Consider the following 57,671-nt stretch of genomic DNA (forward strand, 5'->3'; position numbering starts at 1 on the left):
TGACCTCCTCCCGGAAAAACGTAGCGGCGAAAAGTAGAGATTTCTGACAAATTTAAGCCCATCCGGGCAGGAGGTTTGTCATGAAAAAATCGAAGTTCACCGAAGAACAGATCGCCTTCGCATTGCGCCAGGCGGAATCCGGCACCACCGTCGCCGAGGTCTGCCGCAAGATGGGTGTCTCTGAAGCCACCTTCTACATCTGAAGAAGAAATACGGCGGCCTGGGTGTCAGCGAGCTGCGCCGCCTGAAACAACTGGAAGAAGAGAACGCCCCAAGCGCATGGTCGCTGACCTGAGCCTGGACAAGCAGATGCTGCAGGAAGTCATCCAAAAAAAGCTGTGAGGCCGGCCCGCAAACGCGAGTTGGCCAACTTCCTGATTGACGCGTACCGCGTCAGCATCCGTCGCGCCACCGCAGTCATTCAACTGCGGCAAGCTAGCTATTTTTATCGCCCTCACCCTCGAGACGATCGCGCGGAGCGGCAGCGGATCCGCGAGATCGCCGCCACGCGTATTCGTTATGGCGCGCGCCGCATCCACGTCCTGCTACGACGTGAGAGCTGGCAGATCAATCACAAGAAGACCTACCGGATCTACTGCGAGGAAGGTCTGAACCTGCGGCGCAAACGGCCCAAGCGGCGAGTGGCGGCCGCGCACCGGCAAGCCCGGCCGGCGGTCTCCAGTTTGAATGCCTGCTGGAGCATGGATTTCGTCGCCGATCAGCTGTTCAACGGCCAGAAAATCTGGGCCTTAACTGTAGTGGATAATTTTAGCCGGGAGAGCCTGGCGATCACGGTGGATTTCGCGCTGAAAGCCGCGGACGTGGTTGCTACGATGCGGCATGTTCAAGTCTTGCGCGGGACACCACAACGGATTCAGGTCGACAATGGCAGCGAGTTTATATCGATGGCGCTGGATCAATGGGCATACCAACAAGGTGTCACGCTGGACTTCTCGCGGCCAGGAAAACCGACGGATAATGCTTTTATCGAGTCGTTTAACGGCAGTCTGCGGGATGAGTGCCTGAATGTGCATTGGTTTCTGTCGCTGGATGACGCACGTGACAAAATCGAGCGTTGGCGACAGGATTACAACGAATTCAGGCCTCACAGTTCGCTGGGCGACCATATCCCAAGCGAGCTCCGACTTGCTCACCTTGAAGCCGGAAACCTCTAGACTAGACCGCTCGGTTAGTCGAGAGGAGGTCACCCAGTACCAAAAGGATTACCCTAATTTTTAGTAAGCACCATCCTTGCGCAAAACAACCAACACTGTTTTAAATAGAATAACAACATCATTCATAAATGACCAATTCTTTGCGTAGTTAACATCAAATTCAACACGCTGATTATAACTGACATCATTTCGGCCGGAAACCTGCCAGAGCCCTGTCAGACCCGGCTTGGCTGCTAAGTAGAAGCCAACATTTTCACCGTATCTATCCAGTTCGTTGGTGACAATAGGACGCGGTCCAACGAGGCTCATCTCACCTTTAACGACGTTCCACAGTTGAGGCAATTCATCCAGGCTAGTCTTTCGGATAAAGTGACCAATCGTTGTGATACGTGGGTCATTTCGCAGCTTAAAGTCCTTATCCCACTCAGCTCGGGCCTGGGGGTCTGACTCCAAAAGTTGCTTCAAAACTTCATTCGAATTAATAATCATACTTCGAAATTTCAGGCATTTGAATTTCTTACCGGCCTGGCCAACTCGTTCATGTCCATACACTGCAGGGCCGCCATCCTTCCGAACCAGCAGTGTAATCCAGAGCATCAACGGGGATAATAGTAACAGGAGGATCAAAGAAACTACCATATCGAAGCCACGTTTGACATAGCGGTATGCCAAACCAGCCAGATTGTTAGGCAGATAGAGAGTCAATTTATCCTGTTCTTCCAGATATTGGGCGCGAGTTCTTCTATATTGAATGATTGGGGAATCTGACAATAGGATAAGGCTGCGGCAACTGAGTAAGAGTTCATCAACTAGCCCCTCCACTTCCGTCAAGTTCTGATTGCTGAATACTAGTGCAACAGTAGGGTAATTCAGCTCGTGCAGCGCAACAGTCAGCGCACTGCGCTGGAGCGAGACCACCGGGACATTTACTTTTTCTTTTCTGATCCAATTATCGTTTTGCACTGGCACATTAGAGTTATAAACATGAATGATGTTATCAACATCATAATTGGCAATGGCATCCATTTGTCGCTTGACTAGTCGTGACACACATCCATCAATAAAGATGACCGTAACCCCCCGCCCCCAAAGACCTAATCGATTCAAACAATGCTTGGCCAGTTGTTGTGCGCAAGGCGCCAAAAACAGTACCAACAGCCATGTAGTCGCCCATGTACTTTTGAATGGGGTTTGACCAGAGAAAAACAATATCAATCCCTGCGAGGCAGCTCCGACAAATACAAACCTCAACTCTTGACCAAGGTTAATCTTGCATGGCGAGCTTGCGTGGTATTTTAACTTCAATATTTTTATGGTTAATACAACCATAGCAGCCAACATCATAGAAAGAAAAAGAAAATGACGGGCACTACCCACGTCCTTTTCGAAGCCCGCGCTGACTGCAATCAACATACACGCTGCCATTATAAAAAGATCCAGAGCAACCAAAGCTATTGCTATTAGCATCCTGTTTGCCTTCGCGCCACTCTTACTTTTTGCGAGTACTAATCCAGTCAGTGCTTCTATTGAAGACATACCTATAACCTTTTATTGTTGATTGGCGCTTCTTGTGCCTGCCCTAAAGTTTAGATAAGTGGTTGTGCGTAACAAAGTTTGAATTCAACACCAACCTTGTCAAGCATCTTTCGTTACCTTGATTTTCAGCTCATGGGCACCTCAGATATTGAATCGCCACCAAAGATACTTAGACTACTTCCACAACAACTCTACTAAGCTCAGCTCTGGACTTACGGTGAGAGCCATGATCAAGCAACCAAACATTGTTTTACAGGCTGCTGGTCGTATGCATCCTGCTGTTATCCAAAATAAGTAGAGCTCTTATTTTTCTCGACCGACCTCTTTAAAGTCCTTAACTTCCTATCTACGTACCGAATTTTCAAGCGCAACCTAAAGCGAACATTAACTAGCACAAATACATTACAAATATTATTGTGTCGCCGTAGCTCCCGCTCATGTGTGCATATGGGTGGCCAACTCCGTTACACGTTCGGCAAGCTCGAAAAGCTTTTTTATCTATGAAAAGCAAATTGTTTTCCTGTGCCTGCCAATTGCTCGGCACATACTAAGCCTTACGAAAATCAGTCAAATACTGGCTAGCCCCTTTTATTAAGCGAATAGCGCACTTGCTTGTAGCTTAAACCCCACTCCTGTAATCTCGCTCTAGGCAATCCAGGGCAAGCACCGATGCATTTGGACGTTTTTGCCACATGCAAGCCCACATTATACCAAAGACATAACCATCTTCCGGGCTGCCTCTACTACAGCTTAGATTATCCGACAGTTTCTCAGGTCGTTTACCTGCAAGGCAAGGGCATTTAGACTGCCTGCCAAGTCTCTTTGCTTCCTTCCGAGACGTACCAGCCGTTCACAAGCAGTAAAGCAACGGTAGTTGCCCTGCTCCGCTCCTAGCGGTCTTGCCACTCATGCGTGATACCCTTCGGATACACATTTGCTATGTACTCAAGGGCACAGCATCTACTTCGGCTTGAGGTTGCGCACTCAACCAAAGGCGGCAAAGATGCTATTCCCTAGCAGAAAAAACTGAGTTTAGTTGCGTAACACTACTTATTCAAGACACCCTTCACTATCTCCTCTAAAATCATGGAAATCGGCCCAGCGCTGTTCAACATAACGAGCAAACTCAGCTCGAAAACGCTCGGCGGAAAATCTCTCAGCATTCGCACGACAAACGTGTGCGTCAATCTGCACTGGTAAAGACTCGAAGCGCTGGACAGCATGCACGATCGAATCTACATTCTGATGGTGGAACCAAATACCTGTTGCCTTATCGCTCTTGCCGCAGTCCATTACGGTTTCGAGCGAACCACCTTTTCCATAGGCGATCACCGGCGTTCCACAGGCCTGCGCCTCGACAGGGGTTATTCCAAAGTCTTCCTCCGCGGCAAAAATAAATGCCCTTGCATTTTGCATGTATCGCTTAAGCTCGGAAAACGGTTGGTAGCCTAGCAGAGTCACGTTCGGCGTCGCCAAAGTACGCAGTTTGGGAAAGTCTGGACCATCACCGATAACCACTAGCTTCCTGGTAGGCATCTGCGCAAATGCTTTGACAATGAGATCCATACGTTTGTAAGGCACCACCCGTGAGGCGGTAAGGTAATAATCTTGCTTGTCAGCACAGTATTCGAAGCTATTAACATCAACCGGGGGATAGATCACATCAGAGTTACGGCCATATATCTTGTGAATACGACGCCCAATGAAACGAGAATTGGCGACAAAATGATTCACGCCAGCGGCAGTTCTGTAGTCCCAAATCCTAACTTTATGCAGTAACCACTTAGCTAGCCAACCTTTTAGACCATGATCAAGCCCAGACTCACGTAGGTACTGGTGCTGCAAATCCCAAGCATAACGAATCGGCGAATGCACATAGCTGATATGCAATTGATCCGGTCCCGTCAAAACACCTTTGGCTACTGCGTGCGAGCTCGAGATAACCACATCATAAGCAGACAAGTCTAACTGCTCAATAGCTAACGGCATAAGCGGAAGGAAAGAGCGGTAACGCTTGCTTACTCCTGGCAGGCGTTGAATAAAACTTGTCGTCAACTTTCGATCACGCAAATAGTCTGCTTTCGCCACAGTTTGAGGATCAGCATAAACACAAAAAAGATCCGCATCCGGAAATACCATCAGCATCTGCTCCACAACCTTTTCTGATCCCGCAAGTGTGGTAAACCATTCGTGTACAACCGCAATTTTCATTGAATTAAGGTCTTTCGTTTGGTTGCAAACCGAGCATTTCGTTACAAATAAAATCAGCCAAAGCCTCGGAGCTTTTGTCCCAGTTAAACTTTTTAACTTGTTCAGAACCGCGAGCCTTCAACTCTATCTGCAAAAAATTATCACTGACTACACGATCGATGCACCCAGCAATCTCAGCAGGAGAAAAGGGGTTGAAATACAATGCCGCATCACCACATACTTCTGGTAGCGATGCTGTATTCGAGCACACGATAGGGGCACCCAACGCCATGGCTTCAAGCGCAGGTAAGCCAAAGCCTTCATACACGGAAGGTTGTGCAAACACAGCCGCGTTGCGATAAAGCGCACTCAACTCTACATCCGACACATAGCCCGCCAAAATAGTGCGCCCACTGGGCAAGACCACCCCACTTTTAAAGACCACGTTGTCGCCCCCCCCCACAATCACTAGACGAACTCCAGTTGTCACTTGGTCCATCGCCAGAAGCAAACTCTTGAAGTTTTTCCCTTCTTGCAGGCTACCTACTGCTAGAACATATGGTTTTCCACGTAAGTCCAGTCGATCAAGAATGCGGTCATCATCGCTCGGAGCGATGACATGATTGGCTCCATTTTGAAAGACACAAATGGAGCCCTCATCTATATGTAATGCCCTAGCGATTCGATTCCGTGAAAAATAAGACACCGTACCGAGTCTATCACCCCTCCACTTAATCATACTCATGATGAGCTTAGAGAAAGCACGGTACTTACCTGAGTAATTTCCAGGCATATCGTATACAGCAGCATCGTGAACCAAAACAAACTGCCTGCTCAGGGCAAGCACTGGCGCAGTGTTACACAGGTTTATTATCAGTGAATGACGAGCCCGAATAGGGAGAACGAGCTGTTCCCAAAGCGTTGCCCACAACGCACGCAATTTAGAAAAGCGCAAATTTTTCGGCGGGGCCAGAGTTGTGCATTGAACACCTCGTTCTTCCAGCCTGCGAATCAAACGCTCCGAGAGCTCGAAGCCAACCCGTTGCACCCCTGTTAGCTTCGCGGAGACAAATTTGTTATTAATTACTACCTTTTTCAAAGCGCCCCCTACTACGGACTTGTTGCAACGGGAATATCTAAACGTCGTTTTTCAGAGAAACCTGCCCCCAGAAAAACACCCAAACCAATTGAAAAGTAGAAGAACGATATAATATCAGGAACTGAAATCGAGAATGCAACCAGCCACCCAAATAGCATTGCCGCCACTGCCTGCTTCCCAACGGAGAGCTCAACTTCTTCCCGTCCAAAAATACGCCTTAAGACCAAAGCAATAATAACTAGAAAAAGAGAAGCCCCGAAAAGCCCCATTGTCGCGGCCACATTAATAAATGCTGAACTTGCACGAATAGAGCCAACACCAACGCCAAGCCCCCAACTTTCAAAGAATGCTCTAAGTGCAGTTACGTCCCAATAAAGGCGCTCAGCACCACTTGAAAAATTTCCAGACTCAAATCCATCTGTATCAGAAAACTTCCCAAAAACATAAGATGAAAGGGTTTGCGAACTTACAAGCAAGCCTACGACAAGTGCACTTAAAAGGAGAACGCTAAGGAAAGCAACACCACGCCCCCCTCTGCTAACTCTATCCCGCCTCGTCATTGGAGCGAAGGCCACAACGATCAATACAATTGCAGCGCTAATATACGCTGTCGTAGAAAAAGAAAGCAACAGTGAAGAAAAAATAATTAAAAATATTAATTTATCTTTGATTTTACGAGTACTTCGCATATAAATAAAGCTTGCTGCAGCAGTACCACTCATGAATGCAGAAAAATATGATGGTTCTCCAAACACCCCTTGTGCACGACGCAGAGGAAACCCGAAAATCCCTTCAAGAGCATACCTGTCAGGTCTATACTCACCAAGTACCTCCCCCATTAAGAACCCGAAAATATCTACTCTTCCCAAAATGAGGTTTAGACCAAGATCTACAATAATTACAACCCCAATCCAACAAGAAATAGTCACTAGTTTTCTTGAATACCCTTCAGAAAACATTCCATCTATTTTTGTTGCATGCACAGCAACAAATACCAATCCCGTTGCTACCGCAAGATAGGCTAACTGAGCAATGTTCGAAATTGAAAAATCAAGAGGAACAGCAAAACGGAAACCTTCACTCAAGAGTCCCGGACGAACAACCTCAATGGCTCCACCCATTAGCCAAGGGACTGTAAGAGTTATCAATGCGGCATAAGAGAAAAGGCTTACTAACCAAACCCTTCCAGGAAATTGACCAACACCAGGCTCAACCCTAACTAAACGTCTGAATAAATACCGAGCAATAAATGCAGTTGCAACTATCGGCCCCGGAAGCAATGAACGCCCCAAATCTTCATTCAATACATACGTTCCAATGAGACTTGAAAATGCCACAACAAGCAAAGCCACTTGAATTCGACTAAACAGAGCAAGCCAGATGCAGAAAATTGTTACAGGTAAAGCTATGCCAAAGTTCATCTCGATTATGTACGCTTTGGGTTAAACCAGTCATGCATGACACGGACAATACTTTCAGGAATCATGCAAAAAATTAACGGAACGACAGTTTTGTAACCAAGTAGTTGTCTTACCTCAGTAGATTGAACAACTTTCCATGGCGTTCTCTGCCTGTACTTCTCTGATAAGACTCTTCGTACAACTTCCTTAAAGAGTCGTATCTTGAAATATTTTTCTATTTCTGCCGATGAGAAGCCAATACTCTGTAGATGGCACGGCAAAAAGGCACAATATTTGACGCAAACATGAATCCAATAGTCATGCTGCAAATATCCATTATCAGCTGTTTGAATCAAAGGCTGTCCTGCCAAATATTGAATGGCGCGACCGGACGCAATTGCTTTATACATCAACAGGGCGTGAGCCAACTCGCCGATTTGATCAAGCTCGACAAACTCATCAGGTGAGATTTGATCGACAAATGTGCGATCGACGATGTTTGCGGAAATAAAACCGACAAGAGGGTCTAACAGCTGAACTATTCCTGAATCTTTTCCGAAGAATATAGTTCTGTCATCACCACCAATAGTGACGTCGTTGATCTTGACACCATCCGGTCGAACTCGCGAGTAACTCAAAAGCACAGCTGCTGGTTGGCGCTGGAGAGCCTGAATCACTTTCCTGAAACCACCTTCAGCAAAATAGTCATCGTCGCCCATGACCCACAAGTACTTCCCTACACCGGCGAGATGGGCCTTGTGGATATTTGCAATGGGACCAATATTTTCAGTGTTACATTCGTAGTTGACACAGGCGTATCGTTGACAAAGGTTTTTGGCGACGGTGCTTGTTTCATCGGAACTACAATTATCGATGATATTAATTTCAATCAACTCGACGAATTCACGTATTTCCTGATCCATAGAATCAAATAGCACTTGGAGATACCCTGCTCGATTAAAGGTAGGAATGTTAATCGACAGTAACTTTTTCATGATTTCCTCGCTAGCCACATTTTCTTCATGATTGCAGCAGGCAGCAAATAGAATCCTATGCATTTGACTTTGGCTTTTGGGCCGTTCAACTTCCAAAGTTGGCCTAAAATACCCGTACCCTGCTTCCAACCTGTCATTTTTCTAGTTTTTATTTCACCAAGAACAATAGCATTGTTCTGGCCTTTGATAAGCCGGTCAACTAATCTCAGGGAATAGTCATTCTCGATAAGATAATTTCGTAAAATTGAGAGTCCCGCCCGCACTCGTGAAGAGTCAAGCCCTCTTGGCGACAATTCAATCCGGATCACCACTATCTGTTCATCCAACTCGAGCAAGTCAGCAAAGTCGGTGCGTAACCCTTCATAGATCCAAGCGAGTTGCGAGTATCCCGAAGCAAAAAGCACGGGATTAACTTCACGGTAGTACTTTCGAATAAACTCTCTAGAAAATATTGTTTTTGTAAAGTTTCCAAGACCCAATCCATATGCAGAAAGAATTTCATCATGGCTTGAGTAGCATTTTTTAACGGGTTCAGCGAAAAGACTGTCCGGTATAACCGCTGGAGCCAGCGGCATTCCCTCAAGATAGCGCTCTTCCAAGCCCTGCATTCTTAAGAAAGCTGGACGATGATCACACAAGGCTTCGCATACAAACTTCAGAGCCCCCTCACGTACATAGTCATCGTCTCCAAATACCCAAACATAGTCGCCAGTACTGCTGCGTAGCGCTTGATGGATATTGGGATCACCACCGATATTTGTGCTATGCCGTATAAGTTTAATAAGCGGAAATTCTTTGATGAGCTCGGCACAAATTTCAGGCGTTGAGTCTGTGCTTGCATTGTCGTAGATAGTAAGATCAACCTTTATATCAGTTGGTAGTATTGCCATTTGCAAGGCAACTGATCTAACGGCCCGCCTCAAATAATTCGCACGGTTGTGCGTCGGGAAGATAATGTTTAAGATGATCATACAAGCCTACATAGGTACTGAGCGCAAAAAGTACCGTTCTCTAACAATGAAAAGTGTCCAAGGTACGCTGAGAAAAATGCAGAGGGCAGAATAGCTCCACATAATCTCCCCTATCCCATACGGCACAGACAACAAAACCGCAACAAGCACTACACATGCCATTACAACAGATTGAAGCAACATCGGTTCCTCTTTGTGCGCACGCATGAACAATGCACAAGAAATAACGAAACAATTTGCCACCGATGCGCAAGCAAGAGCGATCATAACACTCAATTCAGGCAACCTATCATGGATACGAGTGCTCCATGTACTCGCCAATTCCGCCCCCAACACAACTGCCACAGCCGCTACAAGAGAGAAGCTGACAGATACCTGAGCTAGCCTCTTAAACATCCTGCTTGCCTCATGGCGAGCACCAAGCGCCAATAACCGCGCTATAGCGGGGACTTTTGCTGACACCCAAGCAATCGAAACAGTCGTGACAGAGTTGAATACTGTAATGGCCAACCCGACTCTTCCCGATTCGACTGCACCGTAGTTCTTAAAAATAATTGGAGTGAAAAGTTGAAAGATGAAAAAGCCACTGATCCAGCTAACAGCAATTTTCCACTGGAACGGAAGTATCTCTTTGAACCAAATACCAGGCACCCTGGCGACTCCTTTTGCGTTTTCGATCGTTCCCAGTATCTTAGCAATCTCTGAACGTGCCAGCCATATCGTGGTGCAAAATGCGGCTATGGTAGGTACTGCAGCTACAATCCACAGTTGGAATCCTGTAACCAACAGCACCCACATCAGTACAAATCCGATCGATGATTGACAAAGCCGCAAAATACCAATTTCTTTAACTAGCCCGAAACCCTCAAGAAATGATAGCCTCCAACTTAACCCCAGATTGTACGCCGTAGACAGACAAAGCAACATCCAGGGGAAAAGCCAGTTGTGCCACCGTAGCTCACTATCTTGAAAAAAACAAACACCGACAACATTTACACATAAAAAAAATAGAATACTCGCTATCCAATACCATTTTTTGAGCGTATTTGCCAGTGTGTGCAATCGATAAAAAGCCTGTCCGGACGGTGTGACCATGCCACCTTCCCGCTCAATCACAGCCTCCTCATGTGCAACAAACTGGATGATCACCTGCCCGAAACCTAGTTCAAAGAATACTTGAAGTGCGAGAATACTTGCGAAGGTAAAGTAATATCCCTGCTCCACTGGTCCCATAAAAAGCGGGATCAAGATAAGGGTAACTCCTCCCGAAAGCACCCCCCAGAATCTAAAAATAAGCGTTGTGATAATTTGAGCATCTACGTGCAGCACCACCATCGCACGTTCCATGAATGTAGTTTTTTTCATCTTAAGTAGTTTCACATGAGCCAGTAGCTCCAACAGTCCCAACACTTTAGCATCTAAATAATTTTTATGCGGGTGTTATTAACCCTGCAAGCACCTCGATAATCTGCCTCCCTTTAACAGCCCTATACTCGGAACGAAAATCAAAAAAGGTCAAAAGGATTACTTCAATATATTTTTCGTGAAATTTAATGAAGATTAAGAAAAAATGGCAAGGAAAACAGTAGAAATGCAACCATTTAGCTCATTGCCTTGACAACAAGACTCTCATTCACAAGCTTACAACACAGCCGACGGGCCGGCTGATTCGAAAAGGTCGCGGCAATACTTTAGGAAAATTAAAGTACACTTTGACCTTGCCACCAGCTGGTAGGGGCGATGATGCAACACAGTCAGCCACCTCCGTGGATTCTATCCAATTCAAATTGGTCACTTTTTGTCAGCTCCGAAGGCTCCATGCTGAATTCTCAGTTCAGTCCATCAAATCTCGAAGTCAAGCAGCCAATCTCATTGTGTTAATGACGCAGTCGACGAATCACCCCCAAACGACGGGCATGCCACAGCATCGCACGCTCAAGGGCCTCCTCTACATCGAAAGCCTCCTTCAAACCCAGTTTCGCTTGCACGTGACCTAAGTCAGGAAAGAAGTCGTGACAGCGGGCATTAGCAGTGGGTTGGCTCTTGTAAACAAGTGACGGAGTTGGCACAGTACGAGCGGCCACCATCTCCGCAACTACAGCGTGACTGGTAGGCCGAGCAGCACCGAGGTTGTAGATCTCTCCATCTTGGCCATCAACTAACATCCGCAAAAGCCAACATGCTGCGTCGCTTCCATAAAGATAGCTACGACGAGTGGCCCCATCCCCATGAAGACGAATATCATTACCAGAAAGCGCATCGCGTATGAAATTATTGACCGCCCAAGGCGCATCTAATGACTGATACGGGCCAAGGAAGGTAAAAGCACGGGCAGTGCTAACGGGAATACGATACTGACTAGCGTAGATGCTCACCAAATTTTCGGCGGCGCGCCTCACCTCCGCATATACGTTATGTGCGCGGGTGAAATCCAAAACCCCGATATTTTCCTCACTCATGGCGAGATTCTGCATCTGTGTACCCAACACCAAGCCAGAGCTGATGTTCACGAAGCGCTGCAATAGCTCCAAGCGCGCGGAGGCAGCCAATGAGTATGCCATGCCATGTAGCGCAGTCTCGTGGACCCGTAGCGGTTCGGATGCATGTACGCGAGGATCGGCAATACCAGCCGCAAACAGCACCAACGTCGTATCCCGAGGAAGCTCAAAGGAGGAGCGCACATCTATGGCCTGTACTCGCACATCCTTTCGGCTGGCCAAGTGGGGATGATCTAGCTTCCAGGCTGTCGCCGAACGGCCAAGCAAATCTACACGAATTCGGTCACCCAACTTGTCGTTCAATGCAGCCACGGTCTCAGCGATCCACGTGCCAATAAAGCCAGTCCCTCCTATAACGGCAATTCTATGCTCGGCCAAGCGCGCAGCCAAGCCCTCCTGGAGCTGCAGAGATACCAAGCAATCCTCACGTATACTCTGTTGTAAAACATCGTCATTCATCGCCATTCTCCTGCATGCTCGACTGCACTTCTTTGAGCGCCAGCGCCACTTCAAGAATCAAGCTCTCTTGGCCGGCCACGGCTTTGCGGCGGCCCAACTCGAAAAAGATGTCACGCGGATCGACACCATGCTCGGCTCCGATACTGTTGACCTGTTTAATGAACCCCGAGAAGACGCCCGACATACCACTGGCAATGCTGGTCGATGAAATGTAAGGCATCGACTTCACCATCGTCTTCTCGGCTAGATCCGCTGCATCAAGCATTTTATATAGATCGATGCCTGTCTCGAATCCCATTTTCTGGAACACTGCCACAAGCACTTCAAGTTGGGCATTACCGGCCCCCGCTCCAAAACCACGTGCACTACCGTCGATAATGGTTGCCCCGGCCTCCACAGCAGCGACCGAATTCGCGATGCCCATACCTAGGTTATTGTGCGCATGGAAGCCTACCGGAATGTTTAAAGCATCCACCAATGTTGAAATACGGCGTGTCACGTCACCAGGGAGGTACGCTCCTGCTGAATCCATAATAATTAGCCCTTCTGCACCATAGGCTTCCATTTTTCGGGCCTCATCCGCCAAGGTTTCTGGCGAAGCCATGTGACTCATCATCAGCACACCGTAGACTTCCTTACCGTGCTTACGCACATATTCAATGTGACGCTGGGTGATGTCCGCCTCGGTGCAATGAGAGGCAATACGGAAGACATCCACACCCAAATCCATCGCCATGGTTACATGGCGATGGATCGTGCAAAAGCCAGGGATCGCGTGAACAGCCATCTTGGAGCGTGTAAGATGCTCACGTGCGGTTTTCAGAATGATTTCATCGCTCAGAGCACACTCACCAACCAGCATTGATGAGGCTCCGAGTCCGTTGCCGTGCCCGACCTCGACAATTGGAACACCGGCGGCATTGGCTGCAGAGCAATATGTCGCAAACTGTTCTTGTGAGATCTGGTGACGTACAGCGTGGTTGCCATCGCGCAACGTCGGGTCGCTGATCAATATTTTCTTACTCATGCTACTTACTCCCAGCGTTGGCGCGCGATACGTTCAGCAATACCAATAGCCGCGCAGTTGATAATGTCCAGGTTACCTGCATAACGAGGTAAATAATCACCATTACCCAGCACTTTGACCGTGGTCATGATCTTGCCACCCTCAAGCGTGGGAGGGACAATCAACTGGTAACCGGGCACATACTGCGTAATACGTTTCATCATCTCATCAACCGAAGCCCGGATTGCAGTCAAATCAGGGTTAGATATTTTCGCATAAATCGTGGTCTGCATATCGATGGGAGGATGCGCCGGATTCAGGATCAAAATTGCCTTGGTCTGACGTGCACGGCTAAACTTGACCAGAGCTTGTTCTGTTGTCTCGATATACTCGTCCAAATTGGCACGTGTAGCAGGACCTGCACTGCGAGAAGCAATGCTGGAGACGACCTCAATGTACTCGATATCATCCTGCACTGCTGCAATCGCATTAGCTATCGGCACCGACGCCTGCCCACCACAAGTGATCATATTGATATTCTGCGCGCGGCTGTCGATGATCTGCTCGGCATTAATCGCTGGCACACACAGCTCACCTAACTTGGCTGGCGTCATATCCATGACGACCTTCCCGAGTTTTTTTAACACGGGCCAATGCTCCATATGTGCTGCTGCCGAGGTTGCATCGAACACGATGTCAATATCGTCAGCACGCTGGATAATAGCATCCAGGCCTCGATCTGAAATCGCCACCCCCAACTGACTCGCCTTTTGCATTCCATCGGAACGTAGATTACGTCCAACAAAGAGTACGCATTCCAATGCGTCCGAACGCATTGCCTTGATCAGCAAATCTGTGCCGATGTTGCCGGTGCCCAAGATGGCGACCCGGAGTTTTTGTTTTGCCATTGTAGTTTCCGTTACAAAAGAATGAGCTCAGGCAAGTAACGCGGCTGCCTCTTCGAGCACACCGGAAAGTGAGCAGTACGCTGGAACATATCCAAAAATTTCAGCCTTCCGGCTCAATGAGTAGTAATGAGGTTTCGCTCCGGTAGCGTTGATCGCCACACCACTAGACGGAGGTGCGATTTCGTAGCGCAGCCCGAAACGCTCGTTCAGCGCCTGAAGCAGCGCTGGTTTGTCCACTGGCGCAGCAGTGTAACAGTCAATCCCAGTATTGGCAGGCGGAGCCTCTAGCACACGTTCAACCAGTTGATGGAAGTCTGCCGGGTGCAAATAATCACGCACCATGAAGTCAGAGGTCACGCGAACCGTTTCACCGGTACGGATTGCGCGCAACAGGTCAGTGACGAAGAATCGCGCGGACAAATCCTGTGTACGGCTGAAATAATTAAAGACACGTAGGTCAACAATCGCCTGATTGGTCAGCGCACGATGGCGCACTTCCGCATGCAACTTGGCCGTCGCATAGTACTCCTGTGGTGTGATCTGATTGATCGAAATGTGCGCCTCTGTGGAGTCACGGACCGGCTCGGCGAAGCTATTACCGTAAACAGCACCACTTGAGAGGAACAGGTAGCGACGTTGTGGATGCTTTTCCAATCCAGCCAAAATCATGTCGTCGAACTGACTGGTGATTCCGAAAATTGACGCCCCCATCTCGGCGGCACGACGCGGGTCACCAACACCAACGAAATTAATGACAACATCGTGCGGCACCTCGCCATAACGGTCATAAGTGTGCAGGGAACAAGCATCCTCCACCCCCTGAGCCTTCATCCATGCTGCCGTATCCGACAGATTGCGGGCGTACAGTAATAGACTGGTGCGCCCCTGCTTTACGAACGATAGGATCAGATCCTTGGCAATCTGACTGCTCGCTCCGATGATGGCGATTGAACTCATAGGATGCCCCTTTTTCCGCACAATGCCACTCCTTCAGCAGTAGCGCGAGCAAGCTCTTGTTGCAGAGCTTCTTCTGAGAGATGCGGGAACATATTATGCAGTGGCGAGGAACGCATACGACCGTCTGGCAACTTAACCGAGACGACGGTAGGGATTATTTTCTGGTTACGCATCGCTACGATCTCACAGACCACAGGACCATCGATCGCAAGGGTCTTGCGGACCTGTTCATGAAGATCATCAGAGGTCTCGCAGCACACATAGGGCAGTTCGAAGGACTCCGTCAGCGCGCGTATCGAAGGAATAAACACACCACTATCCGAATCCGCGCCAACGTAATGGCCAGCGCAGAACTCACGTTGCGTGTTACGCATCGAGACATAGCCATCGTTGTTGACAACGAACAGCTTGAGATCCAGATTGTACTCTTTCATCGTCGCAAGCTCGTGAAGATTGGTCATAAGTGAGCCGTCGCCGGTGACGCAAACCGTGGTGCCTGGCAACCCAGTCGCAGCCGCACCATTGGCTGCGGGTAGGGCGAAGCCCATCGCGCCCAGTGAACCTGAGGAGATGAACCGCTGTCCCTGCTTCAGCCTCAGTGCCTGGCCCATGACATAGAATGCAGAGCCTGCATCGGTTACGACGCAGGCTCCTTCACCGAGATGCTGGCTAAGTACTTCGACAAACTCATAAAAATTTATCGCTCGCTCAGCCTTTTCATGCGGTTCGTTGGCTACTGAAAAACGCTCCTTCCACGACGCACAACATTTACGCCACTCCTTATTCACCTTGAGCTGCAGCGGCTGCATATACAGCGCATCAATAAACTCTCTTGCGCCAGCCTGGATCTTCAAGTTTACGCCCACTTGCTCACGAGCCAATATTGCCGCATCCAGTTCAACCTGAACCTTAACCGCACTGGGTGCGAACAGTTCGAGTTCCCATCCTGTGGTCTGCGCGTGCAAGCTGCTACCGATACTCAGGATCAGGTCCGCCGTCTGGATCGCAAAGTTGCCAGGGCGGTCACCCTTAGGTCCAGGGTGGCCAACAAAGCAAGAATGCTCATAGGGCAATATGTCCTTGCCTAGCTGGGTAGTTACCACCGGAATATCTAGTCGATCCACTAAACGTCGAAATGTACCAACGGCACCAGCACAACGGACACCATGTCCCGCGAGAATCAGTGGTCTCTTTGCTCTCCCGAGCAAGAGTAACAGTTCTGCCATCTGATCTGGCGTTACCGTTGCTGCAACTTCCTTCTCAGGAACGAAGCTCTCCAGTTCGTCTGGTTCAATCTGCGCACCCTGGATGTCTAATGGTAGATCCAGTAATACCGGCCCTGGCCGACCACTAGTAGCCAAGAACAAAGCCTTCTCAAGGTGGTATCGGATGGTTTTGGGATCCTGCACCATCACGGCATACTTGGTTAGGGATCGGACAATCGGCACAATATCCACCTCAAAAGTTCCGAACTGGCGCAAGTCGTCGATACTGGAATGCTGGATAGTCTGGGTGCTCTTGCTCTGACCGGTCAGGAACAGTATCGGGGTACTGTCCTGCCACGCACCAGCAATGCCGGTGACGAGGTTAGTCGCGCCCGGCCCGCTGGTGGCATAGCAGACACCCAAATGACCACTCCGCCGCGCATAACCGTCGGCGGCCATCGCACTAGCTTGCTCATGGTGCTGAGCCATATACTCAAGTCCGCCCGGTCGTCCAAGGGTATCCACCAAATGCATCATCATGCCACCATTGAGCATGAAAACCTTGTGCACACCCTGCTGAAGCAGATAATCAGCGATGTAATCAGCAACTCGTATTGTCATGTTGGGTCTCTCAGGGAAATACTCGCAGCAGATGCCTCCCGGTTGCGGATAGCTCGAACTAAGGAAGCTGCCCCCTCCTCAATAGCTTGTCGGATGAGAAAGGTATCAACGCCGTAAACTAGGACATTAGCCCCCAAGCTCAGGGCACGCTCGATGTCAGCCTCACTGCGTACCATCATCCCTGCTGCCTTGCCGGCCGCACGTATGCGCGCGATAGCCTCTTCAACAATCTGTACAACTTTAGGATGTCGGGTATCCCCATCGCACCCCAACGTGACAGCCAAGTCGTAGATACCCATATAGACAACATCAATGCCCGGAGTCGCGCAAATTTCTTCAAGGTCCATGAGGGCGCTACAAGACTCGATGATCACGGTAGTCAACGAAAAACCGTTATCGAGCTTGCCCGAACGATTGTCGGCTGGATTTGCATAATTCGCAGCGCGCGTAAATGGGTTGTACCCTCGTACCCCAGCTGGGGCGTACTTCGCCATACCCACGACAGCCTCTGCATCTTTAACATCACGAATCTGTGGCACAACAATCCCATGCGAACCAAGATCCAATGCCCATTGCGCTGCGGACGCATTCAACCCCGGAATCCGCACCAGTGGTGCGGACCCAGCACCTTCGACAGCACGCACACACGCATCTAACGAGGTCAGATCGAAGATCCCGTGTTCCATGTCCAAGATCACAAAATCAAGACCACTCAAGCCCATGATCTCTGCCACAACCGGCGAGGGGATGATCGACCAGATCCCGATTATCGGCTTGCCATCGGCCAGCTTAGCCTTTAGCGGATTCGTCATCTGTAAACGCAGGCTCATGTTATCCCCGTGTCTTCAAAAATTCAGCCCAAAAAACTCTTCCAACTTGCCCACAATGTAATCCAGCTGCTCCTGGCCCAATCCAGGGAAAGTACCCAGCCAAAAAGTTTGATTCATCACAACATCGGTATTAGTCAAATCACCACTGACACGGAAATTACGGCCTGACATATAAGGTTGCTTCGTCAGATTGCCTGCAAACAGCAAACGCGTACCGATTTTGTTTTCCTCTAGGAAGTTGATCAAATCGGCTCGCTTTACACCAGCACTATCCTTAACAATCAATGGAAAGCCAAACCAAGACGGCTCACTATTTGGAGTCGCTTCCGGCAGGTGCAGAAACTGCTCGACACTGGCCAGACGGCTCTTCAGATAAGTAAAGTTGGCGCGGCGCTTGGCAATGAATTCCTCGACACGATCCATCTGCGCCAAAGCGCAGGCTGCCTGCATGTCTGAGATCTTCAGGTTGTAGCCCAGGTGACTGTAGGTGTACTTGTGGTCATAGCCGTCCGGCAGATCGCCTCCCAAGTCTTTTTTCGTCCAGCAGAATCGCTTATCGCAGGTATTGTCTTTGCCAGGAGCGCAGTAGCAGTCTCGACCCCAATCGCGGAAAGACTCTGCAATCAGCTTGAGATCGGCGTTGTTGGTAAAAACGGCACCACCCTCACCCATCGTGATATGGTGCGCCGGGTAGAAGCTCAGTGTCGCGATGTCACCAAAGGTGCCGACCAACTGGCCATTGTAGGTTGCGCCCAAGGCATCACAGCAATCTTCCACCAGCCAGAGATTGTATTTCTTGCACAGTGCTGTCACCACTTCCAGATTGAATGGGTTGCCCAAGCTATGGGCCAGCATAATGGCTTTGGTCTTTGGAGTGATAGCAGCTTCAATCTTGCTAGCGTCGATGTTATGCGTGGCGAGATCCACATCAACGAACACCGGGACGGCGCCAAACTGGAGGATGGGGTTAACCGTCGTAGGGAAACCGGCTGCCACACCGATGACTTCATCTCCCTGTTTGATGGCGCGATCACCCAACTTGGGGCTGGTCAGTGTAGAGAATGCCACCAGGTTAGCAGAGGAACCGGAGTTCACGGTAATCAGATACTTCACTCCCAGAAACTTCGCCAGCCGCTCTTCAAACATGGCATTGAAGCGGCCCGTCGTCAGCCAGCCATCAAGTGAGGCATCCACCATCAACTGTAGTTCTTTAACACCGATGACCTTACCCGAAACCGGAACTACACTTTCGCCGGCTACAAAGGGCTTGGGCGCGTGGGCGATTTCAGCGTACTGCTGCACTAGTTCGCTAATTTGCGAGCGGAGTTTATCGAGTTGCGGCTGGAAATTAACGGCAGAAACTGTACTCATTTTTGACTCTGATATTGTGTAATTTGTTCAAGGCAACAAGCGCGCATATCTGCGCCGGACAACCAGGCCTGATGCCAGTCAGTAATGCGGGAAAGCGCTGTTTGCAACGACCATCGTGGCGACCAACTCAGGCGTTGCCGTGCTTTGGAAATATCCAACTTAAGGTAGCTGGCCTCATGTGGGTGATCCCCCTCCTGTAAAGACCATGTCGCGCCCTGTCCCCAAGTTTCGCAGAGTTGCTCTACGATCCATTGAACGGGGCGTGCATCTTCATCGCAGGGACCGAAGTTCCAGCCCTCTGCATCGGCTTGACCATTTTCGTACAGCCGCTCCGCCAGCAGGAGGTAGCCCGACAGCGGCTCCAGCACATGCTGCCAAGGACGGATAGCGTGCGGATTGCGAATTTGAACGGGTTGCTGTTTTTCCAAAGCACGAAGAATGTCAGGCACAAGTCTATCCAGTGCCCAATCACCGCCGCCAATGACATTACCTGCTCGCGCCGTTGCCATGGCAATGCCTTCATTCTTGAGAAAGGACTTGCGATACGCACTACTCACCAGTTCCGCACAACCCTTGCTATTCGAATACGGGTCATACCCCCCCATCGGCTCATCTTCTCGATAGCCCCAGAGCCATTCCTTATTCTCGTAGCATTTGTCAGTGGTGACATTGACGATTGCGCGAACACTGCCTGCCTTGCGTGCGGCCTCTAAAACATGCACGGTACCCATGACATTTGTGGCATAGGTTTCAACAGGTAGTTGATACGATAGACGAACCAAAGGCTGTGCTGCCATATGGATCAGAATTTCGGGTTGAAAGTCTACAACTAACGCACAGATTTTTTCATAGTCGCGGATATCTGCGACCTGATGATTCATACCCTCAGCCACTCGGGCTACATCAAACAGTGCGGGTGTCGTGGGCGGCTGAAGCGCGATGCCTCGCAATTCAGCTCCCATATCCTGAAGCCAGAGAGAGAGCCAGCTTCCTTTAAAGCCGGTATGTCCCGTCAACAGTACGCGTTTGTTACGCCAAAACTCCGGCCTGGTCTGCTGCGGTATCACTTCGAACCCCATTTTTTCCAGGGAGCCTTGCCACTCATCCACAGCTCTTCCAGCAAGTGCTTGTCTCTCAACGTATCCATAGGCTGCCAGAAACCTTGGTGCTCATAGGCCATCAGTTGCCCATCCTCAGCCAGCCGCATCAACGGCTCCTGTTCCCAGACGGTGCTATCGCCTTTGATATATTCCAGCACTTTAGGACTCAGAACAAAGAATCCCCCATTAATCATTGCACCATCACCCTTCGGCTTTTCCTTGAAGCTCATGACTTGATGACTCTGAATATCCAGCGCACCAAACCGTCCCGGCGGATAGGTGGCCGTTAATGTTGCGGCTTTTCCATGCTGGCGATGGAATTCAATGGTTGCTGAAATATCAATATCGCTGACGCCATCACCATAAGTTAAGCAGAAAGCTTCTTCATTTTTAACATAATCCGCGACCCGACCGAGGCGACCACCTGTCATAGAGTCATCCCCGGTATCAACCAGTGTCACCTTCCAGGGTTCGGCACGCTTTTCATGAACATCCATACTGTTAGCTTGCATATCGAACGTCACATCCGACATGTGCAAGAAGTAGTTCGCAAAATACTCCTTGATGAAATAGCCTTTATAACCACAACAAATAATGAAATCGTTAATTCCGTGGTAAGAGTACATCTTCATGATGTGCCAAAGAATCGGCTTGCCCCCTACTTCTACCATCGGCTTGGGACGAACTGACGTCTCTTCACTCAGTCGCGTACCGAGTCCCCCTGCAAGAATCACTGCTTTCATTTCGATCCTTTCTATTCGATATTCAATCAATTGCTTGCCGAGCACACAAAAGCATCGGAGTAGAACTGCTTGGCAGGCAAGCCAGCTTCTGTGAGTATTTTTCTTGCGCTATGAATCATGGCATCCGATCCACAGGCGTAGACAAACGCATTTTTCCAATCAGACACCAAATTGAGCATCACATGCTGTACATAGCCCGTCTCACCTGCCCAGTTTTTATGCGCACGAGACTGAACCGGGATATAGTTGTACCCGGGCACAATGTTGGACACATCAAGATAAAAGTCACCAGGCTGGCGACCACCCCACAGTACGGTTACCGAACTGGGTTTTTTCTCAACCGGCAAGTGCGCGATGGATTCCAACATAGACTTGACCGGGGCAATCCCAGTACCCGTTGCGAGGAAGAACAAGTCAATATTCGCGGTGTCTCGTAACCAAAAAGTACCAAGCGGACCATTGATACGCAGAAGATCGTCAACTTTGGCCTTATTGAACCAGTACTCACTCATCGCCCCTCCACCAACCTTGCGAATATGGAGCTCAAGTGTCTTTTCAGCACAGTGGGAATTCGCCAAGGAATAACTCCGACGCACGCCACCAACACCAATGACATCAATATACTGACCGGGAATAAATTCAAAATTAGCTGTCGGCGGAAGACGTAACACTACCTTGATTACATCTATGGCAATGTGTTCCAGAAAAGATATGCGACAAGGCAGGGTCTTGGGTATGGGGATCGCAACATTACCAAGATCTTCCACGTCGAGTTCAACGTCCGATTGAATGGATCGTGAGCAGGTTAAAACCCACCCTTCATTCAGCTCCGTAGAGGTCAGCCCCACCTCATCCAACAGTGGGTATGTCGACCCATTCAGCACCTTTGCCTTACAAGTGCTACAACGCCCCGTCCGACAACTGTAAGGAAGCTTGATTCCAGAAGCTGCTGCCGCATCCAATATGGAGGCATTCTCATTTACTTGAAATTGACGCCCGTCTGCTAGTTTAGCAATTGCCACGGCTTTAGCTTGCTCCACCAATACATTTTTGGGTTTTCATTTAAATAACTCTCCCATAACTATCTTCAAATCGAACAATGTCATCCTCCCCCAAATACCCCCCCGACTGCACTTCAATAATCTCTAACGGAACCGTCCCAGGATTGGACAACCGGTGGATCTCACCAAGAGGAATGTAAGTTGACTGATTTTCGGTCAAGAGGGTTATTTTTTCGCCATTAGTTATCTCAGCAGTCCCTTTAACAACGATCCAGTGCTCTGCCCTGTGGTGGTGTTTTTGCAAGCTCAGACTAGCTTTTGGCTTGACCTGAATCCGTTTGACCTTAAAGCGGACACCTTCGTCGATACTGTCGTACCACCCCCAAGGGCGGTGGACTTTGCGATGGAGGGTATGCTCTTCGCGGCTTTGCTTCTGAAGTCCATTTACGATGTGCTTAACATCCTGGCTGCATGATTTGTTCACAACCAGAACAGCGTCGGGGGTTTCTATGACGATAATATCCTCTACACCAACCAGACTCACCAGTCGGCTGGTGGCATGGACAAGCGTATTGCGGCTGCCTGTGGTCAACACATCACCAATGTATGCATTGCCTCTTTCATCTTTTGGCAGCACCTTCCAAACGGCATCCCAGGCCCCCAGGTCACTCCAGCCGGCATCCAGCGGCACCATCTTGATAGAAAAGCGACTACCCGGGCAGTGCTCTATCACTGCGTAATCAACAGATTCGGCGGGAATAGCCGCGAACTCGCTTTTATCGGGCCTAACGAATTGCTCATCAATTGATCGTTTAGCCCAGGCTGAGCGTGTCACGGCCAAGATATCTGGACGGAATGTTTCAAGTGCTTGCAACCATGTGGAGGCTTTCAGCACAAACATGCCCGCATTCCAGAAATACCCTCCCTCTTCTAGGTAGATCTTGGCGGTGTTTTCATCAGGCTTTTCGACAAATCGCCGGACCGTCTGAGTCTTGATACCAACAGTTGCACTGTCGGTCTGGATATAGCCATAGCCCGTTTCTGGACGGTCAGGTGTCACCCCCAAGATCACAATCGTACCGTTTGCCGCTTCTTTAATCGCTGCATGCGTCGCCACGGCGAACGCTCCAGAATCGCTTACTGTCTGATCGGCAGAAGTCACCACAAGAACTGGGTCACGCCCCTCTTCCGTTGCCGCCAGTGCCGCCAAGGTGAGCGCAGGTGCGGTATTGCGGCCGGTCGGCTCTAGCAAAGCGCAGCCCAACTCAATACCAATTTCTCGCAATTGCTCCGCGGCCAGAAAGCGATGATCCTCGCCAGTCACGATCAACGGTGAGGCAAACTGCATATCAGCATTACCCAAACCTGATAAGCGTTGAGCAGCTTGCTGAAACAGGCTTTCGTTACCTGTCAGACACAGAAATTGTTTGGGGAAGCCGGTTCGAGACAACGGCCACAAGCGCGTCCCGGAGCCGCCACAAAGAATTACAGGAGTAACACTAATCATGCGCTTTTGAATTCCTTCTCAACCAAGACTTTTTATTTATAACCTGAGCACCTGAATTTCAGATTTTGGCGCCTCATAGTTCATCCATTTTTGTCACAAAATTACTGCAAAATGGCAGACCTATACTACCATTTGGCTCATTGCAAGCCCATACGATGCACCCGAACTTGTCTTTAGGAGTGGGAGAAGGTTTTCGTATTTACCCCCTCTCAGCCTACACTTTAAGGCAGTAATTCAAGCCACTAGTACCCTGCTCCCAAAGAGTTCGCACTGAGTGACATCCGGATATTTTTGCAAGATATGCGTCATCCAGAAATAGGCATACTCCTGCAGCCGTGTTTAGTGGCTGGCCACAACACCCAGAGCACCACCTCGACATAACATATTATGGAGAAACATTCTAAACACACCACAACAAAAATTATAAAACCGAATACAATAACATTAATCGCGACTCAAAATCACTTTATTTCGATAATAATTAGTACTTTGCACCTAATACCATGACAAGTGGTCTGCATCGTTAGGCTTACCTCTCAAATCTGCCAACTTCTACACCCATTAATCACTCACGTTCCTACACACTCTCTCAAAATTCACCTACAACACAAGGCAAGAGTGACTGGAAGCTAAGCTTATGGTAAAAGCAGTGCCTATCCCAAACACTCTGTTCTCGCCATCTAAAGACAGAGACAACCCAAGAGCCCCTCAGCAGCTTCCCTCCCCTCAAACACCGCCCGCACCACCAAATCTGCACCACGAACCATGTCTCCACCGGCAAATACTTTGGGGTTGCTGGTCTGATATTTGTGCTCTCCATACTCGGCCGCTAGGGTGCGACCGTTCGCTGCAACCGCTATGCCTTGCCTCTCCGACCATGAAGCTGCTTCGGCCTGGAAGCCGAAGGCTATGATGACATGGTCGCATTCTACGATTTCTTCACTACCCGGTACAATCTCTGCGTTGCGGCGGCCTTTCGCATCGGACTCTCCAAGGTAGGTTTCGGCCAATTTCACGGCCAGGATACCGTTTTTCATCGGCTCTATAGAGAGGGGCTGGCGATTCCAGAGGAAGTCAACACCCTCTTCCTTCGCATTCGCCACCTCACGCTTGGAACCCGGCATATTCGCTTCATCGCGGCGGTAGGCACAGATCACACTTTTGGCGCCCTGACGTATCGCGGTACGGTTGCAATCCATCGCCGTGTCGCCACCACCCAGCACCAATACTCGCTTACCTTGCATAGAGATTACGGACTCGCCTACCGGCAGCGTCCCCAAGCCTTGGCGCACATTATTGATCAAATAAGGCAAAGCCTCCAACACTCCAGGCAAATCCTCTCCAGGAAAGCCGCCTTTCATATACTTATAAGCGCCCATACCCATGAAGATAGCGTCGTATTGTTCCAGCAACTCTTCAATCTGGATATCTTTGCCGATCTCGGTATTGAGCACGAACTCCACTCCCATACCTTCCATGATCTCGCGGCGCCGCTTGATCACGGACTTTTCCAGCTTGAATTCAGGAATACCAAAGGTCAACAACCCGCCGATTTCTTCGTAACGGTCATAAACAACGGCCTTGACGCCATTGCGAACCAGTACGTCAGCACAGGCCAAGCCTGCAGGACCGGCCCCGATAATAGCAACTTTCTTATCCGTCCACACCACCTTGGACATGTCCGGACGCCACCCTGCCTTGAAGGCCTCATCAGTGATATATTTTTCGATGCTGCCGATGGAGACCGCGCCGAAGCCGCCTTGGTTCAAGGTACATGCGCCTTCGCACAGACGGTCTTGCGGGCAAACCCTACCGCAGATTTCCGGCAGGCTATTGGTTTTGTGCGACATTTCCGCCGCCTCGAACAAGCGTCCTTCCTCCACCAGCTTCAGCCAGTTGGGGATGTAGTTGTGCACCGGGCACTCCCATTCGCAATATGGGTTGCCACAGGATAAGCAGCGGCCAGCCTGCTCAGCCGCATCCACGCTATGCAGGGGCTGGTAGATTTCTTTGAATTCGATCTTGCGCACCGAAGCGTCGACCTTGTCGCCGGGGTTGCGTGCAAGCTTCATGAATTGGAAAACATCGCTCATGGTTGTTTCCTGTCTTGCTGGGCCCGCCGCTCACAGGCGGCCGGGCTTTTAATGAGGTGATTTGACTAGGCCGCGCTCGCGCGGCTCAGTCGTGCCGTCTTCTTAGTCCTTGAGCAGGCTGTCGAGCTTGGCCGCCTTGGGTTTGATCAGCCAGAAGTAATCGACGTAATCGTCGAAGTTCTCCAGCATCGCCTTGGCCGTCTCGGAGCCGGTCAATTCAACGTGCTTGGCGATCTTTTCCAATAGATAAGCGCGGTACATGCCCATGGCCTCGCCGTTGATCAGGTGGATATCGATCAGCTCGTTGTTGTAGCGATAAGCGAATTTCTCATTCGGGTCGTAGACGAAGGCGAAGCCGCCTGTCATGCCGGCGCCAAAGTTGTAGCCGGTTTCGCCGAGCACGATGACCGTGCCGCCGGTCATGTATTCGCAGCAATGGTCGCCGGCGCCTTCGATGACGGCCAGCGCGCCGGAGTTGCGCACCCCGAAACGCTCTCCCGCCACGCCTGCGGCGAACAATTGCCCACCGGTAGCCCCGTAGAGACAGGTATTGCCAATGATGATGGACTCGCCTGCCCGATATCCCGCGCCCTTGGGCGGATAGATGGTCACTCGGCCGCCGGCCATGCCTTTGCCTACATAGTCGTTGGCGTCGCCTTCCAGCTCCAGGTGCAAGCCGGATGCGTTCCACACGCCGAAGCTTTGCCCGGCACTGCCGCTGAACTTGATCTTGAGGCAGCCGAACGGCAAGCCAGCGGCTCCGTGAACGCGGGCGATCTCGCCGGACAAGCGCGCGCCGATGGAACGGTGGGTGTTCTCGATGGGGTAGCTCAGTTCCAGCATCTGCTTATTGTGGATGGCGGATATGGCGTCCTGCAGAATGGCTTCCGCCAATTCGCCCTTGTCAAAGGAAGGGTTGCTGGCGCTGACGCAGAAACGCGGCTCGCTGTCCGGCACCCGGCCTTGCGACAACAAGGGCGACAGGTCCAGCTTCTGCTGCTTGTCGGTATCTCCGGCCGCCAGGCTCAGCAAGTCCATCCGACCGATCAGCTCTTCCATATTGCGCACGCCCAGCTTGGCCATCCACTCGCGGGTTTCACGCGCGATGAACAGGAAATAGTTCATCACCATTTCCGGCAAGCCGGTGAAGTATTTGGAGCGCAGCTTGATTTCCTGGGTAGCCACGCCGGTGGCGCAGTTGTTCAGATGGCAGATGCGCAAGTATTTGCAGCCCAGCGCCACCATCGGGCCGGTGCCGAAGCCAAAGCTTTCCGCGCCCATCATCGCCGCCTTGATCACATCCAGGCCGGTCTTCAAGCCGCCGTCGGTCTGTACCCGCACCCGGCCCCGCAGGCCATTGGCGCGCAGCACTTGCTGCGCCTCAGACAAGCCCAGCTCCCATGGGGAGCCTGCGTATTTGACCGAGGTCAGCGGCGAGGCGCCGGTGCCGCCGTCGTAGCCGGAAATAGTGATCAGGTCAGCGTAGGCCTTGGCCACGCCGGCGGCGATGGTTCCGACGCCGGGCTCGGCCACCAGCTTGACCGACACCAGCGCGGACGGATTGACCTGCTTGAGGTCGAAAATCAGTTGCGCCAAGTCTTCGATAGAGTAGATGTCATGATGCGGCGGCGGCGAGATCAGGCTGATGCCTTCCTTGGCATGGCGCAGCCGCGCAATCAGGCCGGACACCTTGTCGCCCGGCAGCTGGCCGCCCTCGCCCGGCTTGGCGCCTTGCGCCACTTTGATCTGCAGCACTTCGGCATTGACCAGGTAATGCGGCGTAACGCCGAAGCGCCCCGAAGCCACCTGCTTGATCTTGGACATTTTCTCTGTGCCGTAACGCGCGGCGTCCTCGCCCCCTTCGCCAGAGTTGGAGCGGCCGCCCAGGCGGTTCATCGCGATCCCCAGCGCTTCATGCGCCTCCGGCGACAAAGCGCCCAGGGACATGCCCGCGGAGTCGAAACGCTTGAGGATGGCTTCCACCGGCTCCACTTCGTCGATAGAGATGGGCTCGCCCAATGGCTGCACCTGCATCAGATCTCGCAGCATCGCCACCGGGCGTTGGTTCACCGCCTCGGCGTACTGCTGATAGGCCTGGTAGTCGTCGTTCTGCACCGCCTTTTGCAGCAAGGTCACCACATCGGGGTTGTAAGCGTGGTATTCCTCGCCGTGCACGTACTTGAGCAAGCCGCCCTGTGAGATCGGCCGCATCGGGTTGAAGGCGAAACGCGCCAGCTTTCGTTGATCGTCCTCGAAGTCGGCAAAACCCGCGCCGGACACTCGCGACACCGTGCCCTTCAGGCACAGCTCCACCACCTCTTCATGGATGCCCACTGCTTCGAACAGCTGTGCGCCGCGATAGGAGGCGATGGTGGAGATACCCATCTTGGACAGTACTTTGAGCAAACCTTTGTTGATGCCCTTGCGATAGTGCTGCAAGGCTTCGTTGAGCTTGAGTTTGACCTCGCCGCTCTGTACCAACTCGATGATGCTCTGGTAAGCCAGATAGGGATAGACCGCGGTGGCCCCGTAGCCGATGATGCAGGCCATCTGGTGCGCGTCGCGCACTGTGCCGGTTTCCACCAGAATATTGGTCTTGCAGCGCAAACCACTGTCGATCAATGCGTGATGCACCGCGCCGGTGGCGAACAAGGCCGGGATGGGCAGGCGTTGCGCCGTCACATGGCGGTCGGACAGCACCACGATGACCGTGCCCTCCCGGACCGCATCCACAACATGCCGGGTCAGCGTTTCCAATGCCTGGCGCAAATCGGTTTCGGTGGGGTCGTAGCACAGGTCGAAAGTCGTCGCCTTCAGATAAGGCTCCGGCCGCGTGGTCACGCGGGTGAATTTCTCGTGCGACAGCACCGGAGAGCGCACTTCCAGCCGCTTGGCGTGCTCGGCGCTCTCTTCGAACATATTGCGTTCCGGCCCAAACACCGTATTCAGCGACATCACCACCGCTTCGCGGATGGGGTCGATAGGCGGGTTGGTCACCTGGGCGAATTGCTGGCGCAGATAATCAAACGGCGAGCGCACTTTCCGGCTCAACACCGCCATCGGGGTGTCGTCTCCCATTGAGCCCACCGCCTCCTGGCCGTCTTCGGCCAGTACACGCAGGATTTGGTCTCGCTCTTCAAAGCTGATATTGAACAGCTTCTGCAAACGCGCCAGTTCGTCCTTGGACAAAGGCTCGACTCCGGCATCGTCCTCGATCGACAGCTCCAGGTATTTGGCGCTGTCCTTAATCCATTGCCGATACGGCTTGGCGCTCTTGAGCTGGGCGTCGATCTCCTCCGGCAACAACAGCTCGCCGGTGGCCAGGTCCGCGGCGAACAGCTGGCCCGGCTTGACCCGGCCCTTGCGCACCACATTTTCGGGCTGGTAGTCCCACACCCCCACTTCGGAGGCGATGGTCAGGATATTGTCGCGTGTCAGCACCCAACGCGCCGGCCGCAGGCCATTGCGATCCAACATACAGGCGGCGTAGCGACCGTCGGTGAGCACGATGCCGGCCGGGCCGTCCCACGGTTCCATATGCATGGAGTTGAATTCGTAAAAGGCGCGCAAATCCTTATCGGTCGAATCGACATTCTGCCAAGCCGGCGGCACCAGCAGGCGCAGCGCGCGGAACAGCGGAATGCCCCCCATCAGCAGGCCTTCCAGCATATTGTCCAGCGACATCGAGTCGGAGCCGTCGGTCTGCACGATGGGACGCACCGCGTCCATGTCCAGATGCGGAGATGCCATGATGCGCTCGCGCGCTCGCGCCCAATGACGATTGCCCTGCACAGTGTTGATTTCGCCGTTGTGAGCGAGAAAACGGAAAGGCTGCGCCAGCTTCCATTGCGGCCAGGTATTCGTGGAGAAGCGCTGGTGGAACACGGCCAGGCTGGACTCGAAACGGGAGTCGTTCAAATCCAGGAAAAATTTGGGCAGGTTCTCCGGCGTGACCAAGCCTTTGTAGGACAGGGTGTGCGGCGACAAAGTCGGCAGATAAAAAAACGGGTCGTCTGCCTTATTGGCTTTCTCAGCCTGGCGACGACCCATATACAAACGGCGCTGGAACATTAATTCGTCCATGCCGAATGGACAGTTAACAAAGACCTGGACCATGGCGGGCAGAGATGCCAAGGCCGCCTCCCCACAGGCGCTGTTGTCGGTGGGAACCTGTCGGAAACCCGCCACCTCCAAGCCTTGAGACTCCAGAAACTCGCGCAGACGCCGCAAGCTGCGCTCCCCCTGCTCCGGATCGGGATGGTGGAACACCAGCCCTGCGGCGTACACTGGCTTCAGCGTCAAGCCGGCCTCCGCGGCGACTTCGCGCAAAAACCCGTCCGGCTTGCGAAACAGCAGACCACAGCCGTCGCCGGACTTGCCGTCGGCGGCCACAGCCCCGCGATGAGTCAGCTTGGCCAGCGAGGAAATGGCGGTATTCACCAGCCAGTGACTGGGTTTATCGTCAAGCTGGGCGATCAAGCCGAAACCGCAGCTGTCTTGTTCGAAGTCCGGATGGTACAGGGTGCCCTGTAGCCAGCGTTGTCTGTCCATAGCTTTGTCCTGCTTATAATGTGAAACGAATGTTTCGATTCTAAGGGCAAGGAGCTTGACCCTGCAACCGGTTTTTGTGCACCGCATTAGACTATAAAAATCATTATGTTACATCGTGTTTTTTAATTTTTCGATGTCGAAAAATCGTATTTTTACGACGGATTAATTGTGATTTTGTGACGCGGACGTTCAATAAAACGACTGTCAAGCTACCTTGTCAAGGACATCCAAAATGGCCATTTCAATCAAAACAAGTATATTGTCAAACAATAGCCAATAATAATGCCCATCCTGTCTCCCCATCCCGCCAATCAGGAGCTGATCCGCCACTTGGCCGAGCAGGCGTTTTCACGTTCCGCCGGCGCCCCGCTGGTGGGCGGCAATCACCTGGAACTGCTCTACGACAGCGTGGAAAATTTCCCGGCATGGGAACAAGCCATCGCCGATAGCCGGGAATCGGTATTCATAGAGATGTATATCTTCGCCAACGACGCATTTGGCCTGCGAATCCGGGATCTACTGACTGAACAGGCCCGCGCCGGAGTGAAGGTCTGCGTGCTGTACGACTGGCTGGGCAGCTGGAAAACGCATCTGGGCAGTTTCTTCACCCCGCTGCAGGCCGCGGGAGCGGAACTACGCGCCTACAATCCGCCATCGCTGACCGCAGGCCTCAGCATGCTGGGCCGCAATCATCGCAAATTGATCGTGATTGATCGCCGAACCGTCTTTGTGTCCGGCCTGTGTATCAGTTCCAGTTGGGAAGGTCGCCCGGAGCGCGGCCAAGAGCCCTGGCGCGATACCGGCGTCAAATTCAGCGGACCGCTGGCGGCCGACGCTCTGGCCGCCTTCGCCGACAGCTGGGCCAGCTGCGGCAGCCCGCTGCCCGCGGAATGGCTAACCCCGCCGCCGGCGGAGAACTGCGGCGGGGTAGCGGCGCGTCTGATCGCCACCACGCCGGCTACCGCGCAAATGATGCGGCTGGATTTGCTGATCGCCTGCTTCGCCCGGCGCACCTTGTGGCTGACCGACGCCTATTTCATGGGCACCAGCATGTATCTGACCGCGCTGAAACAGGCCGCGCGCGACGGCGTCGATGTCCGCTTGCTGGTGCCGCGTTCCAGCGACATCGGCTGGATCGCCACTGTATCGCGCACCCAATACCGCCCGCTGCTTGAAGCCGGCGTTCGCGTTTTCGAATGGGACGGCCCGATGATCCACGCCAAGACCGCGGTGGCGGATGGACGTTGGGCGCGTATCGGCTCCACCAATCTCAACCTCTCCAGTTGGCTCGCCAACCGAGAACTGGACGTGGCGGTGGAAGACCAGACTTTGGCGGAAAAGCTGGCCGAGCAATTCCTGCGGGATCTGGACCACGCCACCGAGGTGATTCTGGCCGGGCAACGCCGCCGACCGACGCTGACCAAGCCCCGCCCCAAGGACTATCACGGCCTGCAGCTGCCGCCGCATACCGCCGCCCTCAGCGGCGCTAGCGCCGCCGCGCGGCAGGCGGCGCGGATTGGCGACGCGCTGGACGTGGTGGTGCGCGGCACCCGCAATGTCGACGCCAGCGAAGCGTCCGCCTTCCTGACCATAGGCATGGCCCTGCTGATCTTCGCCAGCCTGATCGCTTTCTTTCCCTGGCTGGTGGCGGCACCCTTGCTCTTTTTGCTACTGCTCAGCGGCGGGGCCATCGTCGCCAAGGCCTTGGGCTTGTACTGGGCCAGACGTGGCAAAAAACAACAGCCGCCGCCGGCTGCGCCGGCAAGCGCTCAAGATGGCGCGCCCCAGGACAAATGCGATTAAAAACAAATCCTTGACCTAGGTCGAGGTCTTCAATACATCCCCGCCGCCCCACGAGAGGCCGCCGCCAGCCGCTTTTTTCTGGGAAAAGTTTTTGCTGCGCAACAACATGACAAGCAAAAGGTCTAAAATGCGCGCTTTCTTGGGATGTTCTCCAGGCCGGCAGACGTGAAGCGCGCGCAAACTGAATGAGATGCGTGCCAGCTACGGACCGCGGCGCAAAGCGCCCTGTTTTTATTCGCGCCTCAAGGCCAGCCTCCATGGCGGCGGCGGACCTCGCGTCTGCCCGTGCGTACAGAACTGCGCCCCAACGCGCACCGAGTGACACCGCAAAGGGTTACAGGTGCCCGCGGCCCCGGATCCGCCTACGGCGAACCGGCGGCCTCCCCGCGTCCCGCCCGCCGCGCGTGTCCGAGTTACAGCAACTGAGGGCTCAGGTATGCGTTTTCATTTCCCCATCGTAATCATCGACGAGGACTTCCGCTCGGAAAACACCAGCGGCTCCGGCATCCGCGAACTCGCCGCCGCCATGGAGGCGGAAGGCATGAGCGTGATCGGCTACACCAGCTACGGCGATCTGACCTCCTTCGCCCAGCAACAAAGCCGCGCGGCCGGCTTCATCCTGTCGATAGACGACGAGGAATTCCACACCGAAGACGCGGCGCAGGAAGCGCTGGGCAAACTCTACGGCTTCGTCGCGGAAATCCGCCGCCGCAACCCGGACATCCCTGTCTACCTGTACGGCGAAACCCGCACCGCGCGCCATATCCCCAACGATATCCTGCGCGAGCTGCACGGCTTCATCCACATGCACGAGGACACGCCGGAGTTTGTCGCCCGCCACATCATCCGCGAAGCCAAAAGCTATCTGGATAGCCTGGCTCCACCATTCTTCCGCGCGCTGGTGGACTACGCCCACGACGGCTCTTACTCCTGGCACTGCCCCGGCCACTCTGGCGGCGTCGCCTTCCTGAAGAGCCCAGTGGGCCAAATGTTCCACCAATTCTTCGGCGAAAACATGCTGCGCGCCGACGTCTGCAACGCGGTGGACGAACTGGGCCAGTTGCTGGACCACACCGGCCCCATCGCCGCCTCCGAGCGCAACGCCGCGCGCATCTTCAACGCCGACCACCTGTTCTTCGTCACCAACGGCACCTCTACCTCCAACAAGATCGTCTGGCACAGCTGCGTGGCGGCCGGGGACATCGTGCTGGTGGACCGCAACTGCCACAAATCCAATCTGCACGCCATCATGATGACCGGGGCGATTCCGGTGTTCCTGATGCCGACTCGCAACCACTACGGCATCATCGGCCCGATTCCGAAATCCGAATTTCAGCTCGACAATATCAAGAAGAAAATTCAGGCCAATCCCTTCGCCCGCGACGCGCTGGCCAAGAACCCGCAGACCAAGCCGCGTATCCTGACGCTGACTCAGTCCACCTACGACGGCATTCTCTACAATGTCGAGGAGATCAAGCACCTGCTGGACGGCGAGGTCGACACCCTGCACTTCGACGAGGCCTGGCTGCCGCACGCCGGCTTCCATGATTTCTACGGAGACTTCCACGCCATCGGCGAAGGGCGGCCGCGCTGCAAGGACAGCCTGATCTTCTCCACCCAGTCCACGCACAAGCTGCTGGCCGGCATCAGCCAGGCCTCGCAGATTCTGGTGCAAGACCCGGAACAACGTCAGCTGGACACCGCCTGGTTCAACGAGGCCTATCTGATGCACACCTCCACCAGCCCGCAATACTCCATCATCGCCAGTTGCGATGTGGCGGCGGCGATGATGGAACAGCCGGGCGGACAGGCGCTGGTGGAAGAATCGCTGGTGGAGGCGCTGGACTTCCGCCGCGCCATGCGCAAAGTGGACGAAGAATACGGCCGCGACTGGTGGTTCAGCGTCTGGGGACCGGACGACCTATCCGACGACGGCATCTGCGACCCGGCCGAGTGGCAACTGCGGCCGGATGAGCGCTGGCACGGCTTCGCCGGCATCGAGGACAGCTTCAATATGCTGGACCCGATCAAGGCCACGGTACTGACGCCGGGCCTGGATGTGGACGGCAGCTTCGAAGAGATGGGCATTCCCGCCGCCATCGTCACCAAGTATCTGACCGAGCACGGCGTGGTGGTGGAAAAAACCGGCTTGTACAGCTTCTTCATCATGTTCACCATCGGCATCACCAAAGGCCGCTGGAATACGCTGATCTCCCTACTGCAGCAGTTCAAGGACGACTTCGACAAGAACCAGCCGATGTGGCGGGTCATGCCGGAGTTCATCGCCAAATACCCGCAATACGAGCGCGTCGGCCTGCGCGATCTGTGCCAGCGCGTCCACCTGCTCTACAGCAAGCACGACGTGGCCCGCATCACCACCGAGATCTACCTGTCGGAAATGGAGCCGGCCATGCGCCCTGCCGATGCCTTCGCCAAGATGGCCCACCGCGAGATCGAACGCGTGCCGGTGGAACAGTTGGAGGGCCGCGTCACCGCGGTGCTGCTGACACCCTATCCGCCGGGCATCCCCTTGCTGATTCCCGGCGAGCGTTTCAACAAAACCATCGTTGACTACTTGCGCTTCGCTCAGGACTTCAACCGCGAGCTGCCCGGTTTCGAGACCGATGTGCATGGGTTGGTGGCGACGGACCTTAACGGCCGCAAGGTCTACTGTGTCGACTGCGTGAAATGAGGCACGGCGGCGGTGCTCCGCCAGCGCGCCGCCGCCACAATTTCTACACAATAATCTTTAACACACCAGGCTGGCGCGCTCGCGGCAGCGTGCGATAATCGCCGTCATGATGTCATTGGACCGCCGTTACGCCCTCATCGCCTGGCTCTTGCTCAGCCTGGCCGGCTGCCTATGGCTGGGCTGGCGCCAGTTTGGCGAATTGGAGCAGCGCTTCCGCCAGGAATCCTTTATCGCCCTGCGTCTGCTAAGCCAGAAAGCCTCGCAACACGACGCGGTTCTGGCCACCTTGGCCGCCTCGGAACAAAGCCGTTTGCCGGCCGACATGCTCAAGCGCCTGCAAACCGCCATGCCTCAGCTCAGCGCGGTGGGTTACTGGCGGCAACAACAATGGCATGGCGACCCCGGCGGTCTCCGCCCGCCGCTGGCCTTGTTATGGCAGGCCCAGCAACAAGGCCAGACCGTCCTCGGCTTCGACGCTCAACAGCGCTACTGGCTGCAAAGTCCCGACGGCTGGGCGCTGCTGATCGACCCGCTGCGCATGCTGGTCCAAGCCGAACTGCCTGAACCGCTGGAAAACATCTCCCTGCAATTGCGCGGCCACCGTATCGAATTGCTGCAACGCAAGGCCGGCGCGCCGGTCAATGACTGGGACCTGAGCCTGGACCGCAAACTGCCCAGCGCCAGCCAGCCCTTCCGTCTATCCAGCCGCACAGCCTTGAGTTGGAACAGTTTGCCCTGGATGGAAATCCTGCTATGGAACGCGCTGCTCGCAGCCGTTGCCGTCGCCTTGTACGCCAGACATCGCCAACGCGCCTCTCAACAGCGCCAGCAGCAGCAGGACCGGCTGGCCGCTCAAGCCCGGCTCAACACCCTGAATGAAATGATGGCCGGGCTGGCGCAGGAGTTGAACCCGCCGCTCACCGCCATCATCGCCAACACCCGCCAGCTGGAGCGGACGCTGGACGAACCCTCTCAGCGCGAAACCGTGCGCGACACGCTGCTGGCCACCGGCGCGCAAGCGCGTCGCGCCGCCGCCTTGATCAGTCGGCTCAGCCGCCTGCTGGCCCATCCCAAAGCCACTGAAACCACGCCGCTGGACCCAGACGCCCTGGTGAATTCCCTGCTGTTCCTACGTCAGGCCGAACTGGCCAACCAAAACATCACCCTGGAATGGCATAACTTAAGCCCAGACGAATGGCCCCGCGCGGAACGCACCGCGCTGGAACAGATCCTGCACAATCTGGTGCAAAACGCCTGCGACGCGCTACAAGAACAAGGCGGCCGCATCGTGATCAGCGGCGAAAGCGACGGGCACAACTATCGCTTCAAGGTCATAGACAACGGCCCAGGGATTCCCGACGCCATCCTGCCCAAGATCTTCCTCCCCTTCTTCACCACTCGCTCCCGCGGCATGGGCCTGGGTTTACCGCTATGCGAAACCCTGGCTCGGGCACAAGGCGGCAAGCTGCACGTGCAAAACGCCGCCAACGGCGGCGTCATCGCCCAGCTGATATTGCCCTGGGCCAAACGCGGCGCCTAGAGCGGCTGACAAGCCCCTGATGCCGCGTTGCGCCGACTTGCCGTATACAAGTACTGCCTGCGTCGGTGCGCCTTGCCTCAGAACCTGTTTACGATCTGCTGCGCATCGGCGATACAGCGTTGAAAACCGCGTCGAAATGCTCATGTACCGTGTGTACACTCCGCTTTCTCAGCGGTTTTCGCCTTGTTTCACCTTAGCTCGCGAGATCGTAAGCACGTTCTCAGGCGTGAAACTGATTTTTGTCAGTCGCTCGTAACGCCTCAGTCCTTGCTCGCCAGCGCCAGCCGCAAAGCCAGCCCGCCAAACACAGACGCCAGCAGCCATTGCGGCAGCCGGCTGCTTCCCAGTTTGTCGCCAAGCGCGCGCCCGAAACGGCTGGCCGCCAAGATGATCGCGCCGTTGATCAGCAGGCCGATCGCGTTCAACACAGTTGCCAACACCATGATCTGCAGGGAAACCGGCCCAGCTGACGGGTGAACGAATTGGGGGAACAAAGCCAACACGAAAAGCGCCATCTTGGGGTTGAGCAAGTTGGTGATCAGACCTTGGGCCACGATGCGCGGCATCGACTGCGCGTCCGCCGCGCCGGGGACGCTCAACACACTGCCGCTACGCAGCGTGGTCCAAGCGAGGTAGAACAGGTAGGCGGCGCCGGCGATGCGCACCGCATCGTAGGCCATCGGCGCATGCGCGAACAACTGCGCCAAGCCGAAGGCCGCCGCCAGAGCATGGCAGTAAGTCCCCATCTGAATACCCGCCAAGGTGGCGAAACCGGCCTTGCAACCCTGGCTGGCGCTGCGGCTGGCGATCAACAGCATATCCGGGCCCGGCGTCGCCGCGAGCGCAACGCAGGCGAGACTGAACAACAATAGCGTAGACAAATCAGGCATGGCGGACATTCCGAATAGATACAAATTGCCATGATACAAGCCGGCCCGACGGAATCAAAGCCTCAATCCAGCGCCGCGCCGCGTTCCCGCAGCAAAGCTCGCAGCACCGAACGGTGGCAGCGCGCCTCGTCCTGACAGTAACAGCCGATGGAAAAGTGGCTGCCGTGCGACAGCGCCGCCAGCAAATCCAGCTCGCGGCTTTGCGCCGGCGCCTTCATCTCCGCGCGATACGCCCGCTCGAAAGCCTGCCATTCAGCGGGACCCTGCGCGGCCTGCGCCTGTTTTACCAGCTCCGCGCTAGGCGCCAGGTTGGGAAACCACACGTCGTACCAATCACCGCTGGCAAACGCCTCCTTGGGTACACCGCGCGGCGGCCTCCGCACCGTACCGATGCGCGTGCCCTCCTGCGGGTGACGCGGACTGCCCAATTGCACGACGCGTATCGTCATAGCTCGCTCTCCGAAACAGCGCAGCCGGTGCGCCGCGCGGAACAACATTGTCATCGATGGCGAACCCTGCGTAGACTAAGGGCCTGCCCCCAACCAGAACAATCCTCATGCAACACTATCCGCTTTATCTACTGATGGCGGCGGCCACCGTGCTCAGCCCCGGCCCCGGCATTTTGATGACCCTGACCAATTCTCTGCGCTTCGGCCTGCGCGGCACCATGGGCGGCATTCTCGGCACCGCCTGCGGCTCCTTCATCGTCGCCGGCGTGTCGGCTACCAGCCTGGGCCTATTGCTGGCGGCCTCGGCGCTAGCCTTCACCGTGATGAAATGGATAGGCGCCGCTTATCTGTTTTATCTGGGCGTCAAACTACTGCGCGCGCCGGCTTTCCGCTTCGATGAGATTCAAACCCAGCCGCGCGGTTTTGCCCGACGCTTTGGAGAAGGCATGGCGGTACAGCTGACCAACCCCAAGTCCATCTTCTTCTTTCTATCCATTTTCCCGCAGTTCATCGACACTCAAGGCGCTTACGCGCCGCAATTTCTGCTACTGGTCGGCACTTTCAGCAGCCTGATCATCCTGATTCACACCGTGTACGCGTTGACCGCCCAGCGCGCGCGGCGCTGGCTGGCCAGCGAGCGCGGAGGCAAATGGGTGAACAAGGCCGGCGGCATGACATTTCTGCTATTCGGCGCTCTGCTCGCCAACGCCAACAAGTAAAAACGCCATGAATCTGCAATTGGAATCTCCGCGGCAACACGATGTGTTAGAGCTAATCCGCCAACTGGACGAATATCAGGCCGCCCTCTACCCGGCGGAAAGCAACCACTTGATGGACCCCTCTGCGCTGGAGCGGCCCCAGGTGCGCTTCATTGTTGCCCGCGACGAGAAGGGTGCCGCCGCCGGCTGTGCCGCACTGGTGCGGCATGAGGATTACGGCGAGATCAAACGCATGTTCGTGGCGCCGTCCCAACGCGGCAAGGGGGTAGCGCAGGCACTACTGGGGCGCTTAGAGGAAGAAGCCCGCGCCGCCGGCCTACCCGCGCTGAAACTGGAAACCGGCGTGTCCCAGCCAGAAGCCATCGGCCTGTACCAACGCGCCGGCTTCAGCCCCTGCCCTCCATTCGGCGCCTACGCCCCCGATCCGCTCAGCCTGTTCATGAGCAAAGCATTGTAGGCCTGTTGGAGCGTAACGACTACCAGCCGTTCTCCAATACCAGGTGGCCGGGCGCGCTTTGCCGGCTCATCCGGTAGCCCATCTTCATCAATTGCCTATGGGTGTCCTCCACCATGGCCGGGTTGCCACAGATCATGAAACGCGAGTCTTCCGGCGACATCGACAGCCCAGCCGCCCGCTCCAAACGTCCATTGGCCAGCAAGGCCGGTATACGTTCGTCCAACAGGCCGTCCGGCGCGTCGCGCGTCACGATGGGCAGGTATTGCAGTTTATGGCCGTGCTCTTCCCACAACGGATGCTCGCATAAAGCAGCGATGAAATCCTGGTAGCTGAGCTCCTCGGCGCGTCGCACGCAGTGCGCCAGCACGATGTGCTCGAAACGCCGCCACTGCCCCGGATCCTGCAGAATCGACAAATACGGCGCCAAGCCGGTGCCAGTAGCCAGCAGCCACAGATCCTTACCCGCCGGCAGCCGGTCCGCCAAGAAGAAGCCCATCGCCTTCTTGTCCAACATCACTTCTGCGCCCACTTGCAACTGCGCCAGGCGCGAACTGAACTGGCCTTCCGGCACCACGATGGAATAGAACTCCAGATACTCGTCGGTCACCGCCGAACACATCGAGTACGCCCGCCAAACTTGGCCGCCATGATCGCCCAGCGGCAGGCCCAAGCGCGCAAACTGCCCTGGCTCAAAACGATAGGCGTCCGGCCGCCGCAAGCGGAAGCTGAGCAGATTGTCCGCCCAACGCCGCAACCATAAAATGGGTTGAACCGTGTATTTCTCTTCGATCGCTGTATCCATTGCTCGCCAATACCCAAGTAAATCACTCAAGTATTGTCCTCCAGATCGGCTACGGCTTCAAGCCGGCGTCACAGAGGCGCTCAACGATAGGCGGCCAGCCATTCCTCATGCAGCGTGGCGACTAGTTGCCCCGCCGGCAGCTCCCGGCCGGCGGCCACGTTTTCGCCAGCCCACAAGGATAGAAAATCAGACAGTTCTGCCTTGGCCGCCGCGGCTCGCAAGGGCCCGGTCAAGGCGTTCATCACAGGATAAGCCGGCACCAGGTCTTCCTTGTCGGCCATCAATTCCATATAACGGTTGCTCAGGCCGCGCGCGTGGCGCCCGGAAAACGCGCGGGTCAAACGGGTGCCGCCGGGCGCGGCCTTGGCCAGCTCGCTTTTCCACAAGGCGGAAATACCGGACTCCGGGCAACGCAAGAACGCGGTGCCCAGCTGGCACGCCTGGGCGCCGTGACGCATCGCGGCGGCGATGTCGCGCCCATGCATGATGCCGCCGGCGGCGATCACCGGCAGCGGTTGGTTCTGCGCCAATTCGTAAACCAGCGACAGCGTCGGCCGCAGGCTGTCCTGCGGCCGGCCTATGAAAGTGCCGCGATGGCCACCCGCTTCCCGGCCCTGCGCGCAGATCGCGTCAGCGCCCAGTTCGGCCCAGGCCAACCCTTCCGCCATATTGGTGGCGGTGCCGATCACGTCTATCTTGGCCTGCTTCAACAATTTGAGCTGATTGCGGTTGAGGATGCCGAAGGTGAAGCTGGCCACCGCCGGCTTAGCCTCCAGCAACGCTTCGAACTGACGTGCGAACGGCTCACAGAAGCGCTCCGGGATTTGCGGCGCCGGCAGTCCCAGCTCACGGTGCAGCGGCGCCAGCCACTCCAGCGCCTGTTCCAAGGCTTCCCTGCCGGGAACGGGATCCTCCTGCACAAATAGATTGATGCCGAAAGGCTTGTCCGTGAGGCGGCGCACCGCAGCGGCTTCGCTGAGTAGGCGTTCCGGCGGCAGCAGCGCCGCCGCCAGGAAACCCAGGCCGCCGGCCTGGCTGACCGAGGCCACCAAGGTAGGGGTAGTGGCGCCGCCCGCCATCGGCGCCTGAATCAAAGGGGTGTGCAACTGCCAGCGACGACACAAAGCGGAAGCCATATTTATCCTCAGATTACGCCCGCGCGGGCGTCGGTTGAAAGACTGCGCTATCAGACGCGCTCTTCAATCAGTCCGCCAAAGCCTGCTCCAGATCAGCCAGGATGTCCTCGATGTCTTCTATGCCTATCGACAGTCTCACCCCTCCTTCGCGGATCCCCAACCGGGCCTTCTGCTCGGGCGGCATGCCGCCGTGCGACATCGTATAGCTGTGATTGATCAACGACTCGACTCCACCCAGCGACTCCGCCAACGCGAACAAGCGCAGCCGCTCCGCCAATCTGCTGGCCGCCTCGCGGCTATCGTCCTTAAGCCAGATGCTGACGATGCCGCCGAAGCGACGCATCTGTCGGCGGGCCAAATCATGCCCCGGATGCTCAGGCAGCCCCGGGAAGAACACCCGCTCCACCTTGGGGTGCGATTGCAGGTAATTCGCCACCCGCTCCGCGTTATCGCAATGGCGATCCATGCGCAGATGCAGGGTCTTGATGCCGCGCAGGGTCAGGAAGCAATCCTGAGGTCCCGGCACCGCGCCGGCCGCGTTCTGGATGAATTTGATTTCGCGATGCAAGGCATCGTCGTTGACCGCCGCCAGGCCCAGCAAGACGTCGGAGTGACCGGCCAGATACTTGGTGGCGGAATGCACAACGATGTCGGCGCCCAAATCGAGCGGATTCTGTAAATAAGGCGTGGCGAAAGTGCTGTCCACCGCCACTCGCGAGCCATGAGCATGCGCGATCTTGGACAACGCCGCGATGTCCACCATGCCCAACAACGGATTAGTGGGCGACTCCAGCCACAGAAGCTTGGTCCGCGTGCTTATTAGCGCAGACAGGCTCCGACTATCGCCCAAATCCGCGAAAGTGACTTTGACGCCAGCCGGCTCCATCACCTTGCTCAGCAAGCGGTAAGCGCCGCCATAAAGATCCGCCACCGCGATCACCTCGTCGCCCGGCTTCAGGCAAGCGCGCAGCACCGCGTCTATGGCCGCCATGCCGCTGGCAAAGGCCAGGCCGTGGCGGGCGTTTTCCAGGCTGGCCAGGCAAGCCTCCAGCGCCGCCCGCGTGGGATTGCCGGTGCGGGCATAAACAAAGGGCATGGCTTCACCGACATGCCCGTATTCGAACACCGAAGTCTGGTACACCGGCGGCATCACTGCCTTGCCATGATCTGCGTTGTCATAGCCGGCATGAATGGATCTGGTTGCAAATTTCACGGGTTTTCCTCAAAAAATCATTTACTTGCCTACATTGTCCGACAAACAGACCGCAATCAAGCTCCTAGCGCGCCGCGTCCATGACTCTTTCATCATTTTTCGAAAACTTCAAGGAAACCACCACAAAAATGGCGGCAACTCCCTTGATCTTGACTAAATTTTTAGCAGCTTTGGCTTTACATCCACGCGCTTTAGGACTATTTTGCAGCGTTTCGCATTCAAACAATTGTACGAATGAAGCTAGAACGCGTATTTGACATCCTGCCCCGCCAACTCGAACGCCACCCACGCACTGACTGTCTCGCCGCGAAGTCCGGCAAGGAATGGCGCAGGCTGTCCACCGAGGAAGTTGCGGACAGCGTCAACCGCTTCAGTTTGGGTCTCTTGGAGTTGGGCATCGCCAGCGGCGACAAAGTCGCCATCGCCGCCGATAACTCCATCGAATGGGTGCTAGCCGATCTGGCGTTGCAACAAATCGGCGCCGTCAGCGTGCCGCTCTATCCCACCATGACCCTTGATGATGCACGCTATATCCTGACTCATGCCGAGGTCAAGCTCGCTTTCGTCGGCAATGCCGCATTGCAACGCAAATTGCATGAGGCGCTGGGCAAATTCAGCTGTCCGATCTATGGTCTGGCACAGATCGAAGGCTGCCCATCCTGGACCGAGATCCTGGCCCTTGCCAATCCGGAGCGGCAAGCCGAGCTGGAGCGCCGCCGTGACGCAATCCAACCGGACGATGTCTACACCATCATTTACACCTCCGGCACCACTGGACGCTCCAAAGGCGTGATGCTGTCGCACCGCAACGTGCTCAGCACCGTCATCGCCACCGCGGAGTTCACTCGTCTGCCGCACGGAGAGTGTCGCGCGCTGAGCTTTTTGCCGCTGTCGCACATCTTCGAGCGCGCCGGGGTGTTCTACTATATGTACAGCAGCGCCGGGATCTATTTCTCCAGCGTGGAATGCCTGTCCTCCGCCCTTGCCGACATTCGTCCGCATACCTTCAGTGCAGTGCCTCGCGTGCTGGAGAAAGTGCACGACAAGCTGGTGGGCAAGGCGCGCGAATTCAGCGGCCTCAAACGTCGCCTATATCTGTGGGCGGTGGAACGGGCAGAGCGCTTCGACCCCAATGCGCGGCGCTCCCCCCTGGAAGCCGCCAAACACGCGCTGGCCGACAAGCTGGTTTACCGCAAATGGCGGGCGGCCATGGGCGGCGAACTCAAATGGATCAATGTCGGATCCGCCGCGCTGCAGCCGCGTCTGGCGCGCCTGTTCTGGGCCTGCGGCGTTTCTGTGGCGGAAGGTTACGGCATGACCGAGTCCGCCCCGGTGATCTCCGCTAACCCATTCAATGCCCGGGACACCCGGATCGGCAGCGTGGGCCTGCCCCTGCCCGGCGTGGAGGTGCGCCTGGCCGACGATGGCGAAATCCTGGTGCGCGGCGACAATGTCATGCTCGGCTATTACAAGGAACCCGAACTCACCGCCGAAGCGCTGAAAAACGGCTGGCTGCACACGGGCGACATCGGCGTGCTGGAACATGGCTACCTGCGCATCACCGATCGCAAAAAAGAAATGTTCAAGACCAGCAACGGCAAATACATTGCGCCGCAAGCGCTGGAGAACAAACTGAAGGAATCCGCCTTTATCGATCAGATCATGGTAGTGGGCGATGGTCAGAAATACGCGGCGGCGCTGATTGTCCCGCTCTTCGAGAAACTGAAGGAGTGGTGCGCCGAGCACGGCATCGCCTACACCACCGACAGCGAGATGAGCAGCCACCCCAAGATCGTCGAGTTGATAGACCGCGAGATCAAACGCTTCAACCGCTACTTCGGCAACTGGGAACACATCAAGAAATTCACGCTGATCGACAAGCCCTGGTGCGTTGACGCCGGCGAATTGGCGCCCACGCTGAAGCTGCGCCGCAAGGTCATTGCCGAACGCTGCCGCGCAATGATAGAAAGCCTCTACGCCCCGGCCTGAGCGCTACGCGAAAAGCCCCGCAACGCGGGGTTTTTTATTGCGAGACGGTCAGCGCTTATGCGCTAACTCCAAGCGCCGCTCCACATAGCGCTGCACTCGCTCGAAGCTGGCGCTCAACACCCAGTAGATCCCCGCCGCAGCCAGATACAGCGGCAAGGGCTGGAAAGTCTGGGCAATCACTTCCTTGGTCGCCAGCATCAGCTCGGTCACCGTGATCACCGACACCAGCGAAGTGTCCTTGATCAGGCTGATCAGCGAATTGGACAAGCTGGGCACCGACAAGCGCAGCGCCTGCGGGACGATGATGTGACACATGGTCTGCCACCAGCTCAAGCCCAAGGACAAGCCGGCGTCCCACTGTCCCCGGTGCACGCCGGCAATGCCGCCGCGCAGGCTTTCCGACAAGTAGGCGGCCACGTTCAGGGTCAAGGCCAGAATGCCCGCCGTCACCGGCCCCAATTCAATCCCCACGCCGGGCAGACCGTAATAAATGACGAAAATCTGCACCAAAAGCGGGGTGCCGCGCATTGCGCTGACATAGAAAGCCGCCGCCTGCGCCAGCAAAGGCACCCTGGCTACGCGCAGGAAGGCCACGATAAAGCCCAGCGCCAGCCCCAGCACCATCGCGACCACAGCGAACATCAAGGTATAGCCCGCGCCTTGCAATAACACCGGCAGCGCCGATTCGAACAGGACAATCCAGTCAGTCATTCACGTTTTTCCAAAAACCGACGCCCCCGCTCAAGCAGGGGCGTCTTGCCCTATTCACTCAAAAAGGAGCGCCGCTTATTTCTTGGCCGCCGGCACTTTCGACACGTCGATGCCGAACCACTTGACTGAGATCTTCTTGAAGCTGCCGTCGGTCTTCATATCGCCCAGAGCTTTGTCAATCGCCGCCTTGAACTGCGGATTGTTCTTGGCGAACGGGATAGCCATCGTTGCCACGTCGCCCACCGGGGCGCCGGCCTTCAACGGCAGCTTCGCCTGCTTGATGGCAAAGGGAATCAGTAAACTGTCGTTCAGCGCCGCGTCCACACGGCCGCTGGCCAGATCCTGCAGATATTCAGGCGCGCCGGGATACGTTTTCACCTCGATGCCGGGCACGGCCTTGGCCATATCGGCGTAATTGCTGCCCTGTCCCACGCCCAACTTCTTGCCTTTCAGATCCGCCAGGCTCTTGAATACGCGGGCCTCGTTCTTGCGTACAATCAATTGCGCGCTGGAGTAAGTATAAGGCTGGGAAAAGTCGAACACTTCCTTGCGCTTGTCGGTTACGCCCACTTGGTTAACCACGATGTCGAACTTGCCGGCCTGCAAACCCGCCAGCAGACCGCTCCACTCTGCGGTGGTGAACTCCGGCTTTACTTTCAGGCGCTTGGCGATTTCGGTGGCAATCTCGACATCAAAACCAGTCAATTGCTGCTTGGCGTCCTTGAAGTTGAACGGCGGATACGTGCCTTCCAAAGCGATTTTCAAACTGCCGCGCTGCTTGACCGTATCCAGCAAGTCCGCCGCAAACGCTTGGCCAGCCAAGCCTGCCACTACAAGAACCGTCATCAGCTTGCGCATATCAATATAACCTTTTGGAATTTTGAATTCATAATGTGCAAAAATTCAGAATATCATTGCACACAGCTACTGACAAGTTCCAGATAGAACAAAGGCCGCTAGAGCGGCCTTATCATCAAGCAAGTTGTTGCAGCCGCCTCAGCGAAGAGCTAAGCACATTGCGTCCTATGCCAATCAATATCGCTAAGCCCAATCCCAACAAACCAGCCAACCCCACCACTAACGCACGCCTCGGGCCCGCCTTTTCCAAAGGGGGGCTGGCCGGCAATACCACTTGCACTTCTTGCGACACTAATGCCTTGCCCACCAAAGCCTGTTTTTGCAACTCCTCCAGGGCCGCCCGATAGAAGAAAAAATTCCTCAACATCGCCAACTGCTGCGAAGAGATCGACTTGGCCTGCGGATTCGACCGTTCCAGTTCCGCTCGCAATTGCAGCAAAGACGATTGCAGCGGACTACTCCCCTCCATCTGCTGCGTATTCATTTGCACTTCAAGCCGGGCAAATCCATCGACGATCCGCGCCAACTCACTGTTCAACAACGCCTCTCCGCCGCCCTGCTGGTTCAACTGACCTTGTGCCACAGACAGTTGTTGCTGTGTCGCCTTGATCTTTTCTTGCAGTACCAGATACTTTTTACTTTGCTCAGTGACATGCAGATCCAAAATTCTCTGCCTGGCCTGCTCCACCAGATAATTAGCCAGCTTTGCAGCGAATAAGGCATCCCCATCACTGACCGAGACCTCAAGCAAGCCATCCTTGCCCGCACCCACCTTCAGATTATCCAACAAATTCAACTTAGTCTTATCTGCTGAGCTTAGTTCATAATGCTTGGCCAATTCAAAATCAGTAACGACGCGGTCCAGCATCGCACTGTCCTTCAACACACTTGCGCCCCCCTGGGGGCCAAGCGGTGCCGGCACCAATAGCAAGGAAGTCGCCGTATAACGGGGTGGCATATTCATCACAATGACAACCGCCAATATCACCGCGACCACAGGCAACATCACCATCAAGCGCCACTGCTTTCTACAGAACAAAATAATATCGACCAAGCTGATCTCATCTGAAACTTCGCGCTGCTGTTCCAACTGTCATTTTCCTTTTGCCGATTTTTGTCCATGAATGATGCGCCATCCCTACTCATTTTACTTACAAAAAAAAGGCATGCGCCAGAGCCACATGCCTTTTCTTCAGTTAATTATTATTATGATTAAACATTAAATAAGAAGTTCATAACATCGCCGTCTTGCACCACATAATCCTTGCCTTCGGCCCGCATCTTGCCGGCCTCCTTGGCCTTGGCCTCGCCGCCCAGCGCAATGAAGTCAGTATAGGCAATGGTCTGCGCACGGATGAAGCCGCGCTCGAAATCGGTGTGAATCACGCCGGCCGCCTGCGGCGCGGTGTCGCCGATGTGAATGGTCCAAGCGCGCACTTCCTTAACGCCGGCGGTAAAGTACGTTTGCAGGCCCAACAGCTTGTAGCCGGCGCGAATCAGGCGATCCAGACCCGGCTCTTCCAAGCCCAAGGTTTCCAGGAACTCGGCCTTGTCGGCATCCTCCAGCTCCGCGATTTCGGACTCGATCGCCGCGCATAGCGCCACTACCGGCGCGCCTTCTTTATCCGCCAGCTGCTGCACTCGCTCCAGCAACGGATTGTTGCTGAAGCCGTCTTCCGCCACATTGGCCACATACATCGCCGGCTTGATCGTCAGCAGACACAACGGCTTGACCAAGACCCTCTCCTCCGGGCTCAGGTCCAGCGAGCGCGCCGGCAAGCCTTGATCCAGATGCGGCACCAGCTTTTCCAGCACCGCGATCAAGGCGCGCGCATCCTTGTCGCCGGATTTCGCCTTCTTGCCCTCGCGGTTCATCGCCTTTTCCACCGCGGACAGATCGGCCAACGCCAGCTCAGTGCCTATGGTTTCGATATCGGCGATAGGGTCCACCTTGCCGGCGACGTGAACGATATTCTCATCCTCGAAGCAGCGCACCACGTTGACGATGGCGTCGGTCTCGCGAATATTGGCCAGGAACTGGTTGCCCAGGCCTTCACCCTTGGAAGCGCCCGCCACCAGGCCGGCGATGTCGACGAATTCGACGATGGCCGGCTGGATACGTTGCGGGTTGATGATCTTGGCCAGCTCGGCCAGACGCTGGTCCGGTACTTCCACGATGCCGACATTGGGCTCGATGGTGCAGAACGGATAGTTGGCGGCCTCGATGCCAGCCTTGGTCAGCGCATTGAACAGGGTGGACTTGCCCACATTGGGCAGGCCGACGATACCGCATTTCAGACTCATGTCCGCATTCCTTCGAATTCTTGAAAAATCTTGTTCTGCCGCAGCATAGCCGCAAGCCGGCGGTTTGCCCAGCCGCTCATTTGGCCGCGGTGTGCAATTCCTTCATCGCCGCCGCCATCTTGCCGCCGATGGCCGCAGGCAATTGTCGTAAAGCCTGTTCGATCGCCTCGTCCAGCCCCTGCTGTTCCTCGGCGCGCGGCTTTTTCAACACGAAATTGGCGACTTCGTTGCGGTCTCCCGGATGGCCAATGCCCAAACGCAAGCGCCAGAAAGCCGGCGAGCCCAAGCGGGCGGCTATGTCCTTCAAGCCATTGTGGCCGCCATGGCCGCCGCCCTGCTTGAAGCGGGCCGCGCCCGGAGGCAGATCCAGTTCGTCGTGCACGACGAGAATCTGATCCGGCAGAATCTTGTAAAAATGAGCCAGCGCCAACACCGCCTGCCCGGACAGATTCATATAGGTCATCGGTTTGAGCAGCCAGACGTCCTGTCCCTCGATATCCACGCGGGCGATATCGCCGTGAAACTTGCCGTCCGTGCGCCAATTTCCCTTATAGCGCCAGCACAACTCATCCAACAGCCAGAAACCGGCGTTATGGCGCGTTCTATCGTATTCAGGGCCGGGGTTGCCCAAGCCCACTATCAGGCGAATGCCGGACATATTCTCTTGTTCCAAATGAAAAAGCTCGTTGCGGGCCGACGGCTAGCAACGAGCTTTTCAACCGTTACCGTCAGACGGCACGGCAGCTAGATTACACGCGAGCGAAGTCGATGTGCATTACTTGCTGTTTGTACGGGTGCATTTGGAACGCAGCCACTTTAACTTGTTCTTTCTGGCCGTCGATCACCAGATCCAGAACGGAAGTGTGGAACGCTTCATTCTTCAGCGCGTAGTACATGGTGTTGTGGTCCAGAACGATGGATACGGCTTCTTTGGAAGCGCCGTAAACAACGGCCGGAACCTGGCCGGCGTGACGCAGGCGGCGGCTCGCACTCGTACCCGACTCTTCACGCTTGCTGGCGGTATATTCAAAAGACATGGCAAAACTCCAGTTTCAGATTAAAAGCACCCGGCCCGCCGCGACCAGCGGGCCCGATGTTCACGGCAGGCAGGCGCCCGCCGCAACCAGTTCCTCATTGAAGAGGTAAGACACCGATTCTTCGTTGTTGATCCGGCGCAGCGTCTCGGCCAGCAGGCCGGCGATGGAGGCCACCCGGATGTTCGGGCAGGCTTTGGCCTCGGCGGTCAACGGGATGGTGTCGGTCACCACCACCATATCGATGTCGGAATTCTTGATGCGATCAATCGCCTGACCGGAGAAGATCGGGTGAGTCGCATAAGCCAGCACGCGCTGGGCGCCGCGCTCCTTGAGAGCGCTGGCCGCCTTGCACAGGGTGTTGGCGGTGTCGATCATGTCGTCGACGATCAGGCAAGTGCGGCCGGACACGTCGCCGATGATATTCATCACCTCGGCCACATTGGCTTTGGGGCGACGCTTGTCGATGATGGCCAGATCGGTGTTCAAGGCCTTGGCCATCGCGCGGGCGCGCACCACGCCGCCCACGTCGGGGCTGACCACGATCAGGTCTTCGATGCGCTGGGAGCGGATGTCCTTCAGCAACACCGGCGTCGCGTAAACGTTGTCCACCGGGATATCGAAGAAGCCCTGAATCTGGTCGGCGTGCAGGTCCACGGTCAGCACGCGGTCGATGCCGGCGCTGGTCAGCATATTGGCCACCAGCTTGGCGGAGATCGGTACGCGAGCGGAACGCGGACGGCGGTCCTGGCGCGCATAGCCGAAGTACGGGATCGCCGCGGTAATACGACCGGCCGAAGCGCGTTTCAGCGCATCGGCCATAGTCAGGATTTCCATCAGATTGTCATTGGTCGGCGCACAGGTCGACTGCAGAATGAACACGTCGCGTCCACGGACGTTTTCCAGCAGCTCCACCGCCACTTCGCCGTCGCTGAACTTGCCGACGTCGGCGCGTCCCAACGAGATATCCAGATGTTTGACTACGTTTTGGGCCAGTTCCGGGTTCGCGGTCCCGGTGAATACCATCAAACTGTCGTATGCCGCCATGATTCGTGTGCCTTAGCTAGATAAAGAAAAAGCGTGTAAGGGATTCTTACACGCTTTTTTCATGCTCTCTCTTATTGAGAGAAAGTCTTGGCTGGGGAGGTAGGGATCGAACCTACGAATGCCGGAATCAAAATCCGGTGCCTTACCACTTGGCGACTCCCCAGTAACCTTTATTCAGCGTTGTCGATCAAGGGATGGACATCGAGTCCTTTTGCTAAAAATCCCTTATATTTTATCGACACCGCCTGATAAACTTTATCGGCTTCGTCTTTAGACTGGCACTCCAGAAACACACAGGAACCGGAACCAGTCATCAGCGGCGAACCATATTTTCTTAATTCGGTCAGCACTTCATTCACCGCTGGGTACATATTCGAAACAACGTTTTGCAGATCGTTTCGTCGTTGCTGCGTTGTTTCGAGGATTCGCATTATGCCGACGCCCCCTACCTCTGTCAACACCTCTTGCGAGAAATTTTGAAATATTTTGCTGGTGGGCACATGCACCTGAGGGTGAATTACCACATACCATGCCGGCTTCAATTTGATTTCATTCAGGTTTTCGCCAACGCCGGTAGCCAGCGCGCTGCGACCAAAAATAAACACCGGAACGTCCGCGCCCAGCTTCAAGCCCAGTTCCTGCAACACCGCCCGTGGCAGATTCAGTCCCCACATGCGGTTAAGGGCCAGCAAAACGGTGGCGGCGTCGGAGCTGCCGCCGCCCAAACCGCCGCCCATCGGTATCTTTTTATCCAGGCGAATGGACACGCCCAGCCCACACGCAGTATGGGCTTGCAATAGACGCGCCGCGCGCACGGTCAGGTCCTGCTCCGGATCCACGCCGGCAATCGGCGTCTCCAGCACGACACGGCCGTCGTCGCGCAGGGCCAACGACACGGTGTCGCTCAAGTCGACAAAACGGAACACCGTCTCAAGCAAATGGTAGCCGTCCGGACGCTTGCCGACGACGTGCAACAAGAGGTTGAGTTTGGCCGGAGCCGGGAAGTCTTGGAATACGGGAGAACTCATCAACAGAACACCATGGCAATCATTGAAATAACACGTATGTGGCGATGCGGTCAGCGCCAATCGCGGGCCACCACCCTTACCGTCAATCCATCTCGGACCAGGTCCACGCGCTTGGGGTAGCGCTCGCCGGACTCAGCCTCGCGCACGAAGCGGATACGCCACCCCTGCTGCAAAAGCTCACCGTCGGGACGGATCTCTTTAGCCTCGCCCGGCACCGGCATGCCGCGGATCCACCAGGCCAAACCGGACAGAGGCAGCGGCCACCCCAGGGTTTTCTCGGTCAGACTTTCCACATCCGGCGCCTGCCAGGCCTTGCCGTCCGCCAGCAAGGTGACGCCGCCTGCGTCCCGGATCACTTCGGCCACGGTATTGCCCAACGGTGAATTGATCGCCAGCTGGTCGCGCTCGGGCTGGTGCCGCCAATCGAAGTTGGCGACATGCCCCTTGCCGTCCAGATTGATAGACAAGCGCCCGCTGACCGCGAACGGTTGGTCCGCGGACTGCGTCGCGGAGGGCATGAACACCGCATCCCTCGTCGCGCAGCCTGTCACAACAAGAGACAAAGCCAGAATCAGACCGCCCCACCTCATCAATGCGCCCCCAGACGGCGCATGGTATCGCGCAGCACGTCATGTTCCGGGCTAGCCTCCAGCGCCTTGTTCCACACCGCCAGCGCCTCCTCTTTCTTGCCCAGCTTCCATAGCACTTCGCCCAGATGGGCCGCCAGCTCCGCGTCCGGCAACAAGGCGTAGGCCTTCTGCAGCGTTTTCAAAGCCGCGTCCAGGCGGCCCAGCTTGTATTGCGCCCAACCCAGGCTGTCCAGAATGGTGGGGTTGTCCGGCTCGCTCTTCAGCGCCTTCTCGATATAGCCGAGCGCCTCCTGATGCCGGTTGGTGCGGTTGGTCAGGGTATACCCCAGCGCGTTGAGCGCTTGAGCGTCACCCGGCTTTTCCTTCAGTACTTGCTTGAGATCCCGCTCCGCGTTGCCGACATTGCCCAGGCTGTCCGACACCAGCGCCCGCTCGTACAACAGCTCCGGCGCCTTGGGCATGCGCAGCAGCGCCTTGCTCAACAAATCGTGAGCCTTGCCCGGCTGCTTAGCCTCGCGCGCCAATTGCGACTGCAGCAAAGCCAAGGTGATTTTCTCCTGGTCGTTGCCGCCCAAGGGCGCGAGACGCGCCAGGGCCAGTTCCAGCTTGCCGTCGCCCGCCTCCATCACCGCCAGCCGGCCTTGCGCCGGCAGGAATTGCGGCCCGGCGCCCACCATCTCGTACCAGCCCTTGGCCGCGCCGACGTCCTGGCGCTCCTCTGCGATCTGCCCCAGGGTGTAACGAATGAAATTAGTCTCCGGATGACCGGCTGCCAGCGCTTGGCGCAAATGCCGCTCCGCAGCAGACAGATCGCGCATCTGGTAAGCCATCAAGCCGGAAGCGTAGAGCAGGTCCGGATTATTGGGATTGCCGGGCAGGAGTTGATCGAAAGCCTGGCGCGCCTCGGCGAAGCGCTTGGCGCCCACCAGCAAGCGCGGCTTGGCCAGCTTCAGCTCCAGGCCGGCGTTCGGCCGCCGCGCCAACTCTCGCTGCAGAAAGTCGATCGCCTGATCCAACTGCTCACGGCGAAGCCGGTCGACTTGCCAGGCTACCGGCAAATCCCAGGCGGGCGCGATCTGAGCCAGCCTGTCGAACTCGCGATTCATGGTAGCCTGATCGCCGGCTTCGGCCGCCACGGCCAAGAGCGCGAAGCGGGCCTCGGCCAGGTCCGGATAACGGGAGGCGAACTGCTTGACCAAGTCGTAAGCGGCCTGTTTGTCGCTCTGACGCGAGGTCAGCCTCGCCAATTGGACGAAGATGGCCGGCGCCCGTTCCGGCTCTTTCTGCAGCAACGCCTCGATCAGCGGCTTGCTTTCCGCCAGTTTGCCGGCGCGCAGCAGGGTGATGAACAACTGCTCTCTCGCCGGCACCGAATCCGGCGCCAGCTCCATCCACAGGGTCAAGGCTTCCGAGGTTTCCTTAAGCAGCCCTGCGAACATAGAAAACTCGGCGGCTCGTTGCGCCAGCCGCGGATCCCGCGTTTGTCGCGCCAGTTCCAGATAGGTCACGGCGGACGCACCCACCGAGCCGCGCTGGGCGGCGATTTCGCCAGCCACCACGCCATAGAGAATTTCCGGCGTCAGCTCCGCCTTGGGCAGTTGGCTTTCGTCCTCTTTCTGCGTTATCGCCGCCTCGTCGCCGGCCGGTTTACCGGCATCGACCGGCTTTGCCGCGCCCGGGTGCTTGAAATTGGCGCATGCCGACAGCAGCGCGACCATCAGCAAAGGGAGTGTTTTTTTCAGCCGTTGCATTCGCATGGAGTCAGAGACCTGCTTATAAACCTATGAATGCGTAGAATAGCATGACCTGTTTTTATCTTCGCGCCATTCTACCCATGCCTGAACTGCCAGAAGTCGAAACCACCCGCCGCGGGATTCTGCCCCATCTATTGAACGCCAAACTGGATGGCGCCGTGGTCCGCCACGCCGGCCTGCGCTGGCCGGTGCCGCCGGAGCTGCATGCCACCCTGCGCGGGCTGACGATACGTTCCGTCGACCGCCGCGCCAAATATCTGCTGCTGGGCACCGACGCCGGCACCCTGATCATCCATCTGGGCATGTCCGGCAGCCTGCGTTTCCTGCCTGCGGACACTCCGCCGGAGAAACACGACCACGTCGATCTGCTGTTGGGCTCCAATGTGCTGCGCTACCGCGATCCGCGCCGCTTCGGCGCGGTGCTGTGGCATGTCGGCGCCATCGAGCACCACCCCTTGCTGCAAGCGCTGGGGCCCGAGCCGCTGTCCGACGGCTTTGACGGCGACACGCTGATCCGGGCCGCGCAACGCCGCGGCAGCGCGGTCAAGCTGATGCTGATGGACAACCACGTGGTGGTCGGAGTCGGCAACATCTACGCCAACGAAGCGCTGTTTCACGCAGGCATCCATCCCGCACGCGCAGCCAACACGGTGCGCGACGGCGAATACCGTCGGCTGGCCGAGGAAATCCGCGGCGTGCTGAACCGCGCCATACAGGCCGGAGGCAGCACGCTGCGCGACTTCGTGCACAGTGACGGCAAGCCCGGCTATTTCCAGCAAACTTATATGGTGTACGGCCGGCAGGACCAGCCCTGCCGACAATGCGGCACGCCGATCCGGCATTTGCGCCAGGGCCAACGCAGTTCCTACTATTGTCCGCTATGCCAGCCATGCTAGAGTTACGGCCTCAACCTTGCGTACCGAGCCTCAAAGCATCTTGAAGTCAACCGCCACAACCTCTTCGCTCACCCGGATAGGACGCATCGTGCGCCTGTTCGGCCACTTGGCCATCGGTGTCTTCATCCTGGCCACTCGTTATTCTCGGCTAGCCCACGCCGAACGCGCCGTCGTCACCCGGCGCTGGGCCGCCCACGCGCTGAAAATTCTGGGCATCAGCGTGCGGATCAACGGCGTCAATCCCGGCTTTTACCCGCCCAACACCTTGCTGGTGGCCAACCACATTTCCTGGCTGGACATCTTCGTGCTCAATAGCTGCACAGTGTCCCGCTTCGTCGCCAAACGAGAGATTCGCTCCTGGCCGGTGCTGGGCTGGCTGGCGCACCTGGGCGGCACTCTGTTCATCGATCGCAGCAAGCGCAAGGACGCCAGCCGCGTCTACAAGGCGTTGGCGCATGCGATGGAGCACGGCGCGTGCATGGCGGTGTTTCCCGAGTCCACCACCTCGGACGGCCTGAATCTCCTGCCGTTCAAGGCCTCGTTGTTCGAAGCCGCCTTGCTGTCGCGCGGCACCGTGCAGCCGGTGGGCTTGCGCTATTACGGCGCGGACGGACAACAAACGCTGGAGCCCGCCTTTATCGGCGATCTGACTTTTCTGCAAAGCGTGCGCAAAGTGCTGGCGATGCCGGCGATGGAGGTGGAAGTCAGCTACGGCCAGCCGCTGAAAGCCTGGGAAAACGGACTGGAAACCCGCTTTGCGCTGGCAGAGCGGGCACAGCAGGAAGTGGCGCGCGCGCTGCGTCTGAGCCCGCCCCCGGCCACGGAGAGCGTGCCGGAGCCGGACACGGCACGACAGGTTTAAGAACCTGTTTACGATCTGCTCCGCGTCGTGAAACGTGGCTCGGTGAGTGCACCTTCAAAATGCTCATGTACCGTGTGTACACTCCGCTTTTTCAGCCGTTTTCGCCTTGCCTCGCCCTTGCTCGCGAGATCGTAAACAGCTTCTAAATATCTGAGCAAAACCTCTTCAACGCAAAGCCCCCGTCAGGGGGCTTTTCTTAATCCATCGCCGGCCACGCTCACAGGCTGAGCCGCGCCATCAGGTTATCGAATAAATCGTCGGCCAACTTGGCATAGCCTTGCTGCGAGAAGTGCACCATGTCCGGCCGCGCTAGCTGCTGCGCTTGCCAACGCTTCATGCTGCAAGGGCCGCCCATCGCCTGCTCCCAATCCCAATACAGCACATGGCTGTCGCGCGCGACTTTCTGTTGAATCCGCTTGACCGCGGCCAGTTGCAAGGGACGACCCGGCGCGCACTCCTTGCTGGCCGCGCCACGCTTGCGCGCGGCATCCTGCGCGCCCAGCATCAGGATAGCCGCCTGCGGCAGATCCCGGCGTATGGTGTTGATAGCCGCCTGCAGATTGAGCTGATACTCGATCAGGTCCAGACGATCGTCAAAGGCTTCGTTGACGCCGTAGGCCAAGATCACCAGATCGCTGCCGCGCTCCGCCAGCTGCGCGCTCCAGCTCTTGCCCCAGCGCTGCCAGATAGAAAGCTGAGCGCCGTTGCTGCCGATGCTGTCCAGCACCACGCCGGGCGCCAGCCGCTCCAGCTCTATCCCGCCCAGCTCTACCGCCGGCAGCGCGCCGGCACGCACCACGAAGGGGAAATACAGCTTCTGCTCCACCGTCTGCCAGCCTCTACCCGGTTCTGGCGGATTCAATTTGCGGCTGCCGTGACCATCGTCCACGTCCAGCGCGCCGGCCCCGTCCTGGGCCGCTCGTACGCGGAAACGCACCCGCCACAAGCCTTCCAGCGGATTACGCGGCAACAGGCTGATGGCAGCGCCCGGCCTCTGGGCTTGGGCAATATAGCCGCCCAGCGGGAAGTCCGGATCGCCGTCCTTGCGGCTATTGGTCAAGGCCCAACCCTCGCTGCGCTCGATCACCAGGGCGTGGCGCTGGCCGGGCACGGCCATCGGCGGCGTCCAGCCGATACCGGCGTCGCCGAATTTGGCCTGGAAACGCTCGCGCAACGTGCCGGTCAGATAATCCGCCGCGGTGTGCGAATCCCCCAGTTGGGTGACTCGCACCGGTTGCACTGCTGTGGAGATCGCCTTCAACCGCGACGCCAGCCTCGGCAGGTTGATCTCGCCGAAATCCTGCACCGGCGCGGCCAACGCCGATGCCGCCGCCAGCCAGCCGACCCATGCCGCGCTGATTCTCAACTTCATTCAAACCTCAATTCTGCCAACACGCGCCGCGCCAGCAATACCTGGCCCTGGCGAGTGAAATGAATGCCATCGGCGGTGCGTACCGCCACTTCGCCCTGATCGGGCAGCGTCATGAACTTGGTGAACGCCTCGTCCACGCTCCCCAGGGCTTCGCGGGTGGACAAATAACGCTGGCCTGCGCCTTCAACTTCCTCCCGGAAGATGCCGTTGATGTAATGCACCCCGCGATTGAGCTTGTCCTTGCCCATGTTCGGCGCGCCCAACCACAGCAGTTGCGTCCGGTGCTTGCGAGCCGAAGCCAGGATGGCGCGGATGCGCTCGCGGTAGCGCTGCTCCCACTCCTCGGAGGCAAAGCGGATGTAGCGGCTGCCGCCCACCATGTCCCAAGTATCGTTGGCGCCCAAGAAAACCACCACGAGGCCGGTGTCCGGATTCGCCGCCAACTGTCGTTCTATCGTATCCGGCCAATTGAAAAAGTCGGGATAGGTCAGCCCCGTGCTCTGCTTGCTGAGGTCCAGCGCCTTGATCTGGTGCAGCTTGAACAAGGGCCGCAGCAAATGCGGCGCCACCCCCTGCATCATGGAATCGCCGGCCAGCAACACCTTGCTCCCCGGCCGCAGCAAGATGCGGGGATCTTTGGCCGCCGCTTGCGGCGGCGGAGCCGACGGCGACGGCAATGGCTGCAGCGGGCGCGCGCTGGGCACTACCGCCGTTGTCCGCGCCGCGGCGGGCTCCGCCGGCGCCGCTTCCGGCGACAAAGCCGGTCGCAGGCAGCAGGCGTTGAAATAGGCGATCATCTCGTCGTCCCACCGATCCAGCCTGGTCAACAGCCCTCGGCTCTGATCCCGGAACTCCCGCCCCAACTCCGCTCCTAGACGCCAGACGCTCAACTCGGACAAGGCCTCCAGCTGGCTGGGGCGGTGAAAGGTCTGCCGCCAATAGGCGTTGATTGAGGTCTGCTCAATCCAGCACAGCAGCAACATGCTGCTGCCGAGGATGGCCAGGGCCTGACGGATGGCGGAACGGGCGATCATTTGACGCTTGCCTCAATGCGGTAAGAAACGAAAAGCGCGACAGCGGAGATGCCATCGCGCCGATACGGCTAAAACTGGTAATAAATAAAGCCCGGAATGCCCGGCGGCGACACCACGATGATCAGCAAGGCGCAGCCGGCCAGCAAGCTGGGCTTGCCCCACCACGGCAGGCGGCCCAATTGGGCGATGCCGCGTTCGCAAGCCGCGCCCAGATAGGGCAGCGCGGCAAACGCCGCGGCGCTCAGCGCCAGGAAGCCCGGCGCGTTCAGCGTCAG

The 57,671-nt window shown here is 56.0% G+C and carries 46 protein-coding genes, 1 tRNA gene and 1 pseudogene (1 of these 48 running past the window's edge); 9 read left to right on the forward strand and 39 right to left on the reverse strand.

Features of this window, described 5'->3' with window-relative positions; genetic code table 11:
• Window positions 1-80 precede the first annotated feature (80 nt).
• Window positions 81-1,175: pseudogene (locus BR71_RS10965) on the forward strand (IS3 family transposase).
• A gap of 60 nt (window positions 1,176-1,235) precedes the next feature.
• Here the strand turns inward: BR71_RS10965 and wbaP are convergent.
• The 20 genes from wbaP to gltB all read right to left on the reverse strand — a co-directional run bounded on the left by wbaP (window position 1,236) and on the right by gltB (window position 30,216).
• Window positions 1,236-2,711, reverse strand: coding sequence for an undecaprenyl-phosphate galactose phosphotransferase WbaP (wbaP, locus tag BR71_RS10970; protein WP_081862619.1), 1,476 nt, complete (start codon window positions 2,709-2,711; stop codon window positions 1,236-1,238).
• A 1,050-nt stretch (window positions 2,712-3,761) separates the two neighbouring features.
• The gene (locus tag BR71_RS10975) at window positions 3,762-4,922 is read right to left on the reverse strand and encodes a glycosyltransferase family 4 protein (RefSeq protein ID WP_043636949.1); all 1,161 of its coding nucleotides are present in this window, start codon (window positions 4,920-4,922) and stop codon (window positions 3,762-3,764) included.
• Between the two features lie 4 nt (window positions 4,923-4,926).
• Window positions 4,927-6,000 carry a glycosyltransferase family 4 protein gene (locus tag BR71_RS23540; protein ID WP_156038950.1) on the reverse strand — a complete coding sequence of 358 codons (1,074 nt, stop codon included), beginning with the start codon at window positions 5,998-6,000 and terminating at the stop codon, window positions 4,927-4,929.
• An 11-nt stretch (window positions 6,001-6,011) separates the two neighbouring features.
• On the reverse strand, window positions 6,012-7,421 hold the full coding sequence (locus BR71_RS24145; RefSeq protein WP_156038952.1) for a hypothetical protein: 1,410 nt from the start codon (window positions 7,419-7,421) through the stop codon (window positions 6,012-6,014).
• Window positions 7,422-7,426: 5 nt separating this feature from the next.
• Window positions 7,427-8,395: a glycosyltransferase family 2 protein gene (locus BR71_RS10985; RefSeq protein ID WP_043636955.1), complete on the reverse strand. Its 969-nt coding sequence runs from the start codon at window positions 8,393-8,395 to the stop codon at window positions 7,427-7,429.
• Window positions 8,392-9,366 (reverse strand): glycosyltransferase family 2 protein, encoded by a 975-nt coding sequence (locus tag BR71_RS23545; RefSeq protein ID WP_081862622.1) that lies wholly within the window; start codon window positions 9,364-9,366, stop codon window positions 8,392-8,394. Before BR71_RS23545 ends, BR71_RS10985 begins: the two co-directional genes overlap by 4 nt.
• A gap of 6 nt (window positions 9,367-9,372) precedes the next feature.
• The gene (locus BR71_RS10995; protein WP_156038954.1) at window positions 9,373-10,701 is read right to left on the reverse strand and encodes an MATE family efflux transporter; all 1,329 of its coding nucleotides are present in this window, start codon (window positions 10,699-10,701) and stop codon (window positions 9,373-9,375) included.
• Window positions 10,702-11,243: 542 nt separating this feature from the next.
• Window positions 11,244-12,323, reverse strand: a complete 1,080-nt coding sequence (locus BR71_RS11000) for an NAD-dependent epimerase/dehydratase family protein (RefSeq protein ID WP_052370498.1) — start codon at window positions 12,321-12,323, stop codon at window positions 11,244-11,246.
• Window positions 12,316-13,350 (reverse strand): 4-hydroxy-2-oxovalerate aldolase, encoded by a 1,035-nt coding sequence (gene dmpG / locus BR71_RS11005; protein WP_043636965.1) that lies wholly within the window; start codon window positions 13,348-13,350, stop codon window positions 12,316-12,318. Before dmpG ends, BR71_RS11000 begins: the two co-directional genes overlap by 8 nt.
• Before the next feature lie 5 nt (window positions 13,351-13,355).
• Window positions 13,356-14,237 carry an acetaldehyde dehydrogenase (acetylating) gene (locus tag BR71_RS11010; RefSeq protein WP_043636968.1) on the reverse strand — a complete coding sequence of 294 codons (882 nt, stop codon included), beginning with the start codon at window positions 14,235-14,237 and terminating at the stop codon, window positions 13,356-13,358.
• A 27-nt stretch (window positions 14,238-14,264) separates the two neighbouring features.
• Window positions 14,265-15,194 (reverse strand): NAD-dependent epimerase/dehydratase family protein, encoded by a 930-nt coding sequence (locus tag BR71_RS11015; RefSeq protein WP_043636972.1) that lies wholly within the window; start codon window positions 15,192-15,194, stop codon window positions 14,265-14,267.
• On the reverse strand, window positions 15,191-17,020 hold the full coding sequence (locus BR71_RS11020) for a thiamine pyrophosphate-binding protein (RefSeq protein ID WP_052370499.1): 1,830 nt from the start codon (window positions 17,018-17,020) through the stop codon (window positions 15,191-15,193). Before BR71_RS11020 ends, BR71_RS11015 begins: the two co-directional genes overlap by 4 nt.
• Window positions 17,017-17,850 (reverse strand): HpcH/HpaI aldolase family protein, encoded by an 834-nt coding sequence (locus BR71_RS11025; RefSeq protein WP_052370500.1) that lies wholly within the window; start codon window positions 17,848-17,850, stop codon window positions 17,017-17,019. Before BR71_RS11025 ends, BR71_RS11020 begins: the two co-directional genes overlap by 4 nt.
• A 15-nt stretch (window positions 17,851-17,865) precedes the next feature.
• Complete coding sequence (gene rfbH, locus BR71_RS11030) at window positions 17,866-19,221, reverse strand: lipopolysaccharide biosynthesis protein RfbH (RefSeq protein ID WP_052370501.1); 1,356 nt, start codon at window positions 19,219-19,221, stop codon at window positions 17,866-17,868.
• Window positions 19,218-20,330, reverse strand: coding sequence for a CDP-glucose 4,6-dehydratase (rfbG, locus tag BR71_RS11035; RefSeq protein WP_244269614.1), 1,113 nt, complete (start codon window positions 20,328-20,330; stop codon window positions 19,218-19,220). The genes rfbH and rfbG overlap by 4 nt, the downstream gene beginning before the upstream one ends.
• A complete protein-coding gene (gene rfbF, locus BR71_RS11040) occupies window positions 20,285-21,064 on the reverse strand; it encodes a glucose-1-phosphate cytidylyltransferase (RefSeq protein WP_043636979.1) in 780 nt (259 codons plus the stop codon). The genes rfbG and rfbF overlap by 46 nt, the downstream gene beginning before the upstream one ends.
• Window positions 21,065-21,090: 26 nt before the next feature.
• Window positions 21,091-22,104: a 2Fe-2S iron-sulfur cluster-binding protein gene (locus BR71_RS11045; protein WP_208854863.1), complete on the reverse strand. Its 1,014-nt coding sequence runs from the start codon at window positions 22,102-22,104 to the stop codon at window positions 21,091-21,093.
• 22 nt (window positions 22,105-22,126) lie between these two features.
• The gene (locus tag BR71_RS11050; RefSeq protein ID WP_043636982.1) at window positions 22,127-23,572 is read right to left on the reverse strand and encodes a mannose-1-phosphate guanylyltransferase/mannose-6-phosphate isomerase; all 1,446 of its coding nucleotides are present in this window, start codon (window positions 23,570-23,572) and stop codon (window positions 22,127-22,129) included.
• Between the two features lie 680 nt (window positions 23,573-24,252).
• Window positions 24,253-25,665 (reverse strand): FAD-dependent oxidoreductase, encoded by a 1,413-nt coding sequence (locus BR71_RS11055; protein WP_043636986.1) that lies wholly within the window; start codon window positions 25,663-25,665, stop codon window positions 24,253-24,255.
• Between the two features lie 102 nt (window positions 25,666-25,767).
• The gene (gltB, locus tag BR71_RS11060; protein ID WP_043636995.1) at window positions 25,768-30,216 is read right to left on the reverse strand and encodes a glutamate synthase large subunit; all 4,449 of its coding nucleotides are present in this window, start codon (window positions 30,214-30,216) and stop codon (window positions 25,768-25,770) included.
• 282 nt (window positions 30,217-30,498) lie between these two features.
• Here gltB and BR71_RS11065 point away from each other — a divergent pair, with 282 nt between their 5' ends.
• From BR71_RS11065 to BR71_RS11075, 3 genes are all read left to right on the forward strand, one after another.
• Entirely contained in the window at window positions 30,499-32,019 is a 1,521-nt protein-coding gene (locus tag BR71_RS11065; protein ID WP_052370502.1) for a phospholipase D-like domain-containing protein, read from the forward strand.
• A gap of 436 nt (window positions 32,020-32,455) precedes the next feature.
• Complete coding sequence (locus BR71_RS11070) at window positions 32,456-34,711, forward strand: arginine/lysine/ornithine decarboxylase (protein ID WP_043636998.1); 2,256 nt, start codon at window positions 32,456-32,458, stop codon at window positions 34,709-34,711.
• 106 nt (window positions 34,712-34,817) lie between these two features.
• Window positions 34,818-36,251 carry a sensor histidine kinase gene (locus BR71_RS11075; RefSeq protein WP_043637001.1) on the forward strand — a complete coding sequence of 478 codons (1,434 nt, stop codon included), beginning with the start codon at window positions 34,818-34,820 and terminating at the stop codon, window positions 36,249-36,251.
• Between the two features lie 260 nt (window positions 36,252-36,511).
• Here BR71_RS11075 and BR71_RS11080 read toward each other — a convergent pair whose 3' ends face one another.
• Together BR71_RS11080 and BR71_RS11085 are read right to left on the reverse strand one after the other, a co-directional pair.
• Entirely contained in the window at window positions 36,512-37,141 is a 630-nt protein-coding gene (locus tag BR71_RS11080; protein ID WP_043637164.1) for a LysE family translocator, read from the reverse strand.
• Window positions 37,142-37,203: 62 nt separating this feature from the next.
• Window positions 37,204-37,590 carry a DUF488 domain-containing protein gene (locus tag BR71_RS11085; protein WP_043637005.1) on the reverse strand — a complete coding sequence of 129 codons (387 nt, stop codon included), beginning with the start codon at window positions 37,588-37,590 and terminating at the stop codon, window positions 37,204-37,206.
• Window positions 37,591-37,697: 107 nt separating this feature from the next.
• Between BR71_RS11085 and BR71_RS11090 the strand changes: the two genes are divergently transcribed.
• A complete protein-coding gene (locus BR71_RS11090) occupies window positions 37,698-38,309 on the forward strand; it encodes a LysE family translocator (protein WP_043637009.1) in 612 nt (203 codons plus the stop codon).
• A 7-nt stretch (window positions 38,310-38,316) separates the two neighbouring features.
• Window positions 38,317-38,766, forward strand: coding sequence for a GNAT family N-acetyltransferase (locus BR71_RS11095; protein WP_043637012.1), 450 nt, complete (start codon window positions 38,317-38,319; stop codon window positions 38,764-38,766).
• 19 nt (window positions 38,767-38,785) lie between these two features.
• Here BR71_RS11095 and BR71_RS11100 read toward each other — a convergent pair whose 3' ends face one another.
• The 3 genes from BR71_RS11100 to BR71_RS11110 form a co-directional block, all read right to left on the reverse strand.
• The gene (locus BR71_RS11100; protein WP_043637015.1) at window positions 38,786-39,568 is read right to left on the reverse strand and encodes a ferredoxin--NADP reductase; all 783 of its coding nucleotides are present in this window, start codon (window positions 39,566-39,568) and stop codon (window positions 38,786-38,788) included.
• An 80-nt stretch (window positions 39,569-39,648) separates the two neighbouring features.
• Complete coding sequence (locus BR71_RS11105; protein WP_052370503.1) at window positions 39,649-40,704, reverse strand: NAD(P)H-dependent flavin oxidoreductase; 1,056 nt, start codon at window positions 40,702-40,704, stop codon at window positions 39,649-39,651.
• 67 nt (window positions 40,705-40,771) lie between these two features.
• Complete coding sequence (locus tag BR71_RS11110) at window positions 40,772-41,917, reverse strand: trans-sulfuration enzyme family protein (RefSeq protein ID WP_043637019.1); 1,146 nt, start codon at window positions 41,915-41,917, stop codon at window positions 40,772-40,774.
• Between the two features lie 234 nt (window positions 41,918-42,151).
• On the opposite strand from BR71_RS11110, the gene BR71_RS11115 reads away from it, so the two are divergent.
• Window positions 42,152-43,906 (forward strand): AMP-dependent synthetase/ligase, encoded by a 1,755-nt coding sequence (locus BR71_RS11115; protein ID WP_043637023.1) that lies wholly within the window; start codon window positions 42,152-42,154, stop codon window positions 43,904-43,906.
• Window positions 43,907-43,954: 48 nt separating this feature from the next.
• Here the strand turns inward: BR71_RS11115 and BR71_RS11120 are convergent, their stop codons facing one another.
• From BR71_RS11120 to BR71_RS11170, 11 genes are all read right to left on the reverse strand, one after another.
• Window positions 43,955-44,617, reverse strand: a complete 663-nt coding sequence (locus tag BR71_RS11120) for an amino acid ABC transporter permease (protein WP_043637026.1) — start codon at window positions 44,615-44,617, stop codon at window positions 43,955-43,957.
• A 75-nt stretch (window positions 44,618-44,692) separates the two neighbouring features.
• A complete protein-coding gene (locus BR71_RS11125) occupies window positions 44,693-45,463 on the reverse strand; it encodes a transporter substrate-binding domain-containing protein (RefSeq protein WP_231138289.1) in 771 nt (256 codons plus the stop codon).
• A 127-nt stretch (window positions 45,464-45,590) separates the two neighbouring features.
• Window positions 45,591-46,565 (reverse strand): Wzz/FepE/Etk N-terminal domain-containing protein, encoded by a 975-nt coding sequence (locus BR71_RS11130; protein WP_043637032.1) that lies wholly within the window; start codon window positions 46,563-46,565, stop codon window positions 45,591-45,593.
• Between the two features lie 122 nt (window positions 46,566-46,687).
• A complete protein-coding gene (gene ychF, locus BR71_RS11135) occupies window positions 46,688-47,779 on the reverse strand; it encodes a redox-regulated ATPase YchF (RefSeq protein WP_043637034.1) in 1,092 nt (363 codons plus the stop codon).
• Window positions 47,780-47,855: 76 nt separating this feature from the next.
• The gene (gene pth / locus BR71_RS11140) at window positions 47,856-48,437 is read right to left on the reverse strand and encodes an aminoacyl-tRNA hydrolase (RefSeq protein WP_043637036.1); all 582 of its coding nucleotides are present in this window, start codon (window positions 48,435-48,437) and stop codon (window positions 47,856-47,858) included.
• Between the two features lie 91 nt (window positions 48,438-48,528).
• Window positions 48,529-48,816, reverse strand: a complete 288-nt coding sequence (gene rplY, locus BR71_RS11145; RefSeq protein ID WP_043589895.1) for a 50S ribosomal protein L25 — start codon at window positions 48,814-48,816, stop codon at window positions 48,529-48,531.
• Between the two features lie 60 nt (window positions 48,817-48,876).
• Window positions 48,877-49,860: a ribose-phosphate pyrophosphokinase gene (locus tag BR71_RS11150; protein WP_043589892.1), complete on the reverse strand. Its 984-nt coding sequence runs from the start codon at window positions 49,858-49,860 to the stop codon at window positions 48,877-48,879.
• 88 nt (window positions 49,861-49,948) lie between these two features.
• Window positions 49,949-50,023 (reverse strand) — tRNA-Gln (locus BR71_RS11155).
• Between the two features lie 7 nt (window positions 50,024-50,030).
• Window positions 50,031-50,888 carry a 4-(cytidine 5'-diphospho)-2-C-methyl-D-erythritol kinase gene (ispE, locus tag BR71_RS11160; protein ID WP_043637039.1) on the reverse strand — a complete coding sequence of 286 codons (858 nt, stop codon included), beginning with the start codon at window positions 50,886-50,888 and terminating at the stop codon, window positions 50,031-50,033.
• Window positions 50,889-50,938: 50 nt separating this feature from the next.
• Window positions 50,939-51,406, reverse strand: a complete 468-nt coding sequence (gene lolB / locus BR71_RS11165; protein WP_240315044.1) for a lipoprotein insertase outer membrane protein LolB — start codon at window positions 51,404-51,406, stop codon at window positions 50,939-50,941.
• Between the two features lie 71 nt (window positions 51,407-51,477).
• A complete protein-coding gene (locus BR71_RS11170) occupies window positions 51,478-53,235 on the reverse strand; it encodes a tetratricopeptide repeat protein (RefSeq protein ID WP_043637046.1) in 1,758 nt (585 codons plus the stop codon).
• Window positions 53,236-53,312: 77 nt separating this feature from the next.
• On the opposite strand from BR71_RS11170, the gene mutM reads away from it, so the two are divergent.
• Both mutM and BR71_RS11180 read left to right on the forward strand, forming a co-directional pair.
• On the forward strand, window positions 53,313-54,128 hold the full coding sequence (mutM, locus tag BR71_RS11175; protein ID WP_043637170.1) for a bifunctional DNA-formamidopyrimidine glycosylase/DNA-(apurinic or apyrimidinic site) lyase: 816 nt from the start codon (window positions 53,313-53,315) through the stop codon (window positions 54,126-54,128).
• Window positions 54,129-54,216: 88 nt separating this feature from the next.
• Window positions 54,217-54,990 (forward strand): lysophospholipid acyltransferase family protein, encoded by a 774-nt coding sequence (locus BR71_RS11180; RefSeq protein ID WP_231138287.1) that lies wholly within the window; start codon window positions 54,217-54,219, stop codon window positions 54,988-54,990.
• A 217-nt stretch (window positions 54,991-55,207) separates the two neighbouring features.
• Here BR71_RS11180 and BR71_RS11185 read toward each other — a convergent pair whose 3' ends face one another.
• The 3 genes from BR71_RS11185 to BR71_RS11195 form a co-directional block, all read right to left on the reverse strand.
• Window positions 55,208-56,362 carry an SGNH/GDSL hydrolase family protein gene (locus BR71_RS11185; protein WP_052370505.1) on the reverse strand — a complete coding sequence of 385 codons (1,155 nt, stop codon included), beginning with the start codon at window positions 56,360-56,362 and terminating at the stop codon, window positions 55,208-55,210.
• The gene (locus BR71_RS11190; protein WP_043637049.1) at window positions 56,359-57,396 is read right to left on the reverse strand and encodes an SGNH/GDSL hydrolase family protein; all 1,038 of its coding nucleotides are present in this window, start codon (window positions 57,394-57,396) and stop codon (window positions 56,359-56,361) included. Before BR71_RS11190 ends, BR71_RS11185 begins: the two co-directional genes overlap by 4 nt.
• 68 nt (window positions 57,397-57,464) lie before the next feature.
• A protein-coding gene (locus BR71_RS11195; RefSeq protein ID WP_043637052.1) for an MBOAT family O-acyltransferase crosses the window boundary here: on the reverse strand, window positions 57,465-57,671 show its final stretch. The gene runs 1,194 nt beyond the window's last position; the window shows 207 of its 1,401 coding nt (coding positions 1,195-1,401); the start codon falls outside the window, past its right edge — the gene reads right to left on this strand; the stop codon is at window positions 57,465-57,467.

Origin of the sequence: Chromobacterium haemolyticum DSM 19808, from assembly GCF_000711885.1 — a bacterium.
GTDB lineage: Bacteria > Pseudomonadota > Gammaproteobacteria > Burkholderiales > Chromobacteriaceae > Chromobacterium > Chromobacterium haemolyticum.

Bases quoted from the DNA above. Each gene is read 5' to 3' on its own strand.
- wbaP (WP_081862619.1), bottom strand. From the start codon at position 2,711: ATGTCTTCAATAGAAGCACTGACTGGATTAGTACTCGCAAAAAGTAAG.
- BR71_RS10975 (WP_043636949.1), bottom strand. From the start codon at position 4,922: ATGAAAATTGCGGTTGTACACGAATGGTTTACCACACTTGCGGGATCA.
- BR71_RS24145 (WP_156038952.1), bottom strand. From the start codon at position 7,421: ATGAACTTTGGCATAGCTTTACCTGTAACAATTTTCTGCATCTGGCTT.
- BR71_RS10985 (WP_043636955.1), bottom strand. From the start codon at position 8,395: ATGAAAAAGTTACTGTCGATTAACATTCCTACCTTTAATCGAGCAGGG.
- BR71_RS23545 (WP_081862622.1), bottom strand. From the start codon at position 9,366: ATGATCATCTTAAACATTATCTTCCCGACGCACAACCGTGCGAATTAT.
- BR71_RS10995 (WP_156038954.1), bottom strand. From the start codon at position 10,701: ATGGTGGTGCTGCACGTAGATGCTCAAATTATCACAACGCTTATTTTT.
- BR71_RS11000 (WP_052370498.1), bottom strand. From the start codon at position 12,323: ATGAATGACGATGTTTTACAACAGAGTATACGTGAGGATTGCTTGGTA.
- dmpG (WP_043636965.1), bottom strand. From the start codon at position 13,350: ATGAGTAAGAAAATATTGATCAGCGACCCGACGTTGCGCGATGGCAAC.
- BR71_RS11010 (WP_043636968.1), bottom strand. From the start codon at position 14,237: ATGGCAAAACAAAAACTCCGGGTCGCCATCTTGGGCACCGGCAACATC.
- BR71_RS11015 (WP_043636972.1), bottom strand. From the start codon at position 15,194: ATGAGTTCAATCGCCATCATCGGAGCGAGCAGTCAGATTGCCAAGGAT.
- BR71_RS11020 (WP_052370499.1), bottom strand. From the start codon at position 17,020: ATGACAATACGAGTTGCTGATTACATCGCTGATTATCTGCTTCAGCAG.
- BR71_RS11025 (WP_052370500.1), bottom strand. From the start codon at position 17,850: ATGAGCCTGCGTTTACAGATGACGAATCCGCTAAAGGCTAAGCTGGCC.
- rfbH (WP_052370501.1), bottom strand. From the start codon at position 19,221: ATGAGTACAGTTTCTGCCGTTAATTTCCAGCCGCAACTCGATAAACTC.
- rfbF (WP_043636979.1), bottom strand. From the start codon at position 21,064: ATGAAAGCAGTGATTCTTGCAGGGGGACTCGGTACGCGACTGAGTGAA.
- BR71_RS11050 (WP_043636982.1), bottom strand. From the start codon at position 23,572: ATGATTAGTGTTACTCCTGTAATTCTTTGTGGCGGCTCCGGGACGCGC.
- BR71_RS11055 (WP_043636986.1), bottom strand. From the start codon at position 25,665: ATGAGCGATGTTTTCCAATTCATGAAGCTTGCACGCAACCCCGGCGAC.
- gltB (WP_043636995.1), bottom strand. From the start codon at position 30,216: ATGGACAGACAACGCTGGCTACAGGGCACCCTGTACCATCCGGACTTC.
- BR71_RS11065 (WP_052370502.1), top strand. From the start codon at position 30,499: ATGCCCATCCTGTCTCCCCATCCCGCCAATCAGGAGCTGATCCGCCAC.
- BR71_RS11070 (WP_043636998.1), top strand. From the start codon at position 32,456: ATGCGTTTTCATTTCCCCATCGTAATCATCGACGAGGACTTCCGCTCG.
- BR71_RS11075 (WP_043637001.1), top strand. From the start codon at position 34,818: ATGATGTCATTGGACCGCCGTTACGCCCTCATCGCCTGGCTCTTGCTC.
- BR71_RS11080 (WP_043637164.1), bottom strand. From the start codon at position 37,141: ATGCCTGATTTGTCTACGCTATTGTTGTTCAGTCTCGCCTGCGTTGCG.
- BR71_RS11085 (WP_043637005.1), bottom strand. From the start codon at position 37,590: ATGACGATACGCGTCGTGCAATTGGGCAGTCCGCGTCACCCGCAGGAG.
- BR71_RS11090 (WP_043637009.1), top strand. From the start codon at position 37,698: ATGCAACACTATCCGCTTTATCTACTGATGGCGGCGGCCACCGTGCTC.
- BR71_RS11095 (WP_043637012.1), top strand. From the start codon at position 38,317: ATGAATCTGCAATTGGAATCTCCGCGGCAACACGATGTGTTAGAGCTA.
- BR71_RS11100 (WP_043637015.1), bottom strand. From the start codon at position 39,568: ATGGATACAGCGATCGAAGAGAAATACACGGTTCAACCCATTTTATGG.
- BR71_RS11105 (WP_052370503.1), bottom strand. From the start codon at position 40,704: ATGGCTTCCGCTTTGTGTCGTCGCTGGCAGTTGCACACCCCTTTGATT.
- BR71_RS11115 (WP_043637023.1), top strand. From the start codon at position 42,152: ATGAAGCTAGAACGCGTATTTGACATCCTGCCCCGCCAACTCGAACGC.
- BR71_RS11120 (WP_043637026.1), bottom strand. From the start codon at position 44,617: ATGACTGACTGGATTGTCCTGTTCGAATCGGCGCTGCCGGTGTTATTG.
- BR71_RS11125 (WP_231138289.1), bottom strand. From the start codon at position 45,463: ATGACGGTTCTTGTAGTGGCAGGCTTGGCTGGCCAAGCGTTTGCGGCG.
- ychF (WP_043637034.1), bottom strand. From the start codon at position 47,779: ATGAGTCTGAAATGCGGTATCGTCGGCCTGCCCAATGTGGGCAAGTCC.
- pth (WP_043637036.1), bottom strand. From the start codon at position 48,437: ATGTCCGGCATTCGCCTGATAGTGGGCTTGGGCAACCCCGGCCCTGAA.
- rplY (WP_043589895.1), bottom strand. From the start codon at position 48,816: ATGTCTTTTGAATATACCGCCAGCAAGCGTGAAGAGTCGGGTACGAGT.
- BR71_RS11150 (WP_043589892.1), bottom strand. From the start codon at position 49,860: ATGGCGGCATACGACAGTTTGATGGTATTCACCGGGACCGCGAACCCG.
- ispE (WP_043637039.1), bottom strand. From the start codon at position 50,888: ATGAGTTCTCCCGTATTCCAAGACTTCCCGGCTCCGGCCAAACTCAAC.
- lolB (WP_240315044.1), bottom strand. From the start codon at position 51,406: ATGCCCTCCGCGACGCAGTCCGCGGACCAACCGTTCGCGGTCAGCGGG.
- BR71_RS11170 (WP_043637046.1), bottom strand. From the start codon at position 53,235: ATGCGAATGCAACGGCTGAAAAAAACACTCCCTTTGCTGATGGTCGCG.
- mutM (WP_043637170.1), top strand. From the start codon at position 53,313: ATGCCTGAACTGCCAGAAGTCGAAACCACCCGCCGCGGGATTCTGCCC.
- BR71_RS11185 (WP_052370505.1), bottom strand. From the start codon at position 56,362: ATGAAGTTGAGAATCAGCGCGGCATGGGTCGGCTGGCTGGCGGCGGCA.
- BR71_RS11190 (WP_043637049.1), bottom strand. From the start codon at position 57,396: ATGATCGCCCGTTCCGCCATCCGTCAGGCCCTGGCCATCCTCGGCAGC.